We start from the raw sequence: 57,671 nt of genomic DNA, 5'->3' as shown, positions 1-57,671 counted from the left end.
GCAAACGATGGCAACACTTCGGTGAGTGAAGATTGGCCTTGCTTGCCGCCAGGTAAATTATTTCTACGCTGGTAGCTGACCGATTCGACCCGCACACCGGGTGTAACTGTCCAATCGCCCCATAAAAATCGGTTTTGGGCAAATCCTGAATAGGCATCTGCGAAACGGTCATTATTTTCTATGGTATTGCCGGTGCGGGCAGTCGGACTGTTACCGTCCACTGTTAATCGGTTTTGGGTTTCAAAATGGGCGCGGTAACCCGCATCGAACTCACTGTCGATACCAAACAGCTGGTGTTTGGCGTGCAGGTTTTGGGTAAATCCCCAGGTTTCATAATCGCGCAACCGGCCACGGGTGAAATTACAAGTGTCAACATCGACCCGCTGACCCGCTAAACGCGCATCACGAAAAGCCGTGCCACATTGTTCGCCCGCCGAAAAACTACCATCAGGCCTTTGTGAGGGATCGGTCGGCTGCTGGTTCATTTGCCGCCACCAATCGCGGCTAAATTTTGACCAGTAAAAACTGGTCGATAAGGTCACATCGTCATTAAAGCGAAATTCATGCGTTGCCGAGGTTCCAAAGCGTTCGGTCGTGTAGTGGTCGTTCTTGAAGGGATTGTAAAACTGGCCAAAGTTTTCATATTCCTTCTGGGTGATACCAAAGGTTGACTGCGAATCTTCCCGATAATAGTCGCCGCGCACCGTCAGCGTGTTTTGGGCATTAATGTTAATAACACCTTTGAGATTGACATCGTCGAGCTGGGCAAAGGTGTTGTCACGGGCGCCGCTGCCTTCTTTATGGATAAAATCGATCAGACCACCGACTCCATCAACACCCTTGACATTTTTGGCCATGCCACCATAACGCAAGTGACCATTTAAGTAGTCGCGGTTACCGCCAGTAAAACTGGCAAAACCGCCAGGTTTGGTGGGAATTTTGGGAGTCAAGTAGTTGATTGCGCCACTGATGGTTTGCGGACCAAACTGAGTAAGGTCGGCACCTTTAAAAATTTCGATGCCGTCGTAACGCTCAACCGGCGGATGATAGTAAATGTCATTGTCGCCATACGGCGCAAAGTTGAACGGTAGACCATCTTCCATAAACAGGATTTTAGTGGAGCGGAACGGGTTCATGCCGCGTATGCCGATGTTGGGGCGAATGCCCATGCCTTCTTCGTCACGTACATAAACACCGGGGGCTTTACGCAGTGCTTCGTTAACGTTGGCAACATGATCCCTAAACAAGGTTTCTTTGTTCAACACGGTGCTGGAACCAGAAACGGCAATACTGGTGCTGCCGGTATCCGTGATTTCGAGATCCGGTAATGCGATAGCGGTTGAATCGGTTTTTTCGTCGGTCGCTGTTGGTTGACTTCTATTTATTTGGGTACGTTCATCGACTTGTTCACCGGCATAAGCAACGCTTACTAAACAAGAGCTTGCTATACATAGCGACAAAGCCTTGCTAATAAGACGGGCTTTTTTCTGAGTTGAATTTTTCTTCATTATTATTTTTTCCCAAAAATACAGTGGTATTCAAAAACCACCAGCGAATGTGCAGCCTCGTCCACTAGACAAGAGTTACACATCCGCATTAGGTTTCCGATATGAGCGCAGTGAGGCACTATAACGGTCGAACATAAATTCAAACTTAAAAACGACAAGGTTTTACAGGGAAATTGAACAACCGTAAGCGTTTTCGCCATTTGTGGAATACCATTAGCGTTATCTTTGGTGGATAGGCACAATACGCGCTCGCAGATTCAGTATTTTATTGCCAGCGTGGTATTGACAGCTCTCCCAACTGCTGGATTAGTTAAACCTTATTCACCGAGATTGACCTTTTTTAAAATTGGAACTCCAACCATGACCGAAGCTACCATCATCTGTACTAAATGTGGTACAGAAAACCGTTTGACTGAATCGCTGGCCGCTCCTCTATTAGCGGCAACCCGCAAACAGTTTGAGCAGCAATTACAGCAAAAAGACCAAGACATCGCTCAACGCGAGCAAGCAGTACGTGACCAGCAAAAACAATTACTGGACGCGCAACGCGCTGTAGAAGCCCAAGTGGCAGAGCAAGTCGGCAAGCAAGTACACGCCGAACGTGAACGCATTATGGCTGAAGAAAGCAAAAAAGCCAGGCAAGCCGCTGCCGCAGAGCTAAACAGCAAAGCGCGTGAGCTGGCCGATATGCACGACGTGCTAAAAACCCGCGATGCTAAATTGGCCGAAGCGCAGCAAGCCCAAGCCGAGTTAATTAAAAAACAACGTCAATTAGATGATGAAAAACGCGAGCTGGAACTCACGGTAGAAAAGCGCGTGCAAGACAGCATTACCGAAGCGCGTACTCAGGCCAAACAAGAAGCCGATACGATTCGCCAGCAGTTTGAGCAGCAATTGGCACAAAAAGATCGGGCAGTGGCGCAGCGTGAGCAAGGTTTACTGGCTAAAGAACAGCAAATGACCGAGCAATTAAAACGGGAGCGTGAGCGGGTTATTGTCGAAGAAAGTCAGAAAGCCAAGCAGTCGGTTGCAGCAGAGTTGAGCCATAAAGCACGCGAATTAAACGATCTGCAAGACGTACTGAAAACCCGCGATGCTAAATTGGCCGAAGCGCAGCAAGCCCAAGCCGAGTTGATTAAAAAACAACGCCAGCTAGACGATGAAAAACGCGAGCTGGAACTCACCGTAGAAAAGCGCGTACAAGACAGTATTACCGAAGCGCGTACTCAGGCCAAACAGGAAGCCAATGCGGTACGCCAGCAGTTTGAACAACAGTTAGCCGAAAAAGATCAGACTATGGCGCAACGTGAACAAGGGCTGCGCAATAAAGAAGCACAATTGCTGGAACAGTTGAAGAACGAGCGTTTGCGGGTAATCGGTGAAGAAAGCCAAAAAGCCAAATTAGCGGTTGCCGCTGAATTGGATAACAAAGCCCGTGAATTGGATGATCTGCAAGCAGTGTTAAAAGTGCGTGATGCAAAGCTTGCCGAAGCCCAGCAAGCGCAAGCTGAATTGATTAAAAAACAACGTGAATTAGACGATGAAAAACGCGAGTTGGAACTTACGGTAGAAAAACGTGTGCAAGATGGTTTAAGCGATGTGCGTAGCCAAGCCAAGCGTGAAGTGGAAGACAGCATAAAACTCAAGCTAATGGAAAAAGACCAGCAGATGGCTTCTATGCAGCAAAAAATTGAGGAGCTAAAACAAAAAGCCGAGCAGGGTTCGCAACAGTTACAAGGCGAAGTACAAGAGCTGGAATTGGAAAATATGCTCCGGCTCAAGTTTCCGTTTGATTCGATAGAGCCAGTGGCCAAAGGCGAATTTGGCGGCGATACTGTGCAGCGCGTTATCAGCTCTACTGGCAATACCGGTGGCACTATATTGTGGGAGTCCAAACGCACCAAAAACTGGAGTGATGGCTGGTTAGTTAAACTACGCGAAGATCAGCGTAATGCCAAGGCGGATATTGCAGTATTAGTCAGCCAGACGCTGCCTAAAGGCATTGATACGTTTGATGTGATTGATGGTATATGGATTACCAGTCCGCGTGCGGCCTTGCCAGTAGCGACTATTTTACGTGACAGTTTGTTGCAAATTGGGCTGGCCAGAATGTCTGCTGAAGGCCAACACAGTAAAACGGAAATGGTCTATCAATATCTGACTGGGCCACGCTTTAGGCAAAGAGTGGAAGCCATCGTTGAAGCTTTCTCTACCATGCAGGAAGATTTGGACAAAGAGCGTAAAGTCATTATGAAGCAATGGGCAAAACGGCAATCGCAGATTGAGCGAGTGATGAACGCCACTATTGGCATGTACGGCGATTTACAAGGCATTGCGGGGAAATCGTTGCATGAGATTGAGGGCTTGGAGATGAAGGCATTAGACTTGGATGATAGTATTGACGATAACAGTCGGTAGTATTGGCTGATGCCAAAGTAACATATCCCCCTATGTGCATGTGAATATGTGCATAGGGGGTTGCAATAAAAACGACAGTTTATTCAGTGTAATAATTGTCGAATTGTCTTAAATACATACCGGAATCACCGTAGCCGTAGCTGGAGTATTCTTGGGCATCAACCATTGATAATAAAGCCCCTGCAACATTGCCATTCGCTTGAGTTAACTTTTTAATACCCCAGTTAACAGCTTCTTGTTTAGTCACCGCCCAGCGCACAACAAATATGGTTGCATCAACTTTTTGCGATAAAATAAGCGCATCAGCCCGTGCAGCAATCGGTGGTGAATCAATAATAACCGCATCATAAGCGCTGTCTAAAGATCTTAAAAACACATCAAATTGAGGAGAAGCAAAAATACTGGTTAAATCGGTAACTTGCTTACCGCTACGCAATACATCGAGACCTGTTGATTTTTCTGTCCAAACAACATTTTCTAAACTCTGTTCTTCTAAGAGTACTTCGGCCAAACCTGGCGCATCCGACAATTGAAAAACTTTTATAACACCAGGACGATAAGAATCGCCATCAACAAGTAACACACGTTTGCCAGCCATCGCATACATTCTTGCTAAACAGACAGCAGCGGTGGTTTTGCCCTCTTTGGGTTTTGTCGATGTTATTAAGATAGTTTTAGGTGCTTTACCTTTGCCAGAGATATCAATATTCCAGCGTAGCGCATTAATTGAATGCGCTAAAGCCGAACGTGGGTACTGCACAATGTAATTATCCAAAGACATACCCGCCACTTTACCTGCACCTTTTAATAACGGTACGAAGCCTAAGGAAGGCAGTCCAGTAGTACGCTCAATCTGTTCGCCACTACGATAGCCAGGAATTAAGTATTCCATTAGGAATGCTAACATAATGCCTAAAATACTCGATGCAACAATAGCTAAAGCTAAAATAGGTTTCTTTTTCGGGAAAGTCGGCTCAGATAAAGCCCCAGCACGCGAAATAACGGTAGCATCGGCTTGCTGAACCTCCATATTTTCCTGTGCGCTTATTTCTTTAAATCGTGAAACAAACGTATTAAGCAACATACGATTCGCTTCAGCATCACGATTTAACGCATCCAGTTGTACTTTATCGGTATTGTCTTTGGCCAATTGCCCCTTAAGTACATCCATATTGTCTTGGAGTGTGGCAATTCTGGAGTCAGTAATTTGCAATTCATTGGTCAAGCCGTTCACAATTTTTCTGATTTCTATTTCAATCTTATCTTGCAGTGAGTTAAGTTCGGCAACAAAATTCACTAACTTAGGGTGTTTAGGACCGTAATCAGTAGAAAGCTCAGCAACTTTTCTTTGTAACTCAGACTCTTGAGTACGCAAGCCCTGAATTAAACTAGACTGTAAGACCTCACTGGCGGATTCTATGTCGCCGTGTGAGTTTAAAAGATTCTCTGCTTGACGCATACGTGCAGACGCTAATGACCTGTCGGCTTTAGCAACAATTAATTGCGAATTGACCTCAGAAATTTGTTGTTGAATAAGCGTACCATCCTTACCATTCAACAGCCCCGAATTTTTTCGATACAATTCAACAGCATCTTCTGATATTTTGACCTGTTTTTGCGCTGAAGTAACTTGTTGATTTAACCATGAAGAAGCCATTTTTGTTGCTTCAAACTTAGAATCTAATTGTCTTTTTATATACTGACTAACAATGGTATTGGTCACACGCGACGCAGTAATTCTATTTTGTGACGTAAATTTGATAGTAACAACACGCGATTCTTTTTGTTGCTGTACATCTAAGTGTTTTAAAAAATTGTCAATAATTTGTGTCCAACGTAATTCAGATTGGTACTGTTTTTCAGATACCCCTGAAGAATCAACAATATTTTCAAGAATTTTTTCCTCTGGCGCAAACAGTTTGCCGCTATTTTCTTCATTTCTACTAACCGTGCTAGACAGTGTGACATCTTGAGCGCCGTCATCGTCATCATCAACAGATATTTTGTTAAATTCAGGATCCTGATCAAGATTAAGCTCTCTGATAACTTCACGCGCCAAATCCGGTGACCGAAGAATCTGTATTTCACCGGCAATGGTTTCCGCATCTGCTGATAAGGTCGGTACGCTGGCATCCATTTTGGTGATGTTACGCCCTCGATTTTCAATCATCATTTGCGCCTCCCCCGTATAAAGCGGCGCAATATTCCAAAGGATTGCTGCAACTAAGGTGCTTAATCCCAAAACAATAGCTAAAATTAGCCATTTTCTACGCCATATCACAGCAAAAATTTGCCGAATACTAATACCGTCAGAAGCCGACGGGGTAGCGAAGAAACTTCTTACATTGATTGATTCAGATTGCACTGACTCATTATTCATTTAAAAACTCCTAAATTCTGAATTCGTTGTTATTAGTTTATGCATATCCAGTAAATGCAAATACCGCATTCAATCAATGTGTGTAACCTTACTGATCATTATCGTAAACGTAATATTTTGAAATTAAAACCATTTTTATTCGGCATGCACGCGCATTTAAGCCGAAAGAACAGTGCTGTCGTTTTAAAACCACTTAGATAACTAAGACAGCAAAACTGTATTAAACCCTATTAAAAGATATAAACATCCTAAGTCAGCGGCAAAAACAACAGCAAAGCCATGTAACCAGCCAACACTTTAGACTGTAAAAAAAAACTCGACTATATTGTTTTTTTACCACATTTCTTATTAATTAATCATATTACCAAATATTACTTTACTTTACATTGCTATACGTCATATTTTTAAGTATTTTAGCGTTATTTTTAACTAAAAAAATGTTTAATAGTGTAAGCATAAAGCCTTGTTGCAATAATTTCCAATTTTTTTCATTGAAAGACATTGAAACAAAAAACAGTAATGTGTCCCCATAAATTCGCTTAAGCTTAACCGCATTTAGTGTGCTTAATCGAACATCTCTTTTTAAAAATTCACATAGTTTTATCAAGCTTCGGTAGTAGACTAATCAATTTATAGTATCCTATCAATAGGTATAATCACCTATGATATTAAAGAGATTTGGCTATTGTAATGCTGTGTGTTTTTTCGGGGTTTCCACTGTAAAAACCAAAGGCATTCTTAATAAAAACGCTACATTATTAGTCTACCCATCGTCATGAAAATAAATTTTTTGCCACTCTCCGTAAAAAAATATTTGCGTATTTCGCCGTATTTTTTATGCGTATTATTTTTGTTTGGCAGCAGCGCATGTTCCTACGAAGATACACATGCTATCGCGGGTAAAGTCGGATTTTTTAAACATGCCAATACTGCATTTGACAGCTATACAACAAAGCCTGATGCCAAGCAGCAGCAATGGATGCAAAGCCACTATCAAGGCATATTAACGTACACACCGTACTTTGATACCCGACTATCTTGGTATCCTAACGCCTGGTTTTATATCGACAGCTACGCCATTTACGTCAACAGTGACATCGCTCAAAAACACCCTGAATGGATTATGCAAGATGCCCAAAAAAATAGGCTCTATATCCCGTGGGAATGTCATGGAAAATGTGAGCAATTTGTGGGAGACTTCAGTAATCCTGACTTTAAAAAATATAAAATCGAAGAAATTCGCACTGCCTTAGCAAAAGGTTATCAAGGTGTTTGGATAGATGATGTTAATTTAACATGGCGCGTAAGTGATAACAATGAAATACATCGCATACCTATGGATAGACTAACGAATAAACCCATGACACTGACCGATTGGCAGCGTTATTTTACAGAATTTATGGAGGAAATTCGTCGTGCTTTCCCATCTGCTAAAATCGCCCATAACGCCATTTGGTATGCCGATACCATGACCACAGAAAATCCTTTTATCAACCGTCAAATAAAAGCAGCCGACTATATTAACATTGAACGTGCTGGTAATGACAGCGGCTTAACAGCAGGTAACGACAGGTGGGGTTACGAAACATTTTTGCACTACCTAGATTACGTACACCAACAAGGTGCTGGTAGCATTTTAATGGATTTTGGCACAACGGCCACTGAACGCGAATACGGTCTTGCTACCGCGCTATTGATCAGTAACGGTAATGATTTCATTAGCAGCAATCACCCCGACTGGACAACACCAGACCATTGGTGGCCAGGTTATGCACTAAACTTAGGCAAAGCACTGAAGCCACGTTACTCGTGGCAAGGTCTATTGCGTCGAGATTTTGAATGTGGCCAAGTATTACTGAATCAACCTCAATTGCCTGAAAAAACCGTCACCCTTGAAGGCGATTTGCACACAATAGATGGCACTGCGGTAAAACAATTAAAGTTACAGGGAAAAACTGCCGCTGTATTGTTAAAATCCTGTACTCGAAAATAAACACAGCGTGATTTCCTGCCCGATGCTAACAAATACCCTAATGCCATTAAGGCTCAACTCGCTGATTGCCAAATGGCCTAAGATCATGGCTTAATTCCATTACAGTGCCGTTAGGTGATGAGTTATTTTGATAAATAACTCTTGCGCCCTCCCCTGTTTATAATTTTACTCTTTCATCAAGTGAACATACGCTATGCCGCTAAAAACTGACTTTCGCACGCTACTTTCCTTATGGGTAAACTGGATGCTCCGTAGTCCAGTCGTTGTACTGCTGATAATGGCGCTGCTGACTTTTTTTGCGATACAGTACACGGCCAATAATTTAAGTATTAATACCGACACCGCTGAACTCATCGCCCCTGATGCACCGTTTCAACAAAACCGACGTAATTTTGAAAAAGCTTTTTCGCAAGACATGCACACTTTATTGCTGGTAGTGGAATCGGACACGCCGGAATTAACCAAAGCCGCCACCAAACGACTAGGTCGCTTACTCAGTACCGACAAACACACTATTCAAAGTGTTTACATTCCTAACGACAATGCATTTTTCAACCAAAACGGCCTACTTTACCTAGACAACGACGATTTACAAACCATTGCCAGCAACTTATCACAGGCGCAACCCTTTATTGGTCGCATTACCCAACAGCCTAATTTAACCGGCTTTTTTTCTATTTTTGAAGATGCACTCACCTCTACCGATAAGAACCAAAATTTACCAACCGATTTAGCGGCCTTGGTTGATAAAGTCTCTTCGGTACTGCATAAATCAGTCAATGGCCACACCAGCTTATTGTCTTGGCAGGCATTAATTGCCGAGAAAAAACTCAAAACACCGCTCTCTACCAAGGGCTTTATTATTATTTTACCCACTTTTGATTACACGCAAATTCGCCCTGCTGAGCTGGCGATTAACTCCATTCGGCAATCGATTGCACAAATACAGGATCCCAGTTTACCCAATGTCAAAGTCTGGATTACTGGCGAAGTAGGCCTTGAAGACGATGAACTATCTGGCATGAGTGCCGGTACGTTTACGGCCAGTATCTTCTCAATTGTCTTGGTATGCATTATTTTATTAATCGCCTATAAATCCATTATATTTACCATTGCCACTTTACTGACTTTGGCTTTAGGCATGGTGTTTTGTGGTGCGTTTGCGGCATTTTCTGTTAAGGAATTAAATTTAATCTCAGTCGCTTTTGCGGTCTCCAATATGGGACTAGGCGTAGAATACGCCATCCATTTTTGCCTGCGCTACCGTGACAACCTAAACCACCATGTCGATCGAAGCCGAGCAGTTTACAGCACCTTAATGTCTACCAGTCCGTCTTTAATTTTATGCGCGGGTACTACCGCTATTGGCTTGTATGCGTTTATTCCAACCGATTACAAAGGCGTATCTGAATTAGGCTTACTGGCAGGTACCAGCCTGTTTATTTGCCTGTTAGTTACTCTCATCGTGTTACCGGCTTTATTAAAAGTTATTCCTATGGCCATGCCCGTACAAACGCTTACCGATAAAGCCCTGATTAGCACATTAGCCGAAAAAATCGCCACAGCAACATTGCATTACGCTAAACCGATAGTCATTATCACCGCAACTGTCGCAGCCATATCTATCGCTTTGGTGTTTAAAGTGCAAACTGACTTTAACCCCATTAATTTACGCGATCCCAATACCGAATCCGTCATCGCCTTCAAAGAGCTAACCAAAGACAAAGAAACCACCCCGATGACGTTAACCATTTTGGCAAAAAATGAAGCCAAAGCCAAAGCCTTACAGCAGCAATTAGCGACGATTGCATCCGTGGACAAAACCATCAGTCTGTTTGATTTTATACCTACCGATCAAGAAAACAAGTTATTAACTATTGAAGACATGACGCTAACTTTGGGCACAACACAAACCTTTCCGGCGTTAAAACCTGACCTTGATCCTATTCCGGGTATTACCCATTTAATAAAAGCCATTGAACTGGCATTACCCACGAAAACCGATGCCCGCGAAATACAATCTTTCAGTACATTTAAAAAAGAATTACAAGATATGCTGCTGGAACTGGACACACGCCAAGAACCCAGTCGTCGTGATTTCATTGAAAATATACAAACGGCTTTATTAGGTACGCTACCTAACGTGATGAATGATCTTTTTACCAGCTTTAAAGCCAGTGAAGTGACATTAAACGATTTACCACTGGATATTAAAGACCGCTGGTTAAGCAAGGAAGGTTGGTATCGAATTCAGATATTTCCTAAAAAAGATTTAAATGACCTAAGCAATCTTCAGCAATTTATTACCGATGTACAAGCAATCGCGCCCGAAACCACGGATTTACCGATTATGTATTGGGAGTCGATGAAAGAAGTGATAGCCGCATTTCAACAAGCCATTGTCATTGCATTAGTAACCATTGCGTTGCTGTTGTATGTAATTCGTCGCAATGTAATTGATACGCTGTTAGTGATGACACCGTTATTATTAGCAGGTTTATTAACGATGGCCAGTACGGTACTCACGCATACCCCGATTAACTTCGCCAATATTATTGCGCTACCGTTATTATTAGGGTTAGGCGTTGATAATGGCATTCATATGGTGGAAAAACTGCATCATTCGCTGTCCGATACACAAAATATTTATCAATCCAGCACCGCCAGAGCGATGTTTTATGGCGCATTAACCACCGCATCCAGCTTTGCCGGTTTGGCATTTTCGCCGCATCAAGGTATTGCCAGCATGGGGCTGATTATTACTATGGGTATTTTTTGGATTATGGTGTGTACGTTTATTGTGTTGCCGGCTTTGAGTAAAGTGGTGTTAAAAAATAAAGTCAACGCGTAAATTACCCGTCTATCTTCTTTCTCATGACAAAATAGTTACTTGTCTTACTACGTCAGAAATTGTAAAAATTTCTGATAAAAATAGAATGGTGGATTCAACTAATGAGTACAATTTTATTTTGTAGCAAAATTAGCTGTTATAAAAATAAACCTGGATTCCGCAAGCTCCATCCAGGCTACCTCGCTACAAGTTTCATCAATGCGAGGGCAAGCACTGCGTTTGCAGTGGGTAATGTTGTTGAATAGCGTCAAAATCCTTATCGTTGTGTAGTAAATAACACTGATAATACAAGGCAGTGGCGGCAATAACACAATCATTGGTTTTGCGGATGGTAATGCCTTGTTTTCGCAAGCTGCGGTAAATATCCGCCGCAGACAGCCAAATGGCTTCGTGAATGTCTAGTTGAATCAACGGAGCTAGGTAGTCTTTAACGGTTTTGTGCTGTTTGTCGTTGGAGATGCCCTGCAATACTTCGGTCAGCACAATGCCACATAAGGCTAAATCCGCATCGGTTTGCAGCAGATGCTCTAGTATTTGCACATGTGGCAACTCACGCCCCCCAAAGAAATCAATCCACACACTGGTATCAACAAGTGTCATTCTGCTGCTCGCAGTGTATCCAAGTCACCGTCCCATTGAATAGTGCCTTTAAGGCTCAATAATCTACGTTGCTGTTTGTGGCGCACCAGTTCACGTAACGCATATTCAATGAGTTCACGGCGTGTTTTTATGCCGGTAGATTGCAAGGCAGCATCCAACAGTTGTTTATCCAATACAATATTGGTACGAATGCAAGTAGTGTCCATAACGTTCTCCGATGTTTACTTGTCGCTATAATACACTTATTTTCTGCAATTAGGTGTATAGATTTCGCAAGCTCCATTCAGGCTACCTCGCTGACAACAATAGAGACAATCCGGTCAATTTTGGCCGAGCCTGATTGACAGCAGTATAATACAAACCATAAAAGCCACGAATGTTCCGCGTGGATACAAAAAATACCATCCCCAGTTTTTGTCGATGCATTGGGTGGGCAAAAAAGCGTTGCCCACTCTACTGGGCTGCACCCGGAATATCGGCGCGTCGATAACGTGACATATCAAAATTGATCAGCCAAGACGGATTTTGATTATAACAAAAGCCGTCAAATGTAGGGTGGGCAGGCAATTTTTCCCACCAAAAGCATCACCGCATTGTTCCGCGTGGGCACGAACAGCATGTGCCCACCCTACCTGGCTACCTGGCTCCCAACAGCCCCATCCAAGCTACCTTGCTCACTTTAATAAAATAGTGCTATAGTGCAGTAGTGCGTTTATCCGTATGGGGATTACTATGGCGACAACTGTATCGCAACCGAACATCAAAACCATTGGGGCCAATGGGCAAATATCCTTAGGCAAGCAATATGCAGGAAAGCAGGTATTAGTCGAAGAACAAGAACAAGGCGTTTGGCTGATTCGTACCGCAACGGTTATTCCGGACAATGAGCGCTGGTTGCAACAACCTAAATCAGCAGCAGATTTGCAGCAAGCACTGAACTGGGCGCAAGCCAATCCGGCCAGTGATACCGACTTGGACGCTGTATTAGAACAGCTCAAATGAAAACCGGTACACGCGACGAAAACAAGGTGCGCCTTGATCTCAATAATCCTGTTTTTCAAGAAAACTTGTTTGCTTTGCAAAAAACAGAGCGGCTTGCTGTTCTGGATACCTTAAACAAATTAAGGCAACTCACTTGGCACCAGGTTTATCGGGACAATGGTATTAAGTGGGAAAAAATTGTTAGCGTTAATCCACCCGAAGGCATCAACGCATTGTATTCGTTGCGCATTACCAAGAGCCGCAGGGCAACGGCTTATCGTGAAGGTGATTTTCTGCGCTTGTTAACCATTGCACCCGATCACGATAGTACTTATGGTAAAAAATAAGCCCAGTCAAAAGCCTGGATTCCGCAAACTTCATCCAGGCTACCTTGCTGATTGACAGTCGCAGAATACAAACCATAAAAGCCACGAATGTTCCGCGTGGATACAAAAAATATCATTCTCCGTTTCTGCAAATACATTGGGTGGGCAAAAAAGCGTTGCCCACCCTACCTGGCTAAAAACTTGAACATCGAGTATTTATTACTATATTGCCCCGCGTGGGCACAAAAAACATGTGCCCACCCTTATTCTTGATTCTACCGTTTGGTAATCGGAATCCTTAACTTAATAGCAGTGAACTTATTAGCCGCCTAAAAAATCCATTTTGCCTATTTCCACACCATTATGTCGCAAGATGGCATAGGTGGTGGTAATGTGAAAATAGAAATTAGGGTACACAAAATCCAGCAAATACGCCTGGCCTAAAAAGCTGACTTCACGGCTGCCCAATTTCAGGGTGATTTTGCGCTCTTCACTGCCATCGATTTGTGCAGCACTGACACTGTGCAAAAAGGCCACGGTTTTGGCGATACGTGTCTGCAACTCGGCAAACGTGGTTTCGTTATCGGCATAGCTGGGTACTTCAATACCTGCCAAACGGGCGGCGCAACCTTTGACGATATCGGTGGCAATTTGTATTTGACGGCTTAAAGGATACATATCCGCTGCCAAACGTGCGTTGACAAAGATGGCCGGATCAATTTTTTTGGCTTCGGCATGGACCGCAGCTTTATCGAGTATGGTGGATAAATTACCCAGCAGTCGCACAAAAGAAGGGATTGAGGCTTGGTACATAGTTAATGACATAAGGTTACTCCTGTGAAAAAAATATTATTTTTAATGGGTTGAAGTTAAATACTGGAAAAGTAGATAGCTCTTTATATAACGACCGTGATATATTTACATAACGATCGTTATATTGTCAAGCATAACGAGCGTTATTTTTTGATATAATGCTTTGTATAGGGGCAGCGAGGTGAAGTGATGGTGAGATACAAGCAAGACCAAAAAGAACAGACACGCGAAAAAATTATCGCGGCGGCGGGGCGCTGTTTTAAAAAAGACGGTTACAGTGGCATTGGTGTGGATGGCTTAGCCAAAGAAGCGGGGGTCACCTCAGGGGCTTTTTATGGGCATTTTGCTTCCAAACAAGCGGCTTTCGAAGCGGCGATAGTGGCTGGCTTAAATGACGCACGCTTGGCTATCAGCGGTTTACAACAGCAATACGGCGAAAGCTGGTGGCAAGCATTCGCCAACGTTTATATGAACCAGATGCGTAACTGTGACCTGTCAGAAAGCTGTCCCTTACAAACCTTGACACCGGAAGTGGGGCGTTCTGATGAAGCTATTCGCGGCGTATTTGAAGCCGAATTACTCAAGGTTCTGGATATCGCTAATCAAAATTCTGGGCAGACCACTGGCCATAACACCCATGAAAAAACACTGGCTAACCTGGCTATGCTGATAGGTGGTGTTACTTTGGCGCGTGCGGTTAAAAGTGAAGCTCTAGCCAACGACATTGCTCATGCTATTGAAAATGCCATCGTTCATAATGACCCAATGGGTTAGCCAGTAGTCCTTACAAAGTAAACAGGATTTTAGGGGGTCTTTGGATCCCAAACCAAACGCGCAATGTCAGATAAATCGACGTTTTTTTCCACAGGACAATGGGGGCAATCGGTTCGGTTTGGCCGATTGGGGCAATCGTTGCATTGACGGATCAGCATGTCGGCGCGTTCCAGGTCGAGTTCCAATTTTTCCAAATCACCCATTAAACTGCTGATACGCCCCTTTAGTTGATTTAATAAAGGGGACATAGCCGCACAAGCCGCCTGGCCTGATGGATAACAGGCTCGTGTCTGGGCCAGCTTTTGGATGGAATCCAAATCAATGCCCACCCGACTTAATTGCAAGGCCGTTGCCATGCGTTTTAAGTCTTTCTTGGCATACAGTCGGGTGCCGCCTTCGGTGCGTTCAGGCGCTATCAACCCCAATTCCTCATAGAGGCGGATAGTCCTGGCTGTCGTGCCAAGCTCTTCGGCCATTTCGCCAATTTTCAAAACTTCACGCTCAGATTTTTTCGGGAGCCGCTCACGAGTTGACATTATATGACATTAATGTAAGATTATTAAAAAATAGGTTTGCCATATTCAGCAAAAATTTCGGTGACATACGCCTATTTTAACGTAAATAAATTAACATTGATGAAAGATATTTTACCCGTATAGCCACCAATATCCTTTAGAACAATACAGACAGGACAACGACATGACATTACCCACGGAAACTATCGGCAGCATTCCCCGTCCTCCTGAATTATTGACAGCCATTGAGCAATTTCGCTCAGGCAAGCTATCCCAAGACCAGCTTGATGGCTATTATGACGCAGCACTTAAGGATACCATTGCCCGCCTGGAAGCGACCGGTTCACCAGTTATTTCAGACGGCGAACAAACCAAATCCAGTTTTGCTACCTATCCGCTGGTTAATCTTAACAATATTGCAGCGGATGGAATTAGCATTCCTTTTGAAGATGGCCACACCCGCCAATTGCCGAAATTAACTAGCGGCCCGTTTAAATATGGCATCCATGCCGGCACTTACGTCAAAGCCGCCAAGCGTTATGCCCATAACCCGATTAAACAAGCGGTGATTTCAGCATCGGCACTCAGCCTTTTATATCCGGCCGAAGGCATGCCTGATTATTCACAAACCCAGTTTTTGGATGACTTGGTCAGCGAGACTGTCTCGGATATCCGTAGCTGCTTTGATGCCGGCGCTTACCGTGTCCAGATTGATTTCACTGAAGGCCGTTTGTCGGTCAAACTGGATAACAGCAAAGCCTTACTCCAGCATTTTATTCAGTTAAACAATCGGGTATTGGCACATTTTACACCGGATGAACGTCAACGCATCGGGGTGCATACCTGCCCCGGCGGCGATCACGATTCCACCCACAGTGCCGATGTCGATTATGCCGACCTGATACCCGATTTGTTCCAGCTGAACGCGGCAAATTTTTACATGCAATTGGCCAGCGAAAAACAGCCTGAGCGGGTGTTAGCTGTTATCAAAAACCATATCAAACCGGGGCAACGGATTTATGTCGGTGTGATTGACGTGATTAACCCTGACGTGGAAGAGCCGGAACAAGTGCGCGACCGTATCCTGATGGCGGCAGAGTATATCCCTGTTGATCAATTAGGAACAACGGATGACTGTGGGTTTTCACCGTTTGAGGATGACACCTCCACGGGACGGGACACCGCTTTCGCCAAGATTAAAGCCAGGGTTATCGGTACTGGGATGGCTTCTAAGCAATTGAAATGTTAGTCCCGTTTCCAGTCGTATCGTTTTTTGGTTGATATTAACTCGATCTTCAAGTTTTTAAGCTTAGAAAAACGCCAAGAAACCGAGGAAGGGAGTCGCTATTTTTGCGAAAGATTTTTCAGGGATCCTGCTCGAAAAATCAGCAAAAATTACGCGACTACTAATGCCTTCGGCTGTCCCAGTCGTCCTCGTTTCTCTCGTTTTAGACCCTAAAAAGCGGGTCTAAAACTTTGGTACGCAAATGACTCGACGCGATGTCGGAAAGCCTGCATTTTCACCACGCTACGCTTCGCTTCGTGAAAACACATGCACCTATCGCTTCTGGGGACTACTCAACTCCTGTCTCGCAGCGTCTTAAACATTTCGCCTATAACGTAATTCTCAATTGATTCCCGTAATTGTCAAACTTTGTGAGTCACCCAGCAGAGCTGGGGGTTTACCTATGATTAATTAGCGTCATTTTTTTTTACTTTAATTATCAGCCGCTGTTTACAGGGGCAACAGGTAGAATTAATTAGAAAATAAGCAATGCTTTACCATTGCCTCAATTTTTTTTGCAAGCACCATTAGGCCTCCTAATTTTTAAGTAAACTTTTCTGTATTTTGATAACTCTCCCTCGCATATAAGTATAAGTAACAACTTGTTAGCTTTGCTAGACAAAGAAAATTGCAGCCAGCTTTATTTACAACATGAGGCTTACGAAAAAACGCGCTTGTTCATTCCATAAAATGGAAAAAAGCTTATCCAACTCTTGTAAATATTTATTGCACCGCCTTGTCCTCATCTAAACCACCGGTATTTTCCTGCACCATAAGAAATTAAACCATTAATAATCAATTAATTGAAAAAAATGGATTTAGCCGACTTAAAGTCCGCCTATCTTTCTTCGTTATGACTTGTTTTGACAAATCGTGACATTTTTCCGTACTACAAGGGGAATATCTTAGAAATTCCCACTTAGCATCCCAAAAAAACAAGCCGCGAGAAAATTATTTTTAATACCAAATCAGTTGGTTACATAAAAAAAATATTAATATAACTAATGGCATGTTAAATGCTAGTTATTTGCTGTGAAAACACGGATGTCACTGAAAAACCGCATTGGAGGCGGGAATATAATTTGTTGGCAAAGCCATTGCCAATTCAAATCTAGCCCATCCTAAAAAAGCCAATCCGCCTTATCAGTGTAGTCCGTGTTGTTGTTATTTAACCCAATACAGAGAGCCACCATGAAAACCTAACTATTCACAATGCCGGTACGGCAATAGCCCAACTATTGCCTTTAGCCAGGCTGCCGCCCCATAAACCAAGCCCGGGCATCTAGCACTACATGGAACGAGCTGATAACAACCAGCTTGTTGTGCATTGCTGCGCCTAAAAAATAGATAAATGGATTATACCCATGAAAACAGATACTTTAAAAAAACAACTCGCGGTTATTAATAGAGCAAAAATACATAAGAAAACGGCTAACCCAACCAAAATAGTTACTTTACCGAAACATAAATTACTGGCCGTATTTCTATATGCCACAACTAACATAGGGTATGCAGCCAACTTAATTGTTAATGGTAGTTTTGAAGCCCCTTCCATAAATGGTGCAGCGGGAGGGTACTTTTTTACCAACATTACAGGCTGGACGGGTGTCGGTGACCAGATCGAGATAGGCAATCCATCTACTTTTGGTGTGAATGGCGCAACCAACGCACAAGTTGTTGAACTAGATAGCAATGTGCGAGGTGTTAATACCGGCTTTTACCAGATGGTGGCGACAGCCGCCCAACAAAATTACCTGTTATCAGTTGATGTTGCAGCGCGTAGCGGCATATCTTTAGCCTCCAACACCGTGGAAGTATGGTGGCGGGGGGCACGCATTGCCACCATAGACCCTGCATCCACCACTTTTACAAAGCATACATTTGAAGTGCAAGGTTCTGGCGGTAGTGACCGCCTGGAATTCCGTGAACAAGCAGGTGATGATGACAGCTTTGGCGGTATGATAGACAATGTCCGGTTAGAAATACCCGGCGCTTTACCCAATGGCAATTTTAAGGCCGTATTACGCGCTGTACACAGTGGCTTATGTTTAACCAATCAAAACAGTTCAACAGCCAATAGCAACCCGATGCAACAAAACCAATGCACTGGCACTCCAGCGCAAGAGCTTAATTTTAATCCTGTTGCGGGCAAACCCGATACTTACAACTTAGTTGTTGGTGTGAGCAATAAGTGCTTGGATGTGGATGGTAAATTAGTTACTACCACAACCACAACTTGGGGTTGGGGTGGATTGTTAGGATTATTTTGGGTACCTACCACGACAACGACATCGAGTTACGCAAACTCCACCGCCGATGGCGCTCAAATTAACCAATACCAATGTAATGGTTCGTTAAGCCAGCAATTTAAAGTCGTTGATACCGGAAATGGTAGCTACGCATTTTTTGCCGAACACAGCGGTAAAGTAATAGATGTTAGTGGACTCAGTACCCAATCAGGTGGAAAGATACATCAATGGGGATACTGGGGTGGAGATAACCAAAAATGGTATCTTGAATTCGATTCGCCAACATCACTTAAAGGTGTAAGCTCGCCAAAAGTGCCGGGTTTGTTAACTTCGGACAGTTCCCGCAACGATATTATCACGCCGGTGGTTGTCAACAAATCAGAGGCCATTAAGTTAGGTAAAGCCCTGTTCTGGGATCAGGCCATCGGCAGTGACGGCATGTCATGCGCCAGTTGCCATTTCCATGCCGGTGTGGATTTCCGTATAAAGAATATGGTTAACCCAGGCTTTACCCATAGCAACTTTACCTTTGAGCCAACAGCATCAGGCGCACCGAGAAGCGGCCCCAACTACACATTAAAGAGGGCTGATTTTCCGTTCAACCCATCTAACGATGACTCGGTCAGTTCATCCGGCGTATTTGACCGTACATTTAGCAGTTTCTCATCTGGCAACAACGACACCTGTACAACCAATGCCAATAACGACTTTAACAATGTCGGTAGCGTACCTGTTCGGTTAGTTGAACCGCGCAACACTCCTACCACCATTAACGCGGTGTATAACTTCCGCAATTTCTGGGATGGCCGTGCCAACAACGTGTTCAACGGCGTATCTCCCTTTGGCTTGCGTGACAAATCAGCTGGCGTATTCATCAATAGCGGCGGCATCGTCAAACGGCCACTTAACTTGATCAACTCCTCGTTAGCTTCGCAAGCGGTAGGGCCAGTATTAAACACACTGGAAATGTCTTGCGCACAACGTGAGTTTGCTGGCGTGGGCAGGAAAGTGTTGGCAAGAAAACCATTGGCTAACCAAACCATCCACAGCCAAGACGGTGTATTAGCTAGCTTGATTGCCTCCAACACCACTTACGCCAATTTAGTCCAAAGTGCGTTTAACCCAGCCTATTGGAACGCCACCTGCACCACATGCGGTACACCTGCTCAAGGCGGCACAGCTTACACCCAAATGGAGGCCAATTTCCCCATGTTCTTTGGCTTGGCAGTACAGCTTTATGAAGCAACATTGGTATCTGATGACACAAAATTTGATAAATGGAAGGAAGGTAGCTTGTCTCTGACATCGGAAGAAAAACTCGGCCATGATGTTTTTGACGGCAAAGGCGAATGTTCCACATGCCACAAAGGCCCTGTTTTAACCAGTGCCGCTAATTTAACGAACAACACACAGCTTATTGAACGGATGAGCATGAAAAACATCCCTACTGCACTTTATGACATCGGATTTTATAATTTGGGTGTTGTCCCCACCAACTACGATATTGGCTTAGGCGGCACAGATCCTTGGAACAACCCGCTGTCATTCTCAGCGCAATACAAATCGGGCATTTTTGTCGACAAGTTCAATACTAATTCTTGCCGCTTTGAAGTACCTTATTCTGTGCTGTCCTGTTCAGACTCATCACTCAAATCAAATGATCCACTGGCGGTTGCTGGCTCTTTCAAGACACCTACCTTGCGTAATATCGCCTTAACAGGCCCTTATATGCATAACGGCAGTCTGTCAACACTGGAACAAGTGGTTGATTTTTATAACCGTGGCGGCAACTTTAATAACCTGGAGAAACATCCAGATATTAAACCATTAGGCTTAAGCGCAGCTGAAAAATCAGCCTTAGTGGCTTTCTTAAAAACCCTGACCGACAACCGTGTTGCCTATGAAAGAGCGCCGTTTGACCATCCATCCCTAACGATACCTAATGGCCATGTAGGTAACGATTGGTCTGTGTCGCCCGGCAACAACATCAACCCAACCTTGGCACAAGATGAAGTTTTGAACATACCGGCCGTAGGTTCAGCAGGGCTTCCCACACCCGTCAAAACCTTCTATGACATACTGCCTTAACACATAGCGGCAGTCGCCTAAGTATCCTGCAGCGGCGTTATTCGCGCCGCTGCATCAAATAAGACGTATTTTTGAACTTAAACACATCGCTCCTCCTTGTTATTTACTCGATCTTCAAGTTTTTAAGCTTAGAAAAAAGCCAAGAAACCGAGTAAGCTAATCCGTGATAGGATTCAACGTATTTCAGCACTATGTTGATGTCCGAACCGGCTGTCTGCAAAGAAAATCTCAAATGGATGTGCTGCTGGAGCTTATCAAGACAATACTGGAGCACCACAATCCAACGGATAAACTCAAGGAATTAGCGGAACTGATTGGCGATGTTTTTCAGTTGATGCCTTCTGGTAAACATATGATTGGACGAAATTTAGGCCGCATGCAACCAACAGCTTCCCTACGGTGCAGAACTGCGGGCTGATTTTCGATAGTTAAAATTTAAAAACTTGAAGATCGAGTATAAAGGCGCTTTGTTCGCTTTGAACGCGCTCGGTCGGATTCATCAAGAACCAGTACCCCTTCAGTGATCCCGTGTTGTTCAAGAACCATTGTTACACTGGCCATCAGCATATAATCCCAAGCAATCTTGGCATCACGAAACATCCACGAAAGTGCTGCAATTTTATAGGTGCCTAAGCACGCTCGCTGAAACTTTGCCCAACACACGGTGTTGGTCAGCAAGATCCTAGTTAAACATAATCCTAACCAGTCACTTTGTATTTCCGTCAGTTTGGCATTGGATTTTAGCTTTCCTAATACCTCATTTAATTCAGTTACAAAGGTTTTTATAAACTGTGCCGGCTCGGACATCAATATAGTGCTGAAATACGTTGAATCCTATCACTGATTAGCTTACTCGGTTTCTTGGCGTTTTTCTAAGCTTAAAAACTTGAAGATCGAGTAACACAAACCTTTTCGGCGTTAAAACCTGACCGTGATCCTATTCAAGGCATTGCCAGCACGAAGCGATTATTACTATGGGTATTTTTGAATTATAGTGTAAGGTTTATTGTGTTGCCTGCTTTGAGTAACATGGTGTTAAAAAATAAAGTCAGCGCATAGTTCTTTCAGCCAATCGCCTTGCTGTGCTGAAACAATAACTTGCTTCATCACAGAACACAAAATTGTAAAAAATAAAATAAAGTTGTTCAATTATTTTATTTTTATTCAGGTTTCGTTCAGTTTCAAGTGCAATAATACCGCGCTATCACTATTATTCATCACGAAAATAGCTAGCAAAAAACTATTATTAGCTTTCGGGATTATTATCATGTTGTTAAAAAAACCAACCTGTTTTGGCGTACTCCCACTGTGTTATTTATTATCATCTGGTGTGTTAGCCGATGAACACAACGCTTATGTGCAATTGAATGCCGGTGCTTATTTTGTTGATATGGGCAATAGTTTTATGAACTATGATCCGGGGGTCACCGTTGGTGCCGCTTTAGGTTACCGTATAGCGGATCGGTTTCGTGTGGAAGGCGAATTTAAATATTTATCTAACGATGCTAACTATACCAGTAACTTTACATGGTGGGAGACAGGAACACCCAGCGTTAAATATAATGCCACACAACAACAATTTGTGTTTTTGTTAAACGGCTATTACGACTTTAAAAACCAGACACCGTTTACGCCATTTATTATGGCTGGGGTGGGCGGTTCTCATTGGCTAATTGAAGAAAATTATTTTGGCCATGCTTACGAGTATGAAAATAACATTGATTTTACCTATCAACTCGGTGCCGGATTAAATTATAAATACACCGACAGATTAAGCTTTGATGTTAAATACAATTATTTAAGTGACGACAAAACCGAATTTGGCCTTGGCGCACATCAAGTTATGGCCGGTATACGTCTTGGTTTTTAACCCAAAAACAAAGCATAGTATTAATGCAAAAAGTGGGCAAAAATTTGCCCACCCTATATCAATCTTCTAACTCCTCTTCACTGCCCTCGTCTTCTTCAAACTCATCATAACCAACGTCGTTATTCTCGTCTTCTGAACCAATGAACAGTTCTTTCAAATATTGATAAATTAAACGCGATGATTTAGGCGGCGCAGCCAACTCTGCTTCTTTTTGCGCGTTACGCACCAAATGGCGCAATTTTTGCCGATCTGCTTGCGGATAATCATCCATTAATTCAGTGATGGCATCGTTACCGTCGTTAATCAAACGATCACGCCAACGCTCAGTAATATGATGCTCGCGCACCACATGCGCGCTTTGCGTTTTAATACGTGCCAAACGCTCTAAAATAGGATCAACGTCTATTTTATGCAACTGGCCGGCAATAAACTTTAACAAACGTTTGCGTGCGCCATTCAGCTTCATAACCGACACTTCAACCACCGCTTTATGAATTTTTTCTGGCAGCTCCAAACTTTTTAAATGTGCTGGCGATAAAGCAGACATTTCCTCGCCCAATTTAAAAAGTATGCCAATCTCTTTTTTAATCAGGGTTTTATTTGGCCGAATGGCATAGTATTCCACTTCATCTTCTTGCTCTTCGTACAGATACTCTTGTTCCATCATCTCTTCAAACCATCGCAATCAAAAAAACCACAAATATCACCACTAATGCTAAAGGCAATAACGCCGCAGGCCAATCAGATTTTGCCTGCTTACTGCGAGCTATCGAGTGTTTAATACCAGGCCCTGCCCAGAAAATCATCAATAGCGCTATTGCGCCCAGCAACACATTTTGCCACATGGACATCCCCCATAAAATACAATCTACTTTACCATAGACCATAAAACGCGTTGTTATTTATAAGTTTTGCTATAGTTAAATCGAGTAAATTTACTTCCGGCTTGCCATGCTAAATTTGCGATAATAACCAACCCTTATTTGCAGAGAGTATCAACACACCATGTGGTTTAAAAATCTTAGCGTTTTTCGTCTGACTGAAGCATTCACTCTTACCCCTGAAGAATTAGAACAAAAACTTGAAGCACTGGCGTTTCGCCCTTGTGGCTCACACGAAGAAACCGCCATGGGATGGACTGCACCCTTAGGTAAATCGGCACAACAACTGCAGCACAGCAGCAACGGTTTTATCATGTTGTGTGCCAAAAAAGAAGAACGGGTTTTACCATCGTCTGTAATTAATGAAATGACTGCCGATAAAATTGCCGAAAAAGAAGAAAAAGAGGGTCGAAAATTATCCAAAAAAGAGCGCACTGAGATTAAAGATGAGCTGATTTTTGAATTGTTACCGAAAGCTTTCACTTTCTCCAATAATACCTACGCTTATATTGATCCCAAAGGCGGCTGGTTAGTGGTAGACAGTGCTTCTGCCAAAAAAGCCGAAGATTTACTAAGCTTGTTGCGTAAAAGTTTGGGCTCGTTGCCCGCTGTACCACTTAACACCCTTGATAAACCCACTGCTGTGATGACCGAATGGCTAAGCAGTGAACACTTCCCAGACGACATTACTATAGAAGACGAATGCGAATTACGTTCACCGGAAGAAGAAGGTGGCAGTATCCGCTGTAAACGCCATAATTTATTTGTACCGGAAATTAAAAACCATTTAGATACCGGTAAAGAAGTCATTAAACTGGCCATCAGCTGGGATCAACGACTGTCGTTTGTTATTGATGATATTTTATCTATTAAGCGTTTACGCTTTCTGGATTTAATTCAAGACCAGGTTGCCGATGGTAATTCTGATGATGCGGCGGCAAAATTCGATACTGACTTTGCCATTATGTCTGCGGAATTGGCTAATTTTTTACCGCGTTTATTAGAATTATTTGGCGGGGAAAACAAAGCGTAAATTTGAGTTACAGCGTTTTCAACTTAAGACAGTTACAGCCACCGTTCGTACTGAGCTTGTTGAAGCATGAACGGCACACTTCGACAAGCTCAGGAACGCGCACGAAATAACTTGAGCAAGTTCATGCTTCGACAGGCTCAGCACGAACGGTGGTGGCGTTTAAGTTGTTCAAGTTATTTCATGCACGTTCCTCAGTGCGAACGGTTACGCTGTAACTATTGAACGGTGAAAACGCTGTAGGCAGATCGGACATATTTTTTATGCCCGACATTTACGTGTTTTTATACAATAGCGACTTTTGGATGTACTTATTGTTTGCTCATCGCACATGGTTGTCGGGCAACGATAAAGCCGTTGCCCGACCTACGCGCCTCAGATAGGTCGAATATATTTTGACCAATATGAAATTGGGCTGAATGCAAGGTGTTAATCAATATCTTTAATCAACGCCATCATGTCTTCAACCGACATCTTACCACTCACCTCACCGCCTTCCAGCAAGCTATTGGCCAAATCGCGTTTATGCTTGTGCAACTCGACAATCTTGTCTTCAATCGTGTCTTTAGCCACTAAACGGTAAATAGTGACTGGGCGTTTTTGCCCCATACGGTGCGCTCGATCAGAAGCCTGATCTTCCACCGCCGGATTCCACCACGGATCCATATGAATCACATAATCAGCCGCCGTTAAATTTAAACCAGTCCCCCCAGCTTTCAGACTAATTAAAAACAAATCACCATCACCGGCCTGAAACGCATTCATCGCCAGTTTGCGTTGCGGCACCGGTGTCGAACCATCCAGATAATGGTAGCTAATACCTTTTTTATCCAAACGCTCACGTATCAAGGTTAAATGCCCAACAAATTGGCTAAACACCAACGCCTTATGACGATTGGCCAGCAACTCGTCAACCAGCTCTTCAAACGCTTCAAGCTTAGAACTGGCAATCGTACTTTCTTCCATGACTAAACGCGGATGACAGCAGGCACGGCGCAGTTTCATGATTTCAGCCAGCACTCTTAACTGCTGATGCCCCGCCTGGCCGGTGGGTTCCATCATGGTTTGCATGGCATTGCGGCGCAAAGCTTCGTACAGTGTCCGTTCTTCTGGACTGAGTTCGACGTGCAAAGTTAACTCGGTACGCGGGGGTAATTCTTTTAACACGTCATTTTTAAGCCGCCGTAAAATGAACGGGCGCAGCAATTTTTTCAGACGTTGCTGTACCACTTTATCTTGATTATTTTCGATAGCCTGCGCGTAGCGTTCATTGAATTTGGTTAACGTACCCAACAGGCCAGGATTAATAAAATTAAACAAATTCCACAACTCACCCAGATGATTTTCTATCGGCGTACCGGTAGTCACCAGCTTAAAATCAGCCTGCAAAGCCATTGCCGCTTTTGAACGTTTGGTCAGGGCATTTTTAATGGCTTGTGCCTCATCAGCCACCAGCGTATGCCAGCGCTTTTCTGCCAAACGTTCGCCTTCAGATTGCAGTAAACCATAACTGCACACCACCAAATCAAACGGGCCGGCATTATCCAGCATGGCTTGACGATCGCCGCTGCCAAATTGATACGCATTGAGCGTTGGGGCAAAATGCTGGCATTCTTCTAACCAATTAATGCACACCGAAGTAGGGGCAATAATCAACGTTGGTCCATTAGGCGCACGCGATAATATCAGCGCCAGCGCTTGTATGGTTTTACCTAAGCCCATGTCATCCGCCAAACACGCGCCGGCACCCCAATGCGCTAAGCGGGTCATCCACTGAAAACCCTCACGTTGATAATCGCGCAGTTCACCTTGCAAAGTAGACGGTATTTTAGGGTTTAAATCACCGACTTCGTTGAGACGTTTCAGCTGATCTTGCCACGGTTTGCTGGCACTGATGCGCATACCGGCGGTAATATCGTCCAGCGCTTGTGCTGCTAACGGATGAAAACGTACTTTGTCTTTTTGCACATCACCCAAACCGACCAAATCATCCAGGCGTTGACGCAGTTCGCGGGTTAAGGCAATAATCTGGCCATCTTCCAATTTTAAAAACCGGCTGGATGAACCGTTTAATAACGCCATTAAACGCTGCATATCCAGCACTTCTTGCTCAGCAATTTCCAGACTGCCTTCGATGCTGAACCAGTCTTTTTCTTTACGTACCGAGAACTGTACCTGCTTTAAACCCGCTTCGCGGCTAATGTGTATTTTTTTGCCTTTCGGCCATTCCAATACCGCAAAATCACCTAAAGCTTGTAATTGCAATAAAGCCTCTAGCGCAAACTCAGCATCATCTAACAGCCATTTGCAATCTTTATCGACGTAAAGTTCTGAACATTCATTCAATACGCGCTTTAAGTAGTTTTTTTCCAGCTTAAAATCACGGTGGGTTTGCAATTGTTTACCATCAATTTCTGCCAATACCGTGGCACCACCGGCAGCGGGTTTATACAACGGCCCGCCCGCACTAAACGGTTGCACAAAAATTTCGATCTGCAAACCATTGCCCATCGGTTGTAAATGAATATGCAAACGGCTGTCAACATCAACACTGATAGCATGGCTGGACGTACCGCCAATATCAGATTGCACGGTCAGCATTGACGCTATCGAAGCAATGGAGTCAATCACTTGCTGACGTGCAGCGGCAGGTACAATTAACCCGTTACTGCCTAAAATTTCGGCCACTTGCCGGTGTTGGTCGCTAATTTTGTATAACAATAAACCATTGTCAGCGGTTTTTTGAGCAATGATTTTTTGACTGGTAATTTTGGGGACAATAGAAATATGCAGCGCTTTCTTTTGCTCTTTTACCAGCAATTGCGGCTCAGCGGTCGTAATTTGCACCGGCGCATCCAGTATCTCTTGATTCAGCCAAAAAATATACGGATGGCCAATAGCTGACCAAATTGCTTCACTGCTAATTTCATAAATATCTTTCGTATAATAGTAATCACGTTCTTTTTCCAAAGTAATATGGGCACAAATACGACGATCGTATTCGGACAGATAATCAAAATCAGCCAGATTATGGAATAAGCGTTTTAACGCAATGGGGCGACCTTTGCTCCAGCGGCCATTTTTACCCAGTTTTTGTTCTTTAGGTTCCAGTGCTATGTAATTATTAACCAAAGACAACGCCCAAATCATACGCACTTCTGGTTGGGCTTTATTAACAGTTGCATCACCCGTTAACTGGGTTAACGCCTCTAAGGCACGTTGCCATTTTTCTACACGCGGCAATAAATCAAGAATGGCAATAAAAGGCGAATCCGCATATTGTGCCGCTATTTTTTGACACACATGGCTTTCGTAGCCTAAACGCTGTAACAACGCAGAACTGACTGTGGCATACCAAACAAAACCCAGTTGGTGTGCTTGCTCACAAAATCCGGCCAAACTGGGTAAAAAATCTTTTTTTGCCGCTGTCATGGTTTCCATTTCGCCCAGCCAATACAATAGCAAGGCGTGAAACAGACACTCATAGTCGTAGTTGTTGTTTTTAAACAGATATACACTGCTTTCAACAGGAAGTTTGCCTTGATAAATATCAACCGCTTCTTGCAAAATGACATTGAGCAAATAAAACCGACCTTGGCCGCCTGTTTTAAGGGTAATTTGCAGATTTTGTTTCAGGAGTGTGATGCTACTTACACTGCGGTTGCGAAATAACGCCAGGCTATAAAAATAGCCATACAAGCCGGTAAAACTGACATTGCGCTTACTGACTTCTTTTTTAAGTGCTTTGTGTGCGGCTTCAAACAACAGCAAAGCGTCATCGTTACGGTTTTGTAAAAAGCGCGTAGTCGCTAATAGCTTCAAACTTACCGATGAATTATCACCGGTTAACCAGTCATCGGCATCAGCCAAATTGCCGCGTAATAAACGCTCACTAATAATACTTTGCGCCGCCGCTAACGCAACGGGCTTTTCAGCAGCAAAAAATTCTTCTAATAATTGATAGTGCTTACGGGTATCGTTAAACAGCCAAATATTGCTTTCAACAAAACCAGACAACACACAGAATCTAATGCTGCTATTTATACTGGCAAACCATTCGGCATCAAAATTAGCAAAAAAAAGACTTTCGAAAAGAACAGGTAACTCTTGTGGCTTCAGGGCAGCAATACGCCTGGTTTCATCCATAAAGCCCTTGCTATTGCCTTGGTATAAAAACAATCGCAAGCGCTTGGTAAGGTAAAAAAGTGTGTCACGATCCGCGTAATAATAAAATCTATTCTCAGAAAGCAAAGCAGTTGCCAGTGCCGTAAACCAGGGCTGCAAAACCGCACGCTTCATTAAATATTCGCACATCTCTGGATGGCATTGCCAGCCATCCGAAGGGGTGAGGATTAAACCTGCTTTCAGCAATTTTTCGCGCAAACTCTTTTCGATAAGACCCGTAATAGCAGGCTTTAAATCAAGGGCTTTTTTTAACAACGTTTGCAGAGCGGTTTGCCCTATTGGTGCGTAAATAACCGCTAATGCGTGTAGAATCAGTTGTTCTTCGGGGGATCGCGCATTAAAAGCATCGACTAATTTGTTATTCATTTAAATTTTTTGCCTGAAGAGTAAGTATATTTGGCGTATTTTGCCATAATTTTTACTCAAACAGGTCAAACACTGCGCTAACTCTTGGTATTTGAAAAGGATTATTCTAATATTCCCATAATTATTTCAGCTGTGACAAGTTAATCGACAGTTGACATCTGGATCAGTAAATCAATAAAACCATCAACTTCGGGACGAAATATGTCGTTATGTCCGTCCATTAAGGCCTTATCAACACGGATATTAAGATACGGACTGCGCGGTACTGTTTTTTTCAAATGCGTCAGTACTGTTTGACCAAACTGAGTTGAGCCGCCTGATTTTTGCTGGCTCCAAATATTTTTTATAGGGGCATTGCTCACCACGTGCGCGATATTTTTACCACGCAAAGGCGTTAAAGTATGACTCACCAAGGGCAAGTAATGCCCTACGGTATTTCGATCAGCCTCACCTTCATCTAAGGTCATGGCATAGCCACAATCATTTCGATTAACTTTACTGTGCGATTCAAAAAAAGTGTTGAGTGTTCTGCCTAATGGAAACGCTACGCCGGTCGCATTATCCGTTTCGGAGGTTAAAATGGCTAATTTTGGTGTTTGATTTTCAAAAAAACTGCATCGGGATTGCGCTAAATCAAAGGCGGGGGCATAGCGCAGCGCCTCAAAGGCTGGATTGAGTAGCACAACTAAATCACCAAAGCCTTTTGCCGTATCAACAAAACCTTTATTAGCCTGGCTATCAACAAAGCGACTCATTAAAATTTGCGAGGTAGCGCTGTAAACCACCGCACCACCAAAGCTATGACCAATAACAATCAAACGGCTTTTTATGGGTGGCGCAATGGCGTTTCTAACATTGGCGATTTCTTCCAGCTTTAGTAATAATTCCGTTATGCCTAAATAACCAATATCCTGCGCGGTATTTTTACGATCCCAAAACGTCAAATTTTTAATCCCTGGAATAAGAATAGACTCGCCTCGCCAACCCACATAAACACCTATCACTTTGCGTTGTTGCTTATGGTCTATTTTTTTGCTTTCAGCGTGACTGATTCTGGCCAACACCTGCTTAAAACCTTCAATATTGCTGTCACCAGGCGCTGCATTATGATGCCATCCGTGGACAAAAACATTGATCAAAACACTTTGTTTGGCAGCGCTCGCATACAGGGTATCAATAAGCGCTTGCATTTGTTTGCGATCACGCCACTGACCTTGGTCATCAATTTCCACAAAGCCTAATAAGTATTCGGTGCCGTTTACTTTGTCAGTGTGCTGCTGTAAGGAGTGAGTGTTACAGTCTACATTAGCGGTTAGCTGACAGGTATCATAAGCCGTTCGATACATGCTATTAGCCGCACACCCGGTGATTAAAAATGAAAGTATTAAAATTAACCGCCCATGCCCACCAGTATTAAAATACCGCATATCACACCTCCGTAACCTATTAAAAGCAGAAGACGTTGGAATTTTACAAGTCTATTCCGCACATTAATAGCCGATGGTAATTTGTCACAATTAATGTGAAAAACTGACAGAGCTATTGGCTTTAAAGGCTACCAACTTTATATCTTGATTCTGGAACTTAAAAGAACCAGAATCCCCGATTGATCATCGGGGGATGGCGGAGAAGTCGTTACCAACTTATGATGGGATATCCGTTCGTCCTGAGCTTGTCGAAGGACTTGTGGTTCATGGTTCGACAAGCTCACCACGAACGGTTTTATTTAAAGTTGTCCCGTTTTAAGTTACTAGCTTTAAATGACTCGTCGCAATATTCTAAAATCAAACACGTTATTAAAAACCTTAATCAAGCTCGGTTTGGTTATTCAAAATTTGCTTTAAAAAAGGCAGGGTTAATTTGCGTTTAGCAATCAATGAGGCGCGATCCAAGGTATCTAACAGCGCCCATAAAGATTCTAAATCTCGGTGGTAATGCGTCAACAAGAAATGCCCTGCGCTTGTGGACAGATCAAAGCCCATCTTATCGGCTTTAAAAATCAATGCAGCAATTTGTTCGGGGTCAGAAAAAGGCTGCAACTTTAGCGTCAACCCCCAGTTGATACGGGTTTTTAAATCCGGCAAACACAAATTGATGTGTGCCGGCAAACTGGCGGCAGATAATATTAACTTGCGGTCTAAATCGCGCTGTCGATTGAAAAAATTAAAAAAAGCCAATTCCCAATCAGCTTTACCAGCAATGTGTTCAATGTTGTCAAGACAAACCAAATCACAGTCATCAAGACCGGTAAAAATGTCAGTATCTGTGAGATTCTTAGGCAATAAGTCATAATAAAATGATCGCAATCCTCGCTTTTGCATCTCATGGCAGCACGCTTGTAATAAATGACTTTTACCTTGACCGTGATAACCCCATAAAAAAATTTGTTGCTCGCCAGTTCCGGCTACACAACGCTGTAAATGGCTGACAATTTCTTGATTTGCCGCTGGAAAAAAATCCGCAAAGGTTTTGTTCGCTCTAAATTCAAAATCCAGTGGAATTTGTTCGGCCATTTAATGGGGTTTCCCAACAAAGCGCACGTAAAAAGTCGTGCCAAAAAACAACATTAAACTGAATAACACCTCTAATGACAGATAAAAACGCTGATTAATATTGAGATAAGTTTCTGCCGCACCGTGAATAAAATACGCCAGGCTAATATAAGCTGCCCACGCACAACTTCTTTTATTGCGGCTTAATAAACCGCGCATCGGTAATAATAATGGCGTAACAGTAATGATCAGCATCAATGCCACCGGAAATTTGCTTGGCTGTGCGCCTAATGTGGTATGCCATAACATCAGCCAGACAAACAAGCCAAAAAATCCGACCAACGATAAATAGTAATAGTAATCTGGATTTATTTTTTTCATGATTGTTTTAAACGCTGTGCAGTTTTGGCAAGACGCGTACCCAGGGCACGACACAAGGTTTTTTCATGTTCGGTTAACTGACCATGCTCAGAAGACAAATGGCTTGGCCCGTAAGGTGTACCGCCAGAAGTGGTTTCACGTAAAGCACTCTCAGAATAAGGCACGCCCAATACTAGCATACCGTGGTGTAACAGCGGCAACATCATCGATAACAAGGTACTCTCTTGACCACCGTGCAAACTACCCGTTGACGTAAACACCCCCGCTGGTTTACCCGTTAATGCCCCCGAAAACCAAACCTCGGTAGTGCCATCAATAAAATATTTAAGTGGCGCTGCCATATTACCAAAATGCGTAGGGCTACCCAGCGCCAAGCCATCACAGTTGGCCAGATCATCCAGCGTAGCATAAACAGCGCCGTGCGCTGGAATGCGTTCAGCGGTTTTTTCACAAAGCGCAGACACGTCGGGTACAGTACGCAGCAGCGCTTCTGCACCCGCTACCGCTTCAACACCCCTGGCAATGTGCTGTGCCATGTCCGCTGTTGCGCCATGCCGAGAAAAATACACAATAAGAATTTTGATGGTCATAACGATAAGAGCTATAAAATAGAAATAACAGCTTCCGGCGGGCGGCCCAGCGCCGCTTTGCCATTAGCCACCACAATAGGGCGTTCAATTAAAACAGGGTATTTAACCATAAAAGCCAGCAAGGACAGCTTATCCAGCGTGACATCATCCAAATTGTTCTGTTGATATTCAGCTTGTTTTTGACGCATCAACTGACGCGGCTCTAAACCAAGTTTTTGCAAAATATCATCTAATTCGTCAACACTGGGCGGTGTCTTCAGATACTCAATAATCTCAACATCAATACCCCGCGCGGTTAATAGCTGCAAAGTTTGGCGTGACTTACTGCACCGTGGATTATGGTAAATTTTTATACGCATATGACAAGTGGCCATGACAATTAATGGGTATAATGGTAACATTTTTAATAAAAAAACGCTTTTAAAAGGTACAAAACTGTGGTATCAACTGTATTAAAAGATCACATTGCAGATCGTTGTAAACAATATTGGCTGCTGGCGCGTTTTGACCGACCTATTGGTACTCTTATTTTATTATGGCCGTCATTATGGGCGCTTTGGGTGGCCAGCAATGGTAAGCCCGATATACGGGTATTAACCGTGATTTGTTTGGGTGTGATATTAATGCGGGCAGCAGGCTGTGTCATTAATGATTACGCAGACCGCGATTTTGACCCTCACGTAGAACGCACCAAACAGCGCCCGATAGCCGCTGGCAAAGTAAGCCCTAAAGAAGCCTTGTGGGTCTTTGTTGCATTGTGTTTGTCTGCGTTTGCATTGGTTTTATTGCTCAATATTTATACCATTTTATTGTCTTTTGTCGCCGCATTTTTGGCAGCCAGTTACCCGTTTATGAAGCGCTACACCCAATTACCCCAAGCCTATTTGGGTATTGCTTTTGGCTGGGCAGTACCGATGGCATTTTCAGCGCAAACCAATAGTATTCCGCTACTTGCTTGGGTTATGTATTGTGCCGTAGTACTGTGGGCGTTAGTCTATGACACTATGTATGCGATGATTGATAAAGATGATGATTTAAAAATTGGCGTTAAATCAACCGCTATTTTGTTCGGTGCTTATGACCGTCATATTATGGCTGTATTGCAAATTATTATTATTGGCTTATTAACAAGCGTTGGCCAAATGGCGCACTTGGGCGCGGCCTACTATACCGGGCTTGTCGTGGCGGCCGGTTTATCGGTTTATCAGCAAAAATTGATTTTTAATCGCCACAAAGCCTTGTGCTTTAAAGCTTTTCTCAATAACAATTACTTTGGTATGGTGGTATTTCTAGGCTTAATGATTGATTATTTACTGCACTAACCCTGCTTTGCACTCTAAAAATGCTGCCTCCAAGAAATTATTTTTATAAAATACCTGTAAAGTAATCCATTATTAATGTCGCCGAAACTTGATAGTTTGGAAAAAAACTTTAGATCATCGCCGTTAACCCAGCTCAATAATCCCTGTTTTGATCGGCAGGGTATCGAATTATGGATTAAGCGTGATGATTTATTACACCCCATTATTTCTGGCAATAAATGGCGCAAACTAAAATACAGTCTGGCACACGCTTTGTCCTTAGACATGAATACGCTGATCAGCATGGGCGGCATTTATTCAAATCACTTGCATGCCTTGGCATATGCGGGAAAATTATTAGGCTTGCAAACAGTCGGCATCATACGCGGCGAACCACTTTCAGTATTAACGCCCACTTTACGTGACGCGCAACACTGGGGCATGGTGCTAAAATTTGTGTCGCGCACAGAATACAGAGCATTACGACAATATAAAACGTTTGACAGCTTTCCTGACTTAAAGCCACAACAATATTGGCTACCAGAAGGGGGGGCGCACACGTTAGCCTTACAAGGTGTGGCCGAGTTAGTCGACGAAATCAATATGGCTTACAATACGCTGTGTGTGCCTTGCGGTACGGGTGCAACACTGGCGGGTATTGCCAGTGCGGTGAATGATAATATTGCGGTACTGGGTTTTTCTGCGTTAAAAAATGCTGATTTTTTGTATGCTGATGTGGCGACATTATTGTTGCAACCGCGTAATAATTGGCAAATAAATCAAGCGTATCATTTTGGTGGTTATGCTAAAACCAATGCTTCATTACTGGCGTTTATTGAAGATTTTGAATTACAAACTAAAATTCCTCTCGAAGCCGTTTATACCGGAAAAATGCTGTACGGGCTTTATGAGCTGATCCAACAAGGTTACTTTAAACCAGACCAGCGCATTATTGCCGTGCATACCGGTGGATTACAGGGAAAAAGGCAGAACAGACCATGAAAAGAGTGTTAGAACCGGAATTAATGGAAGACGAAGGCCAAGTGCAGTGCTACGCACAAGCCAATTTTGATGCCCCGCATAGCCAATTTATAACGCGGTTAAGCCATTTTATTAACGGTGCGCCATTTAGCGGCGTAGCTCTCGACTTAGGTTGTGGCCCTGGTGACATAAGTTGCCGTTTTGCAAGACACTTTACCCTCAGTAAAGTTCATGCCGTCGATGGGTCTGAAGCCATGATTACTATGGCCAGACAACAAACCCCTGATGATGTCAATCGACGCATACGCTATATTTTAGGCATGTTGCCCGATGTTATGCTGCCGCAATCCAGCTACGAACTGATTTTCAGCAATAGCTTATTGCACCATTTGCACGACCCACAAGCCTTATGGCAAGTGATAAAAAAGTACGCCAAACCTGGCACACATGTCGTTATTATGGATTTATTACGACCTGATAGCTCGGAAGCGGCACACGCGTTAGTTAACACCTATGCGGAAAACGAACCTGAAATATTGCAAGACGATTTTTACAACTCGCTGTTGGCAGCATTTACTGTGCCAGAAATTAAACAGCAACTCAAACAAGCTGGCTTGGATTTGGAAATTGAACAAATCAGCGATCGGCATGTTTTTATATCAGGGATTATCCCTGGTGCATATTTTACTAAATGGACATAAAGAATAAGATGTTATTGAACGAAGCAGACGACGCTATTGATCTGCAAAAATCTGAATTTTATATTAATCGTGAATTAAGTTTGTTGGCCTTTAATAAGCGCGTGTTAGCGCAAGCCCGCGATACCAGCGTGCCACTATTAGAACGCCTTAATTACCTGTGTATTTCCAGTTCTAATTTAGATGAGTTTTACGAGGTTCGCGTGGCCAGCCTGATACAAATGGCTGAAATTGACCCTAAAACCTTAAGCCAAGATGGCTTAACTATTAATGAACAACTCGATGCCATTGCCACCGATGCGCATCAACTGGTCAGTGAACAATACCAGATTCTTAATGACGTATTGATTCCGGCATTGGCTACAGAAAATATTCACTTTGTTCGACGTAATGAATGGACGACCGCACAACACGCTTGGCTGGAAAATTATTTTAATGAAGAATTATTGCCCATTTTGACACCAGTAGGTCTTGATTCTGCCCACCCTTTTCCTAGAATACTCAACAAAAGTTTAAATTTTATTATCTCGTTGTTAGGTAAAGATGCGTTTGGCAGAAACAGAGGCCAAGCTATCTTACAAGCCCCGCGTTCTTTAGCCCGTGTGGTGCAATTACCGGCACTGGAAACTGGCAGCGGCCCGTATGATTTTGTATTTCTATCTTCCATTATCCATGCTTTTGTCGGCGAATTGTTTAATGGCATGACCATTAAAGGCTGCTATCAATTTAGAGTCACCCGTAACAGTGATTTATTTGTTGATGATGATGCGATTGATGATTTATTTCTGGCCGTACAAGGCGAGTTAGCCATGCGTAATTACGGTGATGAAGTCCGCTTGGAAGTGGATGCACATTGCCCCGAAGAAACCATTTATTATCTGCTAGATCGCTTTAATCTGCTCTCGGATCGCTTATTTTTGGTGGACGGCCCGGTTAATTTGGCCAGAATGCAAGACGTTATCGCGTTGCTGCCGCGTAGCGATCTTAAATTTTCTGAATTTAAACCCGCCATACCTTCCCAAATGGCCGGTAAAAAAGATATTTTTGTCGCTATCAAACGCCATGATATTTTACTATACCATCCGTTTGAGTCGTTTGCACCTGTGGTGGAATTTGTTCGTCAAGCGGCACTAGCGCCTGATGTACTCGCCATTAAACAAACACTGTACCGTACCGGCGCAGATTCGCCGATTGTTAACGCGCTGATTAAAGCCGCCAGAGCAGGCAAAGAAGTGACAGTGGTAATTGAGTTACGGGCGCGTTTTGATGAAAAAGATAACATAGGTTTAGCGGCCAAATTACAAGAAGCTGCTGTGCATGTGGTGTATGGCGTAGTCGGTTATAAAACCCACGCTAAAATGTGCTTGGTGTTAAAGCGCGAAGGCGCAGAACTTCGCAATTACGTGCATTTAGGCACCGGTAATTACCACCCTAAAACCGCGCTACTGTACACCGATTACGGTTTGTTTTCGTGTGACAAAGCCTTGGGCGAAGATGTGCGTCGGGTATTTGCTCAGTTAACCAGCATGGGTAAAGTCATTAAGCTGAACAAATTACTGCAATCGCCGTTTACTTTATACAGTGGCTTATTAGAAAAAATTGACCGCGAAATTGACCATGCACAACACGGCAAACCGGCGAAAATTATTATTAAAGTGAATGCTATTGTTGATGAGCTTATTATTCAGGCCTTGTATCGCGCTTCGCAAGCGGGCGTTCAGGTTAAATTGATTGTACGTGGTATGTGTTGTTTAAAACCTGGTATAAAAGGGGTCTCTGATAATATCGAAGTGCGCTCCATTATTGGCCGTTTTTTAGAACATACCCGTGTTTATGCCTTTGCAAATAACGGCAATCAAGAAGTTTACGCCTCCAGTGCCGACTTAATGAACCGCAATTTATTTCAACGTGTAGAAATATGTTTTCCCATTGAAAGCAAAAAATTACATAATCGCATCTTACATGATCTGGATTTGTACTTGCAGGATAATACACAAGCCTGGTTGTTACACGCCGATGGCAACTATCATCGTGTGCAAAAAACCGACGCTGAACCGGCAATACAAGCGCAAAACTTACTTTTACAAGAATTACACGCCTGATAATGACATCAACTCACTGTGAAATTGCCCAATTAGGCGCAGTTGTACTTAGACAACTGGCAACCCATGTACCCGATGTGCATCATGCGTCGGTGCAACAACTGATAAAAGACATGCACACGGTCTTATCGTCTAGCGAAGGTGTAGGTCTTGCGGCACCGCAAATTGGCGTGTCACAACAACTTGTTATCATTGCCTCGCGCCCCACTAAACGCTATCCCTTAGCACCAACTATGTCGCCAACAGTAATGATTAATCCCTCTTTTCAGACTTTATCTGACAACACAGCAAAAGACTGGGAAGGCTGTTTAAGTATTCCAGGTATCCGTGCCTTAGTACCCCGATACACCGACATTATGATCCATTACACCAATCAATACGGCGTTAATATCATATTACACGCGCAAGATTTTGTAGCCAGAGTATTTCAACATGAATACGATCATTTAAACGGCATGGTGTATTTGGACCGGGTAGAAAGCACTGCTGATATCATGGCAGAAAGTGAATATTTTAAATTACTTCTGCATTAAGCCACTGTATTTACACCTTACTCGGCATTACTCAAAAAATATTGTCAGCAGTCATTGGACGCTTATCATTTGTTGTAATTATTCAATCCCCCTTTTTCAAGGGGAGAAGTGAACACATAGCATTTTTTAAACTAATATTAGGGCTACAGCGTTTTCACAGTTCAATAGTTACAGCGTAACCGTTCGCACTGAGCTTGTCGAAGTGTGCCGTTCATGCTTCGACAAGCTCAGCACGAACGGTAGCTGTAACTGTCCTAAGTTGAAAAAGCTGTATATTGTTAGCGTGGCTGTGTATTTTATTATCTGTTTTCCTATATCAATTCACGCAAGGTGATTTATACATGTTAAAAAAAACAACAGCTCTTATTTCTGTCTTATTGAGTTCATTTTTAAGCGGCTGTGGAATACATCATTTTCTCGACAATAGAGATGCTGATTTTGTAGCAAAAAGTTATGCCGCAACCGATGATCTACAAGAAAAAATCCGTTATAAAATCCCCAAAAACAGCTTAATTGTCGTCAGTACTTTGTTGAATGTTGATAATTTAAACCAAACCTCATCGTTTGGTCGTATTATTTCGGATCAAATTGCCTCGGCATTTAGCAATTTGGGCTATCAAGTGATGGGCATGGAAATGCCGATAGACTTATTTATTATGAAAGAAGGCGGACGCTTCCATTTATCCGATGAAACCAAAGCCATGCTAAGACATTATCATGCCAGCACTTTAGTCGGAGGCGTTTATGCACCTGGCAAGCATACCGGCTATGTTTCGTTACGCATGGTAGATATCAGCAGTAAAAATATTATTGCCACCACCGATTTTTCAGTGCCTATGGGGCCTGATGCCAAAATGATGATGAAACCTAAAGATCTTCATACTGCTCTTGTGCGATCTGCTAATCTGGCAACACAAAATGGTATGAGCGTAGAAGGCGCTATGCAATCAGAAAGTGATAACACACCTATGCTTGAAGAAGCTTTACAACCGAATTTAGAACAAAATTCTATACCGTTAGAAGACAACCAGCCTAATACTAAACAGCGCTAAATTACCTCGCCTTATTAACTGAGATTAAACTTTTCTGTGGATTATTTTGGCAAAATTTGCCAGAATCAAAAGCTACCTGTTTTTTATAGAGCCGTAGTGATGATAACCCTGAACGTTTCCCTGGCAATATGCACACAGCACTCAAATGAAAATCCCCTAAGGAACGTGCATGAAATAACTTGAACAACTTAAACGCCACCACCGTTCGTGCTGAGCCTGTCGAAGCATGAACTTGCTCAAGTTATTTCGTGCGCGTTCCTAAGATTTACACGGCTGGATAAAAAAATTGGCTACCAACTTTATATCTAACACGGAACAAAAATAATAACATTCAAGTGGGTTGGGCTACCTGCTGTTTGGTAACCCAACATTTACAATACGTTGGAAATGTTGGGTTGAGAAAAACGCTCAACCCAACCTACATTTTGTCCCTTATTAAGCTGGTAGCCAAAAAATCTAATCATGAACCAACCCTATTTACGCGCCATTATCATCGCGCTCATCAGCTTTTTACTGGGTAGCGGTATTGATGCGCTGACCAATATAGAAACATCATTGGGTTTGGACACCCTGTTTAAAATCCGTGGCACACGACCGCCACCTGCTGAAGCGGTTATCGTAGCAATGGATGAAGTCTCGGAAACACGGTTTAATCTGAGACAAGATTTTACCCTCTGGCGTGGCTTTCATGCCAAACTGATACAAGAATTACACCGCCAAGGCGCAGCGTTAATTGTGTTTGATCTGCAATTTATCGCCGCTGATCCTGAACACGACCCCGCATTTTCAGAAGCTATACGACAGGCAGGTAACGTATTGGTAACCGATTGTGTACAAAAATTACGGCGCGGTGTTGAGGATTTCTACGGACGTTCAGCCTGCTCTAAAAATAACCTACAACCTTTTGTTCAATTAGAAGGCCAACAAAAACAGCCGCTGTCTGAGCAACTGATTGCCATGCGTAAAATTGAACCTGCGGCTACTATTAAAGCAGCGGCATTAGATCATGCGCCATTTTTTCTCACCGATGATGCTGAAAATGCCATTGTTCGAGAAGGTTGGATTTTTCTGGATGCGTTAGCCGAAGCGCCGACATTACCCGTATTAACGTGGCTATATTATTTACAACACAGCGGCCAATTACATGGCATTAACCAGCCCAACAGCCTGTTTTCTACCTGGTTAACCAACAAGCGCAGACAATGTTTACTACCCGTTAAGCCAACATTAACAGCATCAGCCAAAGAAATCGACTTACAACAGCGACTAGATAATATAATTTGCCTGCAAGATACGCGCTATCTTGATTTTTACGGCCCGCCACACACTTTTAGAATGGAATCTTACAGCGATGTTTATGACGGCAAAGTAAGTAACTTAAAAGACAAAGTTGTGTTTGTAGGTATGTCCAATCGTCAGTTTGCCCCCACTAAACCAGACTTCTTTCAAACACCCTACACCGACACGCACAGTGGCAGAATGGCAGGGGTAGAAATTATGGCCACACAATTTGCCAATTTACTGGAGGGACGTTTTGTGACATCACCGTACCCGCCCGCGCTCTGGTATGTTTTATTTGGCTTGTGGATAGGCTGGTTACTCACTCAATTTCCAGGGCTATTAGGTATTGCGGCAAGCTTGCTGCTGGGCGGTGTTTATGCGGGTTTAACGGTTTGGTATTTTAAACGCAGCGGTGCATGGTTGCCGGTTGCTGTGCCGCTGTTAATTCAATTACCGTGCGCCTGGTTGATGTCACTGGTGTGGTCACGGCGAGATTTATTAAAAGAAAGAAAACGCATACTGATGTTTGTTCGGCAAATATTTCCACAATGGATACACTTTGTAGCCACCTCACCTGGGCAATGGTATCCAGAGAAAAGTGCAAAAGCACTGGCATTTGAGCGCGATGTCAACGGCTTGTGTCTGGCTACCGATATTGAAGGCTATACCACGGTAGCGGCGCAACATACGCCACATGAGATGTGGGAATTGTTAAACGAGTATTACCAAGTGTTGAGCCATCCTGTTACAAAACATCAAGGCATTATTGCTGATGTGACCGGCGATGCCATGATGGCGGTATGGATTGATGGTGCTGTGGCAACTCAGCGACTTGCCGCCTGTTTAGCTGCATTAGAGATGGCATTAGCAGTGGAACGATTTAATGACGCGACCCGCGTGGGTCGTCTACCTACACGCATCGGTCTACACGAAGGTGCAATGACACTGGGTAAAATAAATGCGGGGGAAGGCAGCCATTACCGTGCTATCGGCGATACAGTAAATACGGCATCACGCATTCAAGGGGTTAATAAATATTTAGGCACGCAGATTTTAGCCTCCGCAAGCTTTGCCGCCAATGTAAACAATATTATCTCAAGACCGGTAGGCTTATTTCGCTTAGTCGGCAGAGAAGAACCTTTAGCGCTTTTAGAGATTGTCGCCATAAAATCGAATATGAGTGATACTCAAATAAAGCTAGGCCAGCAATTCGCTAAGGGATTAATGGCGTTTCAACAAGGCCAGTGGACTGCTGCGGCTAACAGTTTTCAGGCATTACTGGATACCTATAACACAGACGGCCCCAGCCAATTCTATTTAAATTTGGCGCTGGCTTATCAAAAAAACCCACCGGCGTATTGGGAGGGTATTGTGACACTGGGCGAAAAGTAAAAATCAGCTACTCTACTGCAAAGTATTTAAAAACCATCAACGTAATATCATCAGTAAAAATTTCTCGCTGGCAAAACTGCCGCAAGGCCGTCAGCAGTGCCTCAATAATAACCGCTGGCGGCTGCTGGATATTTTGCAAAAACACCGTCTTAACGCGCGCCAGACCAAAAAACTCCTGCTGGGAATTTTCCGCCTCGGTTAAACCATCGGTATAAAATAAGATCGTATCACCCTGTGTTAGAGCTAATGTTTTCTCTTCAAATACAAGCTGTTGTCTAACCCCTAAAATCAAACCGTCAGCATCCAGTTCTGTCAGTGTATTGTCAAGTCGCTTAAATAACAACGCCGGTGGATGTCCCGCGTTAGCAAATTTTATGTTCTGGTTATGGGTATCAACCTGTAAATAAAACAAGCTGATAAAATAATCCGAACGATCTAGGTCATTAAACAAAAAAGTGTTTAACACACCCAGTATTTCCGATGGCGTTGCCAACACATTACTCTGCGCTCTAAGCGCACTGCGGGTTTCCACCATAAACAGTGCAGGGCCAATGGCATGCCCTGAAACATCAGCAATCACCATGTCCAGCTGATTTTCATTACGCAGAAAATAATCAAAATAATCGCCGCCCACCTTGTCAGCAGGTAAACAAAAACCAATCACTTCAAAAGTGGCAGATTTAAGCGGTGCTGACGGCGATAAACTGGTTTGAATATGCTGAGCAATTCTGATTTCGTTTTGGGCAATCGCCAGTTTAATTTGTGACTGGTGGATTTGTTGTTCAGCAGCTTTTCGGCCAGAAATATCGTGGATAAAACCACTGAAGATATACGCATTGCCGACTTTTAAAGGTGACACGCTCAGCTCCACCGGAAACTCAGTGCCGTCTTTGCGCATGGCAATTTGCTCAGTCTGCCGATTTAATATGTGCGACACACCGGTTTGCAAAAATACCTGTAAGCCTTGTCGATGGGCATTGCGAAACCGAGGCGGAATGATTAAATCATCCAGACGCTGGCCAATAGCTTGTTGTTGTGTCCAATCGAACATGATTTCGGCACGCGGATTCCAGTCGGTAATTATGCCGTAAGAATCCATCAGAATAATCGCATTCATTGAGCTTTCAATAATCAGCCGTATGCGTTGCTCAGATTCTATCAATTCATTCTCAAAATGCATGCGAGCGGTAATATCCCGATCAACCCCGCGCCATTTCAGCAGTTTTCCTTGTGCATTGATAATCGGCAAGCCGGTGGATTCGGTTAATACCGACTGGCCATTTTTATGCTGGTAGTGATTAATCAACGCATAAAAAGCGCGGTTGCTTGCCGAAAAAATTTGCTGGTTGGCTTTGTCCTGGGGTGTTAAAAACTCGGTGTAATGCCTGCCGATGATGTCTGCTGGAGGGTAGCCTAAAATTTGCTGCACGGCGTTACTGCTGTACAGATAATAACCATTAGGATCTTGTTCCCATAGCCATTCACCCGTCATTTCGGCCATTTGCCGAAAGCGTTGCTCACTTTCTGCCAAGGCAGATTCAATGGCAATACAGTCTTTAGGCTCAGCGTCATCCGTTTGCAGCGTGCTTAACAGAATATTATCCGGATTAATCGGTAACATTAATAAAACGGTGTTGGTGTTATGCCCTTGTTGCCCAGACAATGGCGAAGTCGAACAGATTACCGGCAGTCGTCGTTGATCTTGGGTGATGAGTTCACCCTTGATACAAAAATCAGCTGGCATAATACCCGTATCAAGCAGTGCTCCAACAGTATCGGGGTTGGGTGTAAAGATGCGTGCTAACGGTTGGTTAATGAGCATTTCCGAAGAATAACCCAGCAGATTTTCAGCAGCACGATTGATATGCTGTATAAATGCATTGGTCAATAAATCAGAATGATAACTTCCAATCTGAATCATAGTAAAGTTGAGTTGGTCGATAAGATGATTCATAGCGGCGTTTTGTCTTTATTGCGGATAGGGAAATGATAGCCCTCATAGCCATGTTTTACATCATTATTTCAGAAAATCCTCAGCAAACTCGATGTTTCTTATATGACTCCCGAACGTATACCTCAAACAAGGTTTGATAGCGCTAAACAAAAACACTATCAGCCATAAGCATTAACGATTTTTAATATATTTATCTTACAAAAGCTACCCGTTTTGCAATCTCAATATCTTGGCGTAACAGATCATTAACTAATGTCTGCAAGCTTTCTTGTTTGGTAAGACATTTTTCATTAAAGTATTCAATAATGTCGCTGTCTAAATAAATAGGCATTTTATTAGCAATAATAACGGGCGATAAACATAATTCATTATATTTTTGCATTTTCTCTTGATTGAATACACCACTGTTATGAAAATCATTAGCGGTTTTATAAACAGCTTCCAACAAACGACTACTTTTTTTAGTTTGGGTTGTCATGGCAAATTTCCTCGAGGGAATTGTTTTTTAAGGCTACGTTGATTTCTTGGCTAGTAAGGTTTAACAAATCAGTAGCAAGTTGTTGCAAAGCTTTTAACTCTGCACGACTGATATTTGAGCGTTCATTTTTTTCAAAACCGAACACAAAAAACCATCGATCTTTTTTATTGGTTGCTATCAGCGTTCGGGCACTTGATCGCTTACCACGTCCTGGTAAGGCAATCCGTTTTTTAACAACACCACCACCTAAATCAGCATCTATTAAACCACGCGCCATTTCACAAATAGCAATACAAAGTAGTTCATCGGTTAGGTTGGTTTTTTGCATCCAGCGGGTAAAATGTTGTGTTTTAAATATTTTTCCCATCGTAATATTGTTTCAAAATAATCTGTGACTGTAAATTAACTGTTATCCAATAACGTAAGTTACACGCTGTTAATACCTCTCAAACAAAATCCAATTACCGCAGTTTGCTTTTCCGCAAACTATTTTCAGTATTATATTATCTCGCGATTGATGTCATATTTTAATGCAACTCAGCGTGTTTTTTATAAAACACACGCTATACCTTATTAATTGCAAACAACATATTATTTTTAAAAAAACAGTATCTCTGGTTTTTGGGTTAATTATAAGCATGTTTTACGCCATAAACCGTGTGAACTATTCACGTTGTAAATTATTTTATACCTGTCACACTTTACCTGCCTGTAAATTTTTACAAGCAAATGATTAATTTATTTAAATAAATGTCATTTTTTACATCAACATTCTACAATCGAAAGTAATTATGAGCATTATTTCAAAAACAGCATTATCTACATTAACTTTTATTTTTTATGCAACAAGTGCCCAAGCTTCCCCTCCTGGCTCATTCATTACTTTAGCTATAACTAAAGGAATTGCTGCAACTGCACGTCCTGTAGCTGCCGATTTCGTTGGTAACTGCCACAAGACTACACCACTAAGAGCTGCATATAATGACCTAACAGCAAATAAATCTTTTTTTGAAACGTTTGCCAGTCTAAAGAAAAAAGCAACTCCAATAAATCAAACATGCGATAAAATTATTAAAGCACAACTTAGTCTTACATTACGAACAAAGGATGCTGGCGCTGTATGGAGGTGGTTCACAGATTCCAGTGGGTTCGATCGTTTAGATGCTGGAGATACCGTCTCTCAAGCAAGTATAGGTGGTTTTATATATGACTTTTCAGGCGCACATGCAACTGGACCCTTAGTTGATAATATACCATGGCTTAATACACCACTTCCTCTCGCTAATTCAGCTGGAATTCCAATACCTGTTAGTGGCTCAATAGATAGTCCAATATTAAGTTATACCATTCCTCAGTCAGGACTTGATGCTATGAATAACACAAATCGTTTTAGTTTTTGTGTAGTTGAAGATTCAGCAGTAGTAAAGGCGGAACTGTCGTATACCTGTTCTACACCAATTTAGTAGCGGCGCATGACTTAGCAACCTAACGGTAAAATCAACGGGACTGGCTTGGATACCCACTGATGCTGCTAATCAGCCGGACAGCTTGTTATTTTGGCGTTCTCAGATGCTTCTCTTCTGAGAGCCACTCATTCAACAAAAATAAATAACCATTACTTACCAAGGAAAATAAATGAACTATGCATTAAAAATACTTTGTCATACCGTTTTTTTACAAGCTGTTGTTTTGACTCCAATATATGCACAAGCAGCACCACCCCCTGATGAACCAATACCTCAGGGAGTTCTGACTATAAAATCATCAGGTAACTTTACTAATACCACGGCCTCTTCATTTAAAGTTGCTTCTGTAGTCTCTAATACCTTACTATCAGTTTCTCCAAGTAATAGTGACATTATCGTACCTATTTCTGGCAATTACATTGCAACAACAACTGTAAAAACGTGTATTAGTGGCTCAAGAAACTATGTAAGCGCTTTCGTTAATCTCAATAAAAATGTGGTTGCTGATGCTATGAATCTTGCAAATGAATGTGGATCAGCCGTAGCAACAGCGTCTATTTACGCAAGGGCTGGCGAAGTAATATCAGGGAAATGTGCTATTAACCAAGGCATCAGCTCGTCCTGTTCTTTCTCATTAGCTTTCATAAACTAACGTTATCTTGTAATCAATACCTTCGCCAAATGGCTAGAGTAAGGTGAATTGCAGGAGTTTAACAAATTGAAAGCCAGAAAAAGTACTGCTATATACCACGTTTCAGATTTAGATAAGATGCGTGAAAGCGGCGGTCTAAATCCAGCCCGTGGACTTAACCGTTCACATTAACACACCACAGTAAAACGTAATTACCCAACCCTGCCAAGTTTTTAAAACCTGGCAGGGTTGTACAGTTACTCAAGATAGCTCACCACTTATCAGTTTCTCAAAACAACCAAGAACTTTGGTAGCGGCAGATTATTTTGTAAACATTGTTTCAGATATCGCAGCCCACGGGTGAACCAAGAAACCCTACTGCGGCTAAGTTTTCTGAAACTCCAGTGCTGTGGGTCGCTTTGTTTTTTCGTTTTTTTCAGGGGCGTTGGGGTAATAAAAAGCATTGTCCTGACCAATGCGAACACACCAATGCATCGCTAATACCATAATCAATATCAACCGTTCCAAGCGATCTGCATGTTTCAATTGCGAATCCTCCAGTTCAAAGCCACCGCCTTTAAATCAGAAAAGCTCGGTTCAATCGCCTAACGCGAACCATAATCCAACACTGTCGTCCGTGTCGGTAGGCAATCCATTGCAATAATCCAGTGTCCTGATTCATGCAAAATACCGACATTGGTCATAACACTCTCTTTACCAAATAAGCGCACATTCGCTAAATAGCGTTCTGTCACACCCAGTGCCAATTCCCCCGTTGTGGTTTTATCACCAAAACCAGGATCGATGGCTACCCGCTTAAGGTTGGGCATCCGTTCGCCCTTATATCTGAGCTTGTCGAAGGGCTTGTGGTTCATGGTTTAACAAACTCACCACGAACGACTTTTTATTGTGTCCCGTCTAAGCGGGTAGCCATAATTCCGAAGTGCGTCATGCTTACAGTGCGGGCATACAGGTCTTAAAGTTTAAATAGGCTGTATTGGCACAGGGTAATTTTGTGTGATATGACACACAAAAAATCAAAAAATAGGTCATATAACACAGTTTAAAAAGCGGCTATTTTTATCGCATTGATTTGTAATGTATTTTATTTTGGCATGGTTAGTGCTTTATACTTACTGCACATTGTGTGCATTAACTGCGGCTAAAAGTTATTAAATATACACTTATGGAGCTATTAGATGAAGAAAATAACCACTGTACTGCTGTCTACAGCTATCGCCGCCAGCGCATTGTTAGTTGCTGAAAATGCTGGGGCTGTCGGTTTTGAGCGTCCTGATCCTAACAAGTTAAATGCGGCTGGCGCTACGGTAAAAGAATTTGTTGAAGGGGCATCACATGAGTTTAATTTGTATGTGGCGCACGGTTGTGAATACCTACCTTATAAGGCAGCCAACACAACCAGCTTGTTACTGGTTACCCCCAGTGCGCCAGAAGCAAAATTTGATACTATTACACCGGTATTGGATGCAGCAGGCAAACCTAAGCTGGATGCCGCTGGTAAAGGGATTATGAAAGCGGCCATTATGGAAAATGTATTTTTTTCAAAACGTACCGATGCGGTAACTGGAAAAGTTATTGAATATGATACGGGGCCGGTAGTGAATTTACGTGTTTCAACCAACGAAATTGGTGCCAAAACCAAATCGTACTGGGAAAAAATTGGTGGTTTTTCGCATCATGGCCGTGAGCAAACCGATTCTGTGAGTGCCTTGCACTGGCATGGTTTTAATTTAACGGATGAGTTTTACACTGATCTGAAGTTCCGTGCGACAACAGCGAGATTGAGAGGCTGTGTACAAAGTGCAACCGTGTATGTGCCCGTATGGCAAATTTGCGGTAAAAAAGACTATACCTCGTTTTCTGCGCATCCTAACTTGAAAGGGGTTAACGATTTTGCCCCTAGCTTTAAAATTATTAGAAATGAAGTTGGCAACCCTTATCCAGCTTCTTGTGCAAAAAATGTGACCAAACGTTTAGATGTGATTGTTAGTCCTTCTGTAATGCAAATTAATAAATATTTGAAAGCGACGGGCTATCCCGGTAAACGCGTCAAACATTCATTTGCACACGGCTAATTTGGAAAAAGCAGGGAGTTATCGCCCTGCTTAAAGAATGCTAAGGAACGTGCATGAAATAACTTGAACAACTTAAACGCCACCACCGTTCGTGCTGAGCCTGTCGAAGCATGAACTTGCTCAAGTTATTTCGTGCGCGTTCCTAAGTGACTCAGCATTCTTTGAGTGCATGGATGCCCTTACAACATCAAAGACTAAAGTCAATGATGTTTCTTAACGTAATTTGCCATTCAATCGGGTTACATAACTCAGGGGTGAGGACACAGCCGCGCAATGCGGCTATTGAGTAGCCCGATCTTTTTAACATACTGTTTTAATTTAATAACGCGCCTTAAAGTGCGTTTAAGCTTACATCGATACACTGGAAGAGTGATTATGAAACTAAAAACTAAAAAAATGCCTTTGCTGGCTTTGGCTATGCTGGCAATCACTACCTCTGCTGATGCGACCGAAATAGGCCAATCAGCGCCGCAATTTACCTTACCCACTTTGCAACAAGGCCAACCTACAGCATTAAAAGAAAAGCTGGGCAAGGTCATTTATTTGGATTTTTGGGCCTCTTGGTGTGCGCCGTGTCGCACGTCTTTTCCGCTATTAAATAAACTACACGAAAAATTAAAGGCGCAAGGCTTTGAAGTCATCGCGGTTAATTTGGATGAAGATAAAGCCAAAGCCGAAAAGTTTATTCAAGAAATTCCGGTGGGTTTTACGGTATTACACGATAGCAAAGGCGAATGGGCGGATCAATATGTGGTCGAATCCATGCCCACCTCTTTTATTATCGACAAAAAAGGTGTGGTACAGCACATACACCACGGCTTTACCGCCACCGATATTGATGAGTTAGAGAAAAAAGTGTCAGAACTGTTGGCGAAATAAGAGTCATTTATGAAAGCATATTACGGATTATTATGTATTGCTGTGCTAACACTCACCGGTTGTACGGAAGTGATGCCCAGACAGCGCGGCGCATTGGCACTGCCGCAAATGGCTTTTACGCCTGATCCTTTAGAATTTGGCTTTAGACAACATACGGCATTCAGTAAAGAAGCGGCGGCGGGTGGTTATGGTGGCGGCGGGGGTGGTTGTGGTTGTAATTAACAATAACGGTGTGTTTATGTGTGGGTTTGAGGGTGCTTTTATCGTTGGGGTTGTGTGTGAGTAATCAGGAAAAATCTAATTTTGTGGCGTGTTTAAGCATTGCTGCGCTGGCATTGCCGGGCTTAATGCAAACAGCGGTAGCAGGACGTACTGAAGAAAGCTATAACGCGGATTTTCAATACGGACATTATTCTGAAAGTAGCTCGCGGATTGATGTCAATACCTACGAAGGGGCGTTGTCGGCTCCCATAGGTCGATCTATGACCGCATCGGTCGCGCTGGTTAAAGATATTGTGGCGGGTGCGTCACCGCGTTATAACGATTACGACAGCAAAGGTAACGTGCGGCAAGTGCTGAGCGGTCAAAATGTCAGTGGTGCGCTGGTGAGTGGCGCATCGCCTGTTAATAGCCAATGCGGTAAATCGATTTGCGATAGCCGTGATGGCATCAGTCCGTCGTTAACGTATTTTTTTGACAGCGGTTCAATTAATTTAAACGGTGGTTTTTCCAGAGAAAATGATTACACCTCGCGCTATGTGGGCACAACCATCAGCAAAGACTTCAATAAAAAACTGACCACTGCTAACTTTGGTGTATCACTGGCATTTGATGAAATTGACCCCACCAATCGTCCAACACTGAGAGGCAGTAAAACCAGTCAGCAATATTTGCTGGGGGTTTCTCAAATTATTAACAAAGACAGTTTGATACTGAGCAATGTCACGTTCGGTTATAACACCGGTTATCTGTCTGATCCGTACAAATTGGTTTACTTTTCATTTGACGATGGGTCATTCGATTTTAGACGCGATACTCGCCCGCGCGAGAAATTTCAATTTGCCTGGCTTACCCAATATATACGGCATTTTGGCGAATTGAATGATGCGGCGCTGCACATTGATTATCGGTTTAGTACCGACAGCTGGGGGGTTAATGCTCACACTGCCGAGGCCAGTTGGCATCAGCCGGTGGGGGATGGCTGGCAAATTATTCCACGCGTGCGTTATTATTCACAAGATCAAGCTGATTTTTATACCGTGGTAGGCGATGGCAATGCCTTACAAAAAGGCGTTTATTCCAGTGATTACCGGTTAGCGGGTTTTGGTGCGGTAACGGCGGGTATTCATGTCAGTAAAGAATTTACCGAATTAAAACCGCTGTCACATTTAAAGTTTCAAGTAGGCGGCGAATATTACAATCACAGTGCTGGTTTGCAATTAGGGGGTAATAGCGCGAGTAATTTTGCTGATTTTAATTATTTCTTGATTACCGGCTCATTTAACATGCGGTTTTAAATACGCAGCAACACAGTAGCGTGTTTAAAAAGTTTTACCCTGAGGATTGCACCATGCTAAAAAATAATTTACCCATTATTTTAATTTTTTTACTGGCCTTGCTGTGGATAGACATGGCGTTTGCACAAGCACCTAAAGTACAGGTGGGTGTTACCGCTATTAATGCGAACACATGGCCAACACAATACAAAATTACCCTAACCGTCCCTAAAGACCATCATGCGTATTTGGATGCCGGTGCGGAAAATATCTATATTCCGGTGGCGTTTGATACGGATGCTAAATTAGCCAGTGCAGGCATAGCAATTAGCAAACTAGAAAAACCGCTCGGTGTTAAGGATGATGAAGTGAAAGCCAATGTGTTGCGTGACCAAGGTGATTTTATCGTCACCCTGGCGCAAACCGGTAAAGTGGCGACAGCCGCTAATACAGGCGTGGCGATTGATTACCAGCTGTGTAACGACGTGACCCATGTGTGTTTTCGTCCGCAACACACCCAAGCCGAAATACCCTTGCCGGTTGGCGGCGCGCTAGCAAAAACCGCTATTAATAATACCGATGAAGCCTCACTGAGTTTCACGGATAAATTACTATCACTGTTTAAAGACAACAAAGATAACGCCATTATCATGTTTGGTTTAATGCTGATGGCGGGTTTGTTATCGGTAGCAACCCCGTGTGTTTACCCTATGTTGCCCATTACGTCTATGTTTATTGTTAACCGTGCGAATGGCAACAAAGACAAAGAAAAGCAACATGCCGGTGCGTATATGGTGGGTATGGTGGGCACTTACGTGATGCTGGGGTTATTAGCAGGGATGACCGGCGGAGCCTTTAATACCTTTATGCAATCGGCGACTGTTAATTTAGTGTTTGCTGTATTTTTTGCCTTTTTTGCGATTGCGTTATTAGGCTTTTACGAACTTAGCTTTATGCAAAACGAAGTGCATGGTTTGGATCAAAAAACCACGCGTGTTAATGGTTTGGGTGGTACGTGGTTAATGGGTACGGTGGCTGGCTTGGTGATTTCGCCGTGCGTAGGGCCGATTGTTTTTGCACTTTTATTGCAAGTGGCAGACAACATTGCGGCTAAATCCGATGCGATGGCCTTGGCTAATCAAGCGATGGGGTTTTGGGATAAATTTGCCGTAGCAGGCCAAGGTGGTTTAATGATGGGTGGCTTTGGTTTAGGTGTCGCCCTGCCGTTTTTTATTATTAGCGTGGTTAAATTTAAAAAATTGCCTAAAGCCGGCTACTGGATGAATAACGTAAAATATGCGTTTGGTTTTGCAATTTTATATTTTGCCTATGTTTATTTTGCCAAAGGCATGGGGGTGTTGGGTGTTAGCCCTTCTGTCACTGCCTCGTTAGCGATTGGCATGGTGGCTATTTGGATTGCTGTGGTGCATTGCCATGTTTTGAGCTTGTTGCCGCGTGACGCTATGCCGAATGAAAAAATGCACCATTATTGCGGTGTGGTCAGTTTGTTGATTGGTGGTTGGCTGGTAGTATCTGGCATGGGGAATTTGCCTTTTATGGCGGCTGTACAAGCGGAATTATTAGCCAGCAATGGCGCACAGGTTGTAGCTGTAGCAGGCGGTAAAGGTGCAGTACACGAAGAAGCCGGTATTACGTGGTATAGAAATTTTGCTGAGGCGCAAAAAGTAGCGCAAAAAACCGGTAAACCGATCTTCATTGATTTTTACGCCAGCTGGTGCGCTAACTGTACCGCCTTTAAAGAAGAAGCCGCCAGTAATGATAGCTTAAATAAAGCCTTGCGCGAAAAAGCCATTGCGGTCAAGTTAATTGATAAAGAACCGGATTTTGAGAAATTCCGTAGCGATCCTAATCATCGCCCACTGAAAGTAGGCTTGCCGTATTTTGCTATTTTAAGTCCAGATGGCAAAGTCACTTGGTCAGGGACTGATTACAAAGCGACTGAGAAGATGGTGTCAGTGTTAGACAGTGGTGCGGTTTAAACTTACTTATGAGAGAGAAGTGCTTCATGAATACAAAAAAATTGAGTGTCGCCGCGTTGTTATCCAGCACGATGGGGTTTATGACAACTGCGTTAGCATTTCCTGAATATGTTGCGCCAACAGGCGCATCGGGGTGTACAGATTGCCATTTGACGGTAGAAGGCGAAGGCTTTAAGCCCGGTATTCTTGACGCGGCTAAAGGTGGATTGCCAGGGCTTAAAGAGTTTTTACACCCAACACCTGTTAAGGTTGGTGATACCAAGCCGGTTTTACTACCCGTCAATGAGCATTGGGATGTTACGGTAGGCGGTTTACCGTTGGTAATTCCACTTTTGGTCTCTGATGCAGAATACGATATTTTTGCGATTAATGTGGCTACACCGACCAACGGACTGCCGGTTAAGGGAGCCGTTATATCGCAAGAATTGAGTGATGCGCAAAGTAACTTACCTGTTGTTAACTTTAAGTGGCAACCGACGGCTGCCCACGCTAATAAAACCTACACCGTTAATTTTACTGCACAAGAAAAAGGTGCGGGACGCAAGTTATTATCAAACACAGTGACGACAACTATCACCGTGTGGCCAAAACGCCAAAAACAGGTTACGAATATTAGCCAATTTAAAGTACAGCGAGCGCAGTGGGATAACAATCATCTTAATCTTACCGGCTCTGTCATTTTTAAAAGCGGTTTAACGACCGCACAACGTAATGCTGCGCTAAAGTCGCTTGATTTAAATATGCGAACTAACAGCGGTGCAATTGTGGGGTCGGCGTTAAATTTAACGGTGGACGCAAGTGGCAGCTGGAAAAAATCTGTGCCCCTTAAGGCAAGCAACGTGCCGTGTATTATTAAGCTGGAATACGAAGGTTTAAATGCCAGCAGTTCGGTTAAATTGCACCCTAAAGTATGTGTGCAATAACTTGATTTTAAAATAATAAACAGACCAAGAAAATTGTCCATGAAAAATACGAAAAGCCAGAAATATAAAGCTTTCTCGACCTTTTCGTGAACATCCTTGGTTTTATATTAAGGGCATTCTTTCTTGGAGATCACATAAGCCCTATTTAAAATTTAAAACCCCATAAAAGTGAGCAGTTGAGTTTGGTTTACAATTACAGTAATATCACAAGGATTTAAAGATAATTTTGTAATATTTTTTAACTAAATAGTAAGGATAATGTTATGAGTTTAGGTCATTCGATCAATCGTAGAGATTTTTTACGCGTTAGTGGTGCAATAACCGCTGTTACCGCTGCCACCTTAGCAGGATTAGGCGGCGAGGCGCTGGCAACATCAGTGACACCGTCGGCAACAACAATAGTTTTACCGCCATTACCTTATTTGGAAACAGCTTTAGAGCCAGTCATCAGCGCTAAGACGGTGGGTTTTCATTACGGTAAGCATCATGCCGGTTACATCACTAATCTTAATAATTTTATAGCAGGGACTAAATACGTAGGAATGTCGCTGGAAAAAATCATTAAAGCCACGGCAGGCAAGCGCTTGCTGGATAAAATGATTTTTAATAATGCCGCACAAACCTGGAATCATACGTTTTACTGGAATAGCTTAAAACCCGGTGCTGGTGACAAAGTATTGCCGACAGGTCAGTTACTTAAGTTAATCAAGCGTGATTTTGGGCATTTTTCTGATCCTGCCAAAGATGACAAAGGTGTGTGGATTAATCCTGGCTTTAAACAAAAATATTTTGATGCTGCTAAGGGGCTTTTTGGCAGTGGCTGGGCGTGGGTGATTATCAATAAAAAAGGTAAGCTTGAAATTTTAACCACCAGCAATGCTGACGTGCCGTTTACCGATGGCTTAAGACCTTTGTGTGTCATTGATGTTTGGGAACATGCCTATTATCTGGATTATCAGAACGTGCGCATTAATTATCTGAACGGTGTTTTAGATAATCTGATTAACTGGGATTTTGCCGCGCAAAATATCAAAAGAAAGTATTAGTAGAGGCTGCGTTGCAACATAAAATGGTGGGACACGGTCTTTTGGATTGTGTCCCTTTTTAGGTCAGTGCGCCAATCATGTCTCTGTTTCCTCCTAAGGAACGCGCACGAAATAACTTGAGCAAGTTCATGCTTCGACAGGCTCAGCACGAACGGTGGTGGCGTTGTGGCGTTTAAGTTGTTCAAGTTATTTCATGCACGTTCCTAAGTATCTTCTGGTGCTTATCACGCTTATCCTCAACGCTAATTTTAGTGCCACTAAACTGTGTGATATGACGCAGTTCATCAATTTTTATCGTGGGTAATTTAAATTTTTGTTGTTTAAAATCAATCGTAAGTTACTTTTAGTCAGTAGCAGTGTGTGATATGGCGTAGTTAACTGTGTCATATCACGCGCTATTCTATACGGTACGCCAGCACATATTTACTAATCATTTAAATATCAATTAGTTATAACATTGGCATTGTAGTTGCTATTGATTATAGTTGTTGCTTTTACAGCATTTACAGCGTTTTCACAGTTCAATAGTTACAGCGTAACCGTTCGCACTGAGCTTGTCGAAGTGTGCCGTTCATGCTTCGACAAGCTCAGCACGAACGGTGGCTGTAACTGTCCTAAGTTAAAAACGCTGTAGATGGTTTCAGGTGGTTGCCTATTGGTATTAGATTTTATCAATCATTAGTATATTAATTCTAATAAAATTAGAGCGTTATAAAAATAATTAAAATTTAATGAGGATAATTTATGCGTATCACCGTATTAAAACGTGTTTTGTTATCCAATGTGTTGATAGGACTGATGGTTTTGGCTCAATCCGAATTGGCCTTAGCAGAAACAACGGTAACCCGTTGGAATGACGCAGCGTTGCAAGCCATTCGTAGCACCAAACCAGGACCGCCGATAGTTGCTAGAGCACTGGCCATAACACATACGTGTATGTTCGATGCGTGGGCAGCTTATGATGCCAAGGCGATTGGTACACGTTTTGGCGGTCGTTTACGTCGTCCATTAGCCGAACGAACGCTTGCCAATAAAGCCAAGGCGATTAGTTTTGCTGCAAGTATTTGTCTAACTGATTTATTCCCTACACAAAAATCCAGCTTTAATAACTTACTAAAGAGTTTGGGTTATGTCCCCAGCGATAAGCCAACCGCTAAAACTGATCCGATCAATATAGGTAAAACGGTTGCTGCTGCGGTATTAAGTTTTCGTCATCACGATGGCTCTAATCAATTGGGCGATTTACATCCTACGCCTTACAGTGACTATACCGGTTACAAACCTGTTAATACACCGACCAAAATAATCGATCCCGACCATTGGCAGCCACTGCTCGTGAATGGCAAAGTGCAAAAATTTGTTACCCCGCACTGGGGTAAGGTTAAGCCTTATGCCTTAACATCCGGTAAGCAATTTCGTGGCACAATGTTAATGCCGGCGAGTTACAAAACAAGTCCTCGTCGTTACAAAGAACAAGCTAAACAAATTCTGGAATACACCGCGCATTTGACTGATGAAAAAAAAGTCATTGCTGAATATTGGGCAGACGGCCCCAAATCGGAATTACCACCGGGGCATTGGGATTTGTTCGCGCAATTCGTTTCCGAGCGCGACCATCACACGCTGGACAAAGACGTGAAGCTGTTTTTTGCCATTACCAATGCCATTTTTGATGCCAGCATTGCTTCGTGGGATGGCAAACGTTTTTACGATTGTGCGCGGCCAATAACAGCCATTCATTTTCTGTATAAAGGCCAAATTGTGGATTCTTGGAATGGCGCTGTCGATGGGGCAGATTGGCAGCCTTATCAGGTTTCCACATTTCCAACGCCGCCTTTTCCAGAGTATGGTTCCGGGCACAGTATTTTTAGCAGCGCAGGTGCAGAAACGTTAAGATTGTTTACGGGCAGTGATTATTTTGGTAACAGTGTTGTTATTGCTGGCGGCTGGTCGCGTGTCGAGCCGGGTGTCGTGCCGGCACAAGATGTTATGCTGTATTGGCCAACGTTTAGCGAGGCAGCGGCTGAGGCAGGCATGTCAAGGCTTTATGGCGGCATTCATTTTGTTGATGGCGATCTTCAAAGTCGAAAAATCGGCCGTTTGGTTGCACGTCAAGCGTGGGTTAAGTCACTGAAATATTTTGGTATTAAAAAATAACTGTGTTATTTATGGGAAGATTCCAGCCAGTTTTCAAACTCAGCTAATGTCATAATCGGCGGTGTGTAAAAGCTGGATTGGATGTCGAGAATATCGGTATCACCGGTTACTAAGATTTCTGCTTGTCCGACTACGGCAAGTGTTAAAAACATTTGGTCGGCTGTGTCACGGATTATTGGTAAGTCATCTGGAACATTGTTGATGATAACCGTTTCGGCATAAGGTAAAAAATCAGCCAAAAGTAACGTTTGCTCAGCGGGTGTGAGTTTAAATTTAGGATAGCTGAGTACGCGTATGAGCTCACCTACTGTTGCTTTACTGACTAAAGGGGTTAGGTTGCCATTTTGCCAACTGTGGCGCAGCCACGCTATTTTTTGTTGAGAAAACAGTAACGTCGAGATAATGCAGTTAGTGTCGAGTACCACACGTCGAGTCATGACGCTTATTGCCTTGCCCAGTTAATGGCATCACTGACATCTTGCTCTGTAATACCTAATGCTTCAAGTTTAGCGCGGACAGCATCGGCTTGTTGAATTCTAACGGGTGTAAGAATAATGCGTCCAGATTCTAGTACTTAGTCACTCTTTAAGTGTCGGATAAAGCTTTTTCAATTTTATCCGAGCATCCTC

The 57,671-nt window shown here is 43.0% G+C and carries 48 protein-coding genes (1 of these 48 running past the window's edge); 28 read left to right on the top strand and 20 right to left on the bottom strand.

The annotated features are described in order from the left end of the window. A protein-coding gene (locus CRENPOLYSF2_RS08600; RefSeq protein ID WP_087143541.1) for a TonB-dependent receptor family protein crosses the window boundary here: on the bottom strand, positions 1–1,508 show its 5' portion. The gene continues 832 nt to the left of window position 1, outside the view; the window shows 1,508 of its 2,340 coding nt (coding positions 1–1,508); the start codon lies at positions 1,506–1,508; its stop codon lies beyond the left edge, outside the window. A gap of 360 nt (positions 1,509–1,868) precedes the next feature. On the opposite strand from CRENPOLYSF2_RS08600, the gene CRENPOLYSF2_RS19190 reads away from it, so the two are divergent. Further along, positions 1,869–3,926, top strand: a complete 2,058-nt coding sequence (locus tag CRENPOLYSF2_RS19190; protein ID WP_245807955.1) for a DUF2130 domain-containing protein — start codon at positions 1,869–1,871, stop codon at positions 3,924–3,926. A gap of 79 nt (positions 3,927–4,005) precedes the next feature. On the opposite strand, the gene CRENPOLYSF2_RS08590 is transcribed toward CRENPOLYSF2_RS19190, so the two are convergent. Further along, positions 4,006–6,306, bottom strand: a complete 2,301-nt coding sequence (locus CRENPOLYSF2_RS08590) for a GumC family protein (RefSeq protein WP_087143540.1) — start codon at positions 6,304–6,306, stop codon at positions 4,006–4,008. Between the two features lie 775 nt (positions 6,307–7,081). On the opposite strand from CRENPOLYSF2_RS08590, the gene CRENPOLYSF2_RS08585 reads away from it, so the two are divergent. Beyond that, a complete protein-coding gene (locus tag CRENPOLYSF2_RS08585) occupies positions 7,082–8,299 on the top strand; it encodes a putative glycoside hydrolase (protein ID WP_087143539.1) in 1,218 nt (405 codons plus the stop codon). A gap of 193 nt (positions 8,300–8,492) precedes the next feature. After that, positions 8,493–11,150: an MMPL family transporter gene (locus CRENPOLYSF2_RS08580; protein ID WP_087143538.1), complete on the top strand. Its 2,658-nt coding sequence runs from the start codon at positions 8,493–8,495 to the stop codon at positions 11,148–11,150. Positions 11,151–11,345: 195 nt separating this feature from the next. On the opposite strand, the gene vapC is transcribed toward CRENPOLYSF2_RS08580, so the two are convergent. Together vapC and CRENPOLYSF2_RS08570 are read right to left on the bottom strand one after the other, a co-directional pair. Beyond that, a complete protein-coding gene (gene vapC, locus CRENPOLYSF2_RS08575) occupies positions 11,346–11,750 on the bottom strand; it encodes a type II toxin-antitoxin system VapC family toxin (protein ID WP_087143537.1) in 405 nt (134 codons plus the stop codon). Beyond that, on the bottom strand, positions 11,747–11,956 hold the full coding sequence (locus tag CRENPOLYSF2_RS08570) for a type II toxin-antitoxin system VapB family antitoxin (protein WP_087143536.1): 210 nt from the start codon (positions 11,954–11,956) through the stop codon (positions 11,747–11,749). Before CRENPOLYSF2_RS08570 ends, vapC begins: the two co-directional genes overlap by 4 nt. 526 nt (positions 11,957–12,482) lie before the next feature. On the opposite strand from CRENPOLYSF2_RS08570, the gene CRENPOLYSF2_RS08565 reads away from it, so the two are divergent. Then, positions 12,483–12,752 (top strand): hypothetical protein, encoded by a 270-nt coding sequence (locus CRENPOLYSF2_RS08565; RefSeq protein WP_087143535.1) that lies wholly within the window; start codon positions 12,483–12,485, stop codon positions 12,750–12,752. After that, positions 12,749–13,078, top strand: a complete 330-nt coding sequence (locus CRENPOLYSF2_RS08560) for a hypothetical protein (RefSeq protein WP_087143534.1) — start codon at positions 12,749–12,751, stop codon at positions 13,076–13,078. Before CRENPOLYSF2_RS08565 ends, CRENPOLYSF2_RS08560 begins: the two co-directional genes overlap by 4 nt. Before the next feature lie 300 nt (positions 13,079–13,378). Here CRENPOLYSF2_RS08560 and CRENPOLYSF2_RS08555 read toward each other — a convergent pair whose 3' ends face one another. Continuing rightward, on the bottom strand, positions 13,379–13,882 hold the full coding sequence (locus CRENPOLYSF2_RS08555) for a DUF1993 domain-containing protein (protein ID WP_087143533.1): 504 nt from the start codon (positions 13,880–13,882) through the stop codon (positions 13,379–13,381). Between the two features lie 177 nt (positions 13,883–14,059). Here CRENPOLYSF2_RS08555 and CRENPOLYSF2_RS08550 point away from each other — a divergent pair, with 177 nt between their 5' ends. Next, positions 14,060–14,644, top strand: a complete 585-nt coding sequence (locus CRENPOLYSF2_RS08550) for a TetR/AcrR family transcriptional regulator (protein ID WP_087143532.1) — start codon at positions 14,060–14,062, stop codon at positions 14,642–14,644. 29 nt (positions 14,645–14,673) lie between these two features. Here the strand turns inward: CRENPOLYSF2_RS08550 and CRENPOLYSF2_RS08545 are convergent, their stop codons facing one another. Next, on the bottom strand, positions 14,674–15,135 hold the full coding sequence (locus tag CRENPOLYSF2_RS08545; protein ID WP_176371069.1) for a MerR family transcriptional regulator: 462 nt from the start codon (positions 15,133–15,135) through the stop codon (positions 14,674–14,676). A 208-nt stretch (positions 15,136–15,343) separates the two neighbouring features. On the opposite strand from CRENPOLYSF2_RS08545, the gene CRENPOLYSF2_RS08540 reads away from it, so the two are divergent. The 3 genes from CRENPOLYSF2_RS08540 to CRENPOLYSF2_RS08530 all read left to right on the top strand — a co-directional run bounded on the left by CRENPOLYSF2_RS08540 (position 15,344) and on the right by CRENPOLYSF2_RS08530 (position 21,199). Further along, entirely contained in the window at positions 15,344–16,408 is a 1,065-nt protein-coding gene (locus CRENPOLYSF2_RS08540; protein WP_087143530.1) for a cobalamin-independent methionine synthase II family protein, read from the top strand. A gap of 1,400 nt (positions 16,409–17,808) precedes the next feature. After that, positions 17,809–20,781 carry an RICIN domain-containing protein gene (locus CRENPOLYSF2_RS08535; RefSeq protein ID WP_087143529.1) on the top strand — a complete coding sequence of 991 codons (2,973 nt, stop codon included), beginning with the start codon at positions 17,809–17,811 and terminating at the stop codon, positions 20,779–20,781. 163 nt (positions 20,782–20,944) lie between these two features. Then, on the top strand, positions 20,945–21,199 hold the full coding sequence (locus CRENPOLYSF2_RS08530; RefSeq protein WP_140396828.1) for a hypothetical protein: 255 nt from the start codon (positions 20,945–20,947) through the stop codon (positions 21,197–21,199). A 17-nt stretch (positions 21,200–21,216) separates the two neighbouring features. On the opposite strand, the gene CRENPOLYSF2_RS08525 is transcribed toward CRENPOLYSF2_RS08530, so the two are convergent. Further along, complete coding sequence (locus tag CRENPOLYSF2_RS08525) at positions 21,217–21,588, bottom strand: hypothetical protein (RefSeq protein ID WP_087143527.1); 372 nt, start codon at positions 21,586–21,588, stop codon at positions 21,217–21,219. A gap of 460 nt (positions 21,589–22,048) precedes the next feature. Here CRENPOLYSF2_RS08525 and CRENPOLYSF2_RS08520 point away from each other — a divergent pair, with 460 nt between their 5' ends. Further along, positions 22,049–22,651, top strand: coding sequence for an outer membrane protein (locus CRENPOLYSF2_RS08520; protein ID WP_087143526.1), 603 nt, complete (start codon positions 22,049–22,051; stop codon positions 22,649–22,651). Between the two features lie 58 nt (positions 22,652–22,709). On the opposite strand, the gene yjgA is transcribed toward CRENPOLYSF2_RS08520, so the two are convergent. Together yjgA and CRENPOLYSF2_RS08510 are read right to left on the bottom strand one after the other, a co-directional pair. Then, positions 22,710–23,318 (bottom strand): ribosome biogenesis factor YjgA, encoded by a 609-nt coding sequence (yjgA, locus tag CRENPOLYSF2_RS08515; protein ID WP_087143525.1) that lies wholly within the window; start codon positions 23,316–23,318, stop codon positions 22,710–22,712. 4 nt (positions 23,319–23,322) lie between these two features. Further along, positions 23,323–23,496 (bottom strand): hypothetical protein, encoded by a 174-nt coding sequence (locus CRENPOLYSF2_RS08510; RefSeq protein ID WP_245807954.1) that lies wholly within the window; start codon positions 23,494–23,496, stop codon positions 23,323–23,325. Positions 23,497–23,656: 160 nt separating this feature from the next. On the opposite strand from CRENPOLYSF2_RS08510, the gene rdgC reads away from it, so the two are divergent. Then, positions 23,657–24,565, top strand: coding sequence for a recombination-associated protein RdgC (gene rdgC / locus CRENPOLYSF2_RS08505; RefSeq protein ID WP_087143524.1), 909 nt, complete (start codon positions 23,657–23,659; stop codon positions 24,563–24,565). Between the two features lie 426 nt (positions 24,566–24,991). On the opposite strand, the gene CRENPOLYSF2_RS08500 is transcribed toward rdgC, so the two are convergent. From CRENPOLYSF2_RS08500 to arsC, 6 genes are all read right to left on the bottom strand, one after another. Next, the gene (locus CRENPOLYSF2_RS08500) at positions 24,992–29,113 is read right to left on the bottom strand and encodes a DEAD/DEAH box helicase (RefSeq protein ID WP_087143523.1); all 4,122 of its coding nucleotides are present in this window, start codon (positions 29,111–29,113) and stop codon (positions 24,992–24,994) included. A gap of 140 nt (positions 29,114–29,253) precedes the next feature. Beyond that, entirely contained in the window at positions 29,254–30,459 is a 1,206-nt protein-coding gene (locus tag CRENPOLYSF2_RS08495; protein ID WP_245807953.1) for an esterase, read from the bottom strand. Positions 30,460–30,918: 459 nt separating this feature from the next. Further along, a complete protein-coding gene (hda, locus tag CRENPOLYSF2_RS08490) occupies positions 30,919–31,626 on the bottom strand; it encodes a DnaA regulatory inactivator Hda (RefSeq protein ID WP_087143521.1) in 708 nt (235 codons plus the stop codon). Further along, a complete protein-coding gene (locus tag CRENPOLYSF2_RS08485; protein WP_087143520.1) occupies positions 31,627–31,986 on the bottom strand; it encodes a DUF2069 domain-containing protein in 360 nt (119 codons plus the stop codon). Further along, positions 31,983–32,576, bottom strand: coding sequence for an NAD(P)H:quinone oxidoreductase (wrbA, locus tag CRENPOLYSF2_RS08480; RefSeq protein ID WP_087143519.1), 594 nt, complete (start codon positions 32,574–32,576; stop codon positions 31,983–31,985). Before wrbA ends, CRENPOLYSF2_RS08485 begins: the two co-directional genes overlap by 4 nt. Positions 32,577–32,587: 11 nt before the next feature. Continuing rightward, positions 32,588–32,935 carry an arsenate reductase (glutaredoxin) gene (gene arsC, locus CRENPOLYSF2_RS08475; protein ID WP_087143568.1) on the bottom strand — a complete coding sequence of 116 codons (348 nt, stop codon included), beginning with the start codon at positions 32,933–32,935 and terminating at the stop codon, positions 32,588–32,590. A gap of 78 nt (positions 32,936–33,013) precedes the next feature. On the opposite strand from arsC, the gene ubiA reads away from it, so the two are divergent. The 7 genes from ubiA (at position 33,014) to CRENPOLYSF2_RS08440 (ending at position 41,916) form a co-directional block, all read left to right on the top strand. Beyond that, positions 33,014–33,898: a 4-hydroxybenzoate octaprenyltransferase gene (gene ubiA / locus CRENPOLYSF2_RS08470; protein WP_245807952.1), complete on the top strand. Its 885-nt coding sequence runs from the start codon at positions 33,014–33,016 to the stop codon at positions 33,896–33,898. Between the two features lie 75 nt (positions 33,899–33,973). Then, entirely contained in the window at positions 33,974–34,879 is a 906-nt protein-coding gene (locus CRENPOLYSF2_RS08465) for a 1-aminocyclopropane-1-carboxylate deaminase/D-cysteine desulfhydrase (protein WP_087143518.1), read from the top strand. Then, a complete protein-coding gene (locus tag CRENPOLYSF2_RS08460) occupies positions 34,876–35,559 on the top strand; it encodes a class I SAM-dependent methyltransferase (protein ID WP_087143517.1) in 684 nt (227 codons plus the stop codon). The genes CRENPOLYSF2_RS08465 and CRENPOLYSF2_RS08460 overlap by 4 nt, the downstream gene beginning before the upstream one ends. Positions 35,560–35,567: 8 nt before the next feature. Then, complete coding sequence (gene ppk1 / locus CRENPOLYSF2_RS08455; protein WP_087143516.1) at positions 35,568–37,658, top strand: polyphosphate kinase 1; 2,091 nt, start codon at positions 35,568–35,570, stop codon at positions 37,656–37,658. A 2-nt stretch (positions 37,659–37,660) separates the two neighbouring features. Beyond that, positions 37,661–38,191 (top strand): peptide deformylase, encoded by a 531-nt coding sequence (gene def / locus CRENPOLYSF2_RS08450; protein ID WP_087143515.1) that lies wholly within the window; start codon positions 37,661–37,663, stop codon positions 38,189–38,191. A 341-nt stretch (positions 38,192–38,532) separates the two neighbouring features. Then, the gene (locus tag CRENPOLYSF2_RS08445) at positions 38,533–39,243 is read left to right on the top strand and encodes a FlgO family outer membrane protein (RefSeq protein WP_087143514.1); all 711 of its coding nucleotides are present in this window, start codon (positions 38,533–38,535) and stop codon (positions 39,241–39,243) included. Positions 39,244–39,705: 462 nt separating this feature from the next. Continuing rightward, positions 39,706–41,916 carry a CHASE2 domain-containing protein gene (locus tag CRENPOLYSF2_RS08440; RefSeq protein ID WP_087143513.1) on the top strand — a complete coding sequence of 737 codons (2,211 nt, stop codon included), beginning with the start codon at positions 39,706–39,708 and terminating at the stop codon, positions 41,914–41,916. A gap of 7 nt (positions 41,917–41,923) precedes the next feature. On the opposite strand, the gene CRENPOLYSF2_RS08435 is transcribed toward CRENPOLYSF2_RS08440, so the two are convergent. The 3 genes from CRENPOLYSF2_RS08435 to CRENPOLYSF2_RS08425 form a co-directional block, all read right to left on the bottom strand. Next, on the bottom strand, positions 41,924–43,870 hold the full coding sequence (locus CRENPOLYSF2_RS08435; protein WP_087143512.1) for a SpoIIE family protein phosphatase: 1,947 nt from the start codon (positions 43,868–43,870) through the stop codon (positions 41,924–41,926). A gap of 190 nt (positions 43,871–44,060) precedes the next feature. After that, positions 44,061–44,348, bottom strand: a complete 288-nt coding sequence (locus CRENPOLYSF2_RS08430; RefSeq protein WP_245807951.1) for a hypothetical protein — start codon at positions 44,346–44,348, stop codon at positions 44,061–44,063. Continuing rightward, complete coding sequence (locus CRENPOLYSF2_RS08425) at positions 44,332–44,715, bottom strand: type II toxin-antitoxin system RelE/ParE family toxin (RefSeq protein WP_087143511.1); 384 nt, start codon at positions 44,713–44,715, stop codon at positions 44,332–44,334. The genes CRENPOLYSF2_RS08430 and CRENPOLYSF2_RS08425 overlap by 17 nt, the downstream gene beginning before the upstream one ends. A gap of 424 nt (positions 44,716–45,139) precedes the next feature. Here CRENPOLYSF2_RS08425 and CRENPOLYSF2_RS08415 point away from each other — a divergent pair, with 424 nt between their 5' ends. Together CRENPOLYSF2_RS08415 and CRENPOLYSF2_RS08410 are read left to right on the top strand one after the other, a co-directional pair. Next, a complete protein-coding gene (locus CRENPOLYSF2_RS08415) occupies positions 45,140–45,811 on the top strand; it encodes a hypothetical protein (protein ID WP_087143509.1) in 672 nt (223 codons plus the stop codon). A gap of 172 nt (positions 45,812–45,983) precedes the next feature. Further along, positions 45,984–46,466, top strand: coding sequence for a hypothetical protein (locus tag CRENPOLYSF2_RS08410; protein WP_087143508.1), 483 nt, complete (start codon positions 45,984–45,986; stop codon positions 46,464–46,466). Positions 46,467–47,050: 584 nt separating this feature from the next. On the opposite strand, the gene CRENPOLYSF2_RS19025 is transcribed toward CRENPOLYSF2_RS08410, so the two are convergent. After that, on the bottom strand, positions 47,051–47,320 hold the full coding sequence (locus CRENPOLYSF2_RS19025; protein WP_217884085.1) for a hypothetical protein: 270 nt from the start codon (positions 47,318–47,320) through the stop codon (positions 47,051–47,053). 324 nt (positions 47,321–47,644) lie between these two features. Here CRENPOLYSF2_RS19025 and CRENPOLYSF2_RS08395 point away from each other — a divergent pair, with 324 nt between their 5' ends. The 8 genes from CRENPOLYSF2_RS08395 to CRENPOLYSF2_RS08360 all read left to right on the top strand — a co-directional run bounded on the left by CRENPOLYSF2_RS08395 (position 47,645) and on the right by CRENPOLYSF2_RS08360 (position 57,042). Continuing rightward, the gene (locus CRENPOLYSF2_RS08395) at positions 47,645–48,541 is read left to right on the top strand and encodes a hypothetical protein (protein ID WP_087143506.1); all 897 of its coding nucleotides are present in this window, start codon (positions 47,645–47,647) and stop codon (positions 48,539–48,541) included. Between the two features lie 375 nt (positions 48,542–48,916). After that, the gene (locus CRENPOLYSF2_RS08390; protein WP_245807950.1) at positions 48,917–49,420 is read left to right on the top strand and encodes a TlpA family protein disulfide reductase; all 504 of its coding nucleotides are present in this window, start codon (positions 48,917–48,919) and stop codon (positions 49,418–49,420) included. 9 nt (positions 49,421–49,429) lie between these two features. Beyond that, entirely contained in the window at positions 49,430–49,642 is a 213-nt protein-coding gene (locus CRENPOLYSF2_RS08385) for a DUF4266 domain-containing protein (RefSeq protein WP_087143505.1), read from the top strand. 56 nt (positions 49,643–49,698) lie between these two features. Beyond that, the gene (locus CRENPOLYSF2_RS08380) at positions 49,699–50,937 is read left to right on the top strand and encodes a DUF3570 domain-containing protein (RefSeq protein ID WP_087143504.1); all 1,239 of its coding nucleotides are present in this window, start codon (positions 49,699–49,701) and stop codon (positions 50,935–50,937) included. A gap of 53 nt (positions 50,938–50,990) precedes the next feature. Beyond that, complete coding sequence (locus CRENPOLYSF2_RS08375) at positions 50,991–52,916, top strand: protein-disulfide reductase DsbD family protein (protein WP_087143503.1); 1,926 nt, start codon at positions 50,991–50,993, stop codon at positions 52,914–52,916. A 26-nt stretch (positions 52,917–52,942) separates the two neighbouring features. Then, positions 52,943–53,839: a hypothetical protein gene (locus CRENPOLYSF2_RS08370; protein ID WP_087143502.1), complete on the top strand. Its 897-nt coding sequence runs from the start codon at positions 52,943–52,945 to the stop codon at positions 53,837–53,839. 263 nt (positions 53,840–54,102) lie between these two features. Then, entirely contained in the window at positions 54,103–54,885 is a 783-nt protein-coding gene (locus tag CRENPOLYSF2_RS08365) for a Fe-Mn family superoxide dismutase (protein ID WP_087143501.1), read from the top strand. A gap of 744 nt (positions 54,886–55,629) precedes the next feature. Then, positions 55,630–57,042 carry a vanadium-dependent haloperoxidase gene (locus tag CRENPOLYSF2_RS08360; protein WP_087143500.1) on the top strand — a complete coding sequence of 471 codons (1,413 nt, stop codon included), beginning with the start codon at positions 55,630–55,632 and terminating at the stop codon, positions 57,040–57,042. 5 nt (positions 57,043–57,047) lie between these two features. Here the strand turns inward: CRENPOLYSF2_RS08360 and CRENPOLYSF2_RS08355 are convergent, their stop codons facing one another. Then, on the bottom strand, positions 57,048–57,479 hold the full coding sequence (locus CRENPOLYSF2_RS08355; protein WP_087143499.1) for a putative toxin-antitoxin system toxin component, PIN family: 432 nt from the start codon (positions 57,477–57,479) through the stop codon (positions 57,048–57,050). Positions 57,480–57,671 lie beyond the last annotated feature (192 nt).

This window comes from Crenothrix polyspora (assembly GCF_900163755.1).
Lineage (GTDB): Bacteria > Pseudomonadota > Gammaproteobacteria > Methylococcales > Methylomonadaceae > Crenothrix > Crenothrix polyspora.
Note: the sequence above shows the minus strand (reverse complement) of the source record. Positions and strands in the feature narration are given on the sequence as shown.

What these genes read in the sequence shown, in the direction of transcription:
- CRENPOLYSF2_RS08435 (WP_087143512.1), bottom strand. Translation starts at nt 43,870, where the DNA reads ATGAATCATCTTATCGACCAACTCAACTTTACTATGATTCAGATTGGA.
- arsC (WP_087143568.1), bottom strand. Translation starts at nt 32,935, where the DNA reads ATGCGTATAAAAATTTACCATAATCCACGGTGCAGTAAGTCACGCCAA.
- CRENPOLYSF2_RS08590 (WP_087143540.1), bottom strand. Translation starts at nt 6,306, where the DNA reads ATGAATAATGAGTCAGTGCAATCTGAATCAATCAATGTAAGAAGTTTC.
- CRENPOLYSF2_RS08355 (WP_087143499.1), bottom strand. Translation starts at nt 57,479, where the DNA reads ATGACTCGACGTGTGGTACTCGACACTAACTGCATTATCTCGACGTTA.
- CRENPOLYSF2_RS08425 (WP_087143511.1), bottom strand. Translation starts at nt 44,715, where the DNA reads ATGGGAAAAATATTTAAAACACAACATTTTACCCGCTGGATGCAAAAA.
- CRENPOLYSF2_RS08585 (WP_087143539.1), top strand. Translation starts at nt 7,082, where the DNA reads ATGAAAATAAATTTTTTGCCACTCTCCGTAAAAAAATATTTGCGTATT.
- CRENPOLYSF2_RS08495 (WP_245807953.1), bottom strand. Translation starts at nt 30,459, where the DNA reads ATGTATCGAACGGCTTATGATACCTGTCAGCTAACCGCTAATGTAGAC.
- CRENPOLYSF2_RS08580 (WP_087143538.1), top strand. Translation starts at nt 8,493, where the DNA reads ATGCCGCTAAAAACTGACTTTCGCACGCTACTTTCCTTATGGGTAAAC.
- vapC (WP_087143537.1), bottom strand. Translation starts at nt 11,750, where the DNA reads ATGACACTTGTTGATACCAGTGTGTGGATTGATTTCTTTGGGGGGCGT.
- CRENPOLYSF2_RS08550 (WP_087143532.1), top strand. Translation starts at nt 14,060, where the DNA reads ATGGTGAGATACAAGCAAGACCAAAAAGAACAGACACGCGAAAAAATT.
- CRENPOLYSF2_RS08485 (WP_087143520.1), bottom strand. Translation starts at nt 31,986, where the DNA reads ATGAAAAAAATAAATCCAGATTACTATTACTATTTATCGTTGGTCGGA.
- CRENPOLYSF2_RS08385 (WP_087143505.1), top strand. Translation starts at nt 49,430, where the DNA reads ATGAAAGCATATTACGGATTATTATGTATTGCTGTGCTAACACTCACC.
- CRENPOLYSF2_RS08445 (WP_087143514.1), top strand. Translation starts at nt 38,533, where the DNA reads ATGTTAAAAAAAACAACAGCTCTTATTTCTGTCTTATTGAGTTCATTT.
- CRENPOLYSF2_RS08415 (WP_087143509.1), top strand. Translation starts at nt 45,140, where the DNA reads ATGAGCATTATTTCAAAAACAGCATTATCTACATTAACTTTTATTTTT.
- CRENPOLYSF2_RS08525 (WP_087143527.1), bottom strand. Translation starts at nt 21,588, where the DNA reads ATGTCCGAGCCGGCACAGTTTATAAAAACCTTTGTAACTGAATTAAAT.
- CRENPOLYSF2_RS08375 (WP_087143503.1), top strand. Translation starts at nt 50,991, where the DNA reads ATGCTAAAAAATAATTTACCCATTATTTTAATTTTTTTACTGGCCTTG.
- CRENPOLYSF2_RS08535 (WP_087143529.1), top strand. Translation starts at nt 17,809, where the DNA reads ATGAAAACAGATACTTTAAAAAAACAACTCGCGGTTATTAATAGAGCA.
- CRENPOLYSF2_RS08555 (WP_087143533.1), bottom strand. Translation starts at nt 13,882, where the DNA reads ATGTCATTAACTATGTACCAAGCCTCAATCCCTTCTTTTGTGCGACTG.
- CRENPOLYSF2_RS08520 (WP_087143526.1), top strand. Translation starts at nt 22,049, where the DNA reads ATGTTGTTAAAAAAACCAACCTGTTTTGGCGTACTCCCACTGTGTTAT.
- hda (WP_087143521.1), bottom strand. Translation starts at nt 31,626, where the DNA reads ATGGCCGAACAAATTCCACTGGATTTTGAATTTAGAGCGAACAAAACC.
- rdgC (WP_087143524.1), top strand. Translation starts at nt 23,657, where the DNA reads ATGTGGTTTAAAAATCTTAGCGTTTTTCGTCTGACTGAAGCATTCACT.
- yjgA (WP_087143525.1), bottom strand. Translation starts at nt 23,318, where the DNA reads ATGATGGAACAAGAGTATCTGTACGAAGAGCAAGAAGATGAAGTGGAA.
- CRENPOLYSF2_RS08360 (WP_087143500.1), top strand. Translation starts at nt 55,630, where the DNA reads ATGCGTATCACCGTATTAAAACGTGTTTTGTTATCCAATGTGTTGATA.
- CRENPOLYSF2_RS08395 (WP_087143506.1), top strand. Translation starts at nt 47,645, where the DNA reads ATGAAGAAAATAACCACTGTACTGCTGTCTACAGCTATCGCCGCCAGC.
- CRENPOLYSF2_RS08440 (WP_087143513.1), top strand. Translation starts at nt 39,706, where the DNA reads ATGAACCAACCCTATTTACGCGCCATTATCATCGCGCTCATCAGCTTT.
- CRENPOLYSF2_RS08500 (WP_087143523.1), bottom strand. Translation starts at nt 29,113, where the DNA reads ATGAATAACAAATTAGTCGATGCTTTTAATGCGCGATCCCCCGAAGAA.
- CRENPOLYSF2_RS08390 (WP_245807950.1), top strand. Translation starts at nt 48,917, where the DNA reads ATGAAACTAAAAACTAAAAAAATGCCTTTGCTGGCTTTGGCTATGCTG.
- CRENPOLYSF2_RS08560 (WP_087143534.1), top strand. Translation starts at nt 12,749, where the DNA reads ATGAAAACCGGTACACGCGACGAAAACAAGGTGCGCCTTGATCTCAAT.
- ppk1 (WP_087143516.1), top strand. Translation starts at nt 35,568, where the DNA reads ATGTTATTGAACGAAGCAGACGACGCTATTGATCTGCAAAAATCTGAA.
- CRENPOLYSF2_RS08570 (WP_087143536.1), bottom strand. Translation starts at nt 11,956, where the DNA reads ATGGACACTACTTGCATTCGTACCAATATTGTATTGGATAAACAACTG.
- CRENPOLYSF2_RS08410 (WP_087143508.1), top strand. Translation starts at nt 45,984, where the DNA reads ATGAACTATGCATTAAAAATACTTTGTCATACCGTTTTTTTACAAGCT.
- CRENPOLYSF2_RS19025 (WP_217884085.1), bottom strand. Translation starts at nt 47,320, where the DNA reads ATGAACCACAAGCCCTTCGACAAGCTCAGATATAAGGGCGAACGGATG.
- wrbA (WP_087143519.1), bottom strand. Translation starts at nt 32,576, where the DNA reads ATGACCATCAAAATTCTTATTGTGTATTTTTCTCGGCATGGCGCAACA.
- CRENPOLYSF2_RS08510 (WP_245807954.1), bottom strand. Translation starts at nt 23,496, where the DNA reads ATGTGGCAAAATGTGTTGCTGGGCGCAATAGCGCTATTGATGATTTTC.
- CRENPOLYSF2_RS08540 (WP_087143530.1), top strand. Translation starts at nt 15,344, where the DNA reads ATGACATTACCCACGGAAACTATCGGCAGCATTCCCCGTCCTCCTGAA.
- CRENPOLYSF2_RS08565 (WP_087143535.1), top strand. Translation starts at nt 12,483, where the DNA reads ATGGCGACAACTGTATCGCAACCGAACATCAAAACCATTGGGGCCAAT.
- CRENPOLYSF2_RS08465 (WP_087143518.1), top strand. Translation starts at nt 33,974, where the DNA reads ATGTCGCCGAAACTTGATAGTTTGGAAAAAAACTTTAGATCATCGCCG.
- CRENPOLYSF2_RS08370 (WP_087143502.1), top strand. Translation starts at nt 52,943, where the DNA reads ATGAATACAAAAAAATTGAGTGTCGCCGCGTTGTTATCCAGCACGATG.
- CRENPOLYSF2_RS08460 (WP_087143517.1), top strand. Translation starts at nt 34,876, where the DNA reads ATGAAAAGAGTGTTAGAACCGGAATTAATGGAAGACGAAGGCCAAGTG.
- CRENPOLYSF2_RS08365 (WP_087143501.1), top strand. Translation starts at nt 54,103, where the DNA reads ATGAGTTTAGGTCATTCGATCAATCGTAGAGATTTTTTACGCGTTAGT.
- CRENPOLYSF2_RS08430 (WP_245807951.1), bottom strand. Translation starts at nt 44,348, where the DNA reads ATGACAACCCAAACTAAAAAAAGTAGTCGTTTGTTGGAAGCTGTTTAT.
- CRENPOLYSF2_RS19190 (WP_245807955.1), top strand. Translation starts at nt 1,869, where the DNA reads ATGACCGAAGCTACCATCATCTGTACTAAATGTGGTACAGAAAACCGT.
- def (WP_087143515.1), top strand. Translation starts at nt 37,661, where the DNA reads ATGACATCAACTCACTGTGAAATTGCCCAATTAGGCGCAGTTGTACTT.